The organism is Arthrobacter sp. OV608 (assembly GCA_900110595.1).
Classification (GTDB): Bacteria; Actinomycetota; Actinomycetes; order Actinomycetales; family Micrococcaceae; genus Arthrobacter.
Genome location: FOEZ01000022.1, coordinates 1 through 57671, shown reverse-complemented (window position 1 = coordinate 57671; position 57671 = coordinate 1). Strand labels below are relative to the sequence as shown.

At 66.9% G+C, this 57671-nt stretch carries 49 protein-coding genes and 2 pseudogenes (1 of these 51 running past the window's edge); 25 read left to right on the top strand and 26 right to left on the bottom strand.

Annotated features, from left to right (window positions below):
• From BMX78_RS19905 to BMX78_RS19885, 5 genes are all read left to right on the top strand, one after another.
• Positions 1–232 carry the 3' portion of a DMT family transporter gene (locus tag BMX78_RS19905; RefSeq protein WP_091423381.1) on the top strand. 92 nt of this gene lie to the left of the window's left edge, so 232 of the gene's 324 nt are visible here — the last part of the coding sequence; its start codon lies beyond the left edge, outside the window; its stop codon occupies positions 230–232.
• Positions 232–609 (top strand): DMT family transporter, encoded by a 378-nt coding sequence (locus BMX78_RS19900; RefSeq protein WP_091423378.1) that lies wholly within the window; start codon positions 232–234, stop codon positions 607–609. The genes BMX78_RS19905 and BMX78_RS19900 overlap by 1 nt, the downstream gene beginning before the upstream one ends.
• Before the next feature lie 142 nt (positions 610–751).
• The gene (locus BMX78_RS19895) at positions 752–1378 is read left to right on the top strand and encodes a nucleoside/nucleotide kinase family protein (RefSeq protein ID WP_091423375.1); all 627 of its coding nucleotides are present in this window, start codon (positions 752–754) and stop codon (positions 1376–1378) included.
• A gap of 39 nt (positions 1379–1417) precedes the next feature.
• Positions 1418–2410, top strand: coding sequence for an aldo/keto reductase (locus BMX78_RS19890; RefSeq protein ID WP_091423371.1), 993 nt, complete (start codon positions 1418–1420; stop codon positions 2408–2410).
• 36 nt (positions 2411–2446) lie between these two features.
• Entirely contained in the window at positions 2447–3097 is a 651-nt protein-coding gene (locus BMX78_RS19885) for an MBL fold metallo-hydrolase (RefSeq protein WP_091423530.1), read from the top strand.
• A gap of 111 nt (positions 3098–3208) precedes the next feature.
• On the opposite strand, the gene BMX78_RS19880 is transcribed toward BMX78_RS19885, so the two are convergent.
• A complete protein-coding gene (locus BMX78_RS19880; RefSeq protein ID WP_091423368.1) occupies positions 3209–5116 on the bottom strand; it encodes a DEAD/DEAH box helicase in 1908 nt (635 codons plus the stop codon).
• A 386-nt stretch (positions 5117–5502) separates the two neighbouring features.
• On the opposite strand from BMX78_RS19880, the gene BMX78_RS19875 reads away from it, so the two are divergent.
• Complete coding sequence (locus BMX78_RS19875) at positions 5503–6288, top strand: SAM-dependent methyltransferase (protein WP_091423365.1); 786 nt, start codon at positions 5503–5505, stop codon at positions 6286–6288.
• A 3-nt stretch (positions 6289–6291) separates the two neighbouring features.
• On the opposite strand, the gene BMX78_RS19870 is transcribed toward BMX78_RS19875, so the two are convergent.
• Together BMX78_RS19870 and BMX78_RS19865 are read right to left on the bottom strand one after the other, a co-directional pair.
• Positions 6292–7737 carry an MFS transporter gene (locus tag BMX78_RS19870; RefSeq protein ID WP_091423362.1) on the bottom strand — a complete coding sequence of 482 codons (1446 nt, stop codon included), beginning with the start codon at positions 7735–7737 and terminating at the stop codon, positions 6292–6294.
• Between the two features lie 59 nt (positions 7738–7796).
• Entirely contained in the window at positions 7797–8828 is a 1032-nt protein-coding gene (locus BMX78_RS19865) for an Lrp/AsnC family transcriptional regulator (RefSeq protein ID WP_091423360.1), read from the bottom strand.
• A 133-nt stretch (positions 8829–8961) separates the two neighbouring features.
• Here BMX78_RS19865 and BMX78_RS19860 point away from each other — a divergent pair, with 133 nt between their 5' ends.
• Positions 8962–10212, top strand: a complete 1251-nt coding sequence (locus BMX78_RS19860; RefSeq protein WP_091423358.1) for a M20 metallopeptidase family protein — start codon at positions 8962–8964, stop codon at positions 10210–10212.
• Between the two features lie 25 nt (positions 10213–10237).
• Positions 10238–11527, top strand: a complete 1290-nt coding sequence (locus BMX78_RS19855; protein ID WP_091423353.1) for an MFS transporter — start codon at positions 10238–10240, stop codon at positions 11525–11527.
• Between the two features lie 65 nt (positions 11528–11592).
• On the opposite strand, the gene BMX78_RS19850 is transcribed toward BMX78_RS19855, so the two are convergent.
• Positions 11593–12918, bottom strand: coding sequence for a CynX/NimT family MFS transporter (locus BMX78_RS19850; RefSeq protein WP_502686315.1), 1326 nt, complete (start codon positions 12916–12918; stop codon positions 11593–11595).
• 318 nt (positions 12919–13236) lie between these two features.
• Positions 13237–13404: a hypothetical protein gene (locus tag BMX78_RS23200; protein WP_170850892.1), complete on the bottom strand. Its 168-nt coding sequence runs from the start codon at positions 13402–13404 to the stop codon at positions 13237–13239.
• Positions 13405–13498: 94 nt separating this feature from the next.
• On the opposite strand from BMX78_RS23200, the gene trmB reads away from it, so the two are divergent.
• The 3 genes from trmB (at position 13499) to BMX78_RS19830 (ending at position 16087) form a co-directional block, all read left to right on the top strand.
• Positions 13499–14422 (top strand): tRNA (guanosine(46)-N7)-methyltransferase TrmB, encoded by a 924-nt coding sequence (gene trmB / locus BMX78_RS19840; protein ID WP_091423344.1) that lies wholly within the window; start codon positions 13499–13501, stop codon positions 14420–14422.
• A 197-nt stretch (positions 14423–14619) separates the two neighbouring features.
• Complete coding sequence (locus tag BMX78_RS19835; RefSeq protein ID WP_091423524.1) at positions 14620–15516, top strand: DUF1206 domain-containing protein; 897 nt, start codon at positions 14620–14622, stop codon at positions 15514–15516.
• Between the two features lie 67 nt (positions 15517–15583).
• Positions 15584–16087 carry an SRPBCC family protein gene (locus BMX78_RS19830; RefSeq protein ID WP_091423340.1) on the top strand — a complete coding sequence of 168 codons (504 nt, stop codon included), beginning with the start codon at positions 15584–15586 and terminating at the stop codon, positions 16085–16087.
• Between the two features lie 71 nt (positions 16088–16158).
• On the opposite strand, the gene BMX78_RS19825 is transcribed toward BMX78_RS19830, so the two are convergent.
• Entirely contained in the window at positions 16159–16821 is a 663-nt protein-coding gene (locus BMX78_RS19825; RefSeq protein WP_091423521.1) for a zf-HC2 domain-containing protein, read from the bottom strand.
• Entirely contained in the window at positions 16818–17318 is a 501-nt protein-coding gene (locus BMX78_RS19820; RefSeq protein WP_091423337.1) for a sigma-70 family RNA polymerase sigma factor, read from the bottom strand. The genes BMX78_RS19825 and BMX78_RS19820 overlap by 4 nt, the downstream gene beginning before the upstream one ends.
• Before the next feature lie 164 nt (positions 17319–17482).
• On the opposite strand from BMX78_RS19820, the gene BMX78_RS19815 reads away from it, so the two are divergent.
• Entirely contained in the window at positions 17483–18040 is a 558-nt protein-coding gene (locus BMX78_RS19815) for a COG4315 family predicted lipoprotein (protein WP_091423333.1), read from the top strand.
• Positions 18041–18082: 42 nt separating this feature from the next.
• Here BMX78_RS19815 and BMX78_RS19810 read toward each other — a convergent pair whose 3' ends face one another.
• From BMX78_RS19810 to BMX78_RS19800, 3 genes are all read right to left on the bottom strand, one after another.
• The gene (locus BMX78_RS19810) at positions 18083–18820 is read right to left on the bottom strand and encodes a hypothetical protein (protein ID WP_091423329.1); all 738 of its coding nucleotides are present in this window, start codon (positions 18818–18820) and stop codon (positions 18083–18085) included.
• Entirely contained in the window at positions 18813–19391 is a 579-nt protein-coding gene (locus BMX78_RS19805) for an RNA polymerase sigma factor (protein WP_091423326.1), read from the bottom strand. The genes BMX78_RS19810 and BMX78_RS19805 overlap by 8 nt, the downstream gene beginning before the upstream one ends.
• Before the next feature lie 203 nt (positions 19392–19594).
• On the bottom strand, positions 19595–20284 hold the full coding sequence (locus tag BMX78_RS19800; RefSeq protein ID WP_091423323.1) for a protein tyrosine phosphatase: 690 nt from the start codon (positions 20282–20284) through the stop codon (positions 19595–19597).
• Positions 20285–20308: 24 nt separating this feature from the next.
• On the opposite strand from BMX78_RS19800, the gene BMX78_RS19795 reads away from it, so the two are divergent.
• Positions 20309–21097, top strand: a complete 789-nt coding sequence (locus BMX78_RS19795; RefSeq protein ID WP_286139187.1) for a DUF5655 domain-containing protein — start codon at positions 20309–20311, stop codon at positions 21095–21097.
• A gap of 57 nt (positions 21098–21154) precedes the next feature.
• On the opposite strand, the gene BMX78_RS19790 is transcribed toward BMX78_RS19795, so the two are convergent.
• Positions 21155–22006 carry a DMP19 family protein gene (locus tag BMX78_RS19790; protein WP_091423320.1) on the bottom strand — a complete coding sequence of 284 codons (852 nt, stop codon included), beginning with the start codon at positions 22004–22006 and terminating at the stop codon, positions 21155–21157.
• A gap of 196 nt (positions 22007–22202) precedes the next feature.
• On the opposite strand from BMX78_RS19790, the gene BMX78_RS19785 reads away from it, so the two are divergent.
• Positions 22203–25745 carry a DEAD/DEAH box helicase gene (locus BMX78_RS19785; protein WP_091423516.1) on the top strand — a complete coding sequence of 1181 codons (3543 nt, stop codon included), beginning with the start codon at positions 22203–22205 and terminating at the stop codon, positions 25743–25745.
• A 59-nt stretch (positions 25746–25804) separates the two neighbouring features.
• A complete protein-coding gene (locus tag BMX78_RS19780) occupies positions 25805–26830 on the top strand; it encodes a glycoside hydrolase family protein (protein WP_286139186.1) in 1026 nt (341 codons plus the stop codon).
• 127 nt (positions 26831–26957) lie between these two features.
• On the opposite strand, the gene BMX78_RS19775 is transcribed toward BMX78_RS19780, so the two are convergent.
• The 8 genes from BMX78_RS19775 to BMX78_RS19740 form a co-directional block, all read right to left on the bottom strand.
• Positions 26958–28247: an ammonium transporter gene (locus BMX78_RS19775; protein WP_091423315.1), complete on the bottom strand. Its 1290-nt coding sequence runs from the start codon at positions 28245–28247 to the stop codon at positions 26958–26960.
• 260 nt (positions 28248–28507) lie between these two features.
• Positions 28508–29770, bottom strand: coding sequence for an allantoate amidohydrolase (locus tag BMX78_RS19770; RefSeq protein ID WP_091423311.1), 1263 nt, complete (start codon positions 29768–29770; stop codon positions 28508–28510).
• Positions 29771–29805: 35 nt separating this feature from the next.
• On the bottom strand, positions 29806–30993 hold the full coding sequence (locus BMX78_RS19765) for an FAD-dependent oxidoreductase (RefSeq protein ID WP_091423310.1): 1188 nt from the start codon (positions 30991–30993) through the stop codon (positions 29806–29808).
• The gene (locus BMX78_RS19760; RefSeq protein WP_091423307.1) at positions 30993–32360 is read right to left on the bottom strand and encodes an FMN-binding glutamate synthase family protein; all 1368 of its coding nucleotides are present in this window, start codon (positions 32358–32360) and stop codon (positions 30993–30995) included. The genes BMX78_RS19765 and BMX78_RS19760 overlap by 1 nt, the downstream gene beginning before the upstream one ends.
• A gap of 8 nt (positions 32361–32368) precedes the next feature.
• Positions 32369–33091, bottom strand: a complete 723-nt coding sequence (locus BMX78_RS19755) for a GltB/FmdC/FwdC-like GXGXG domain-containing protein (RefSeq protein WP_091423304.1) — start codon at positions 33089–33091, stop codon at positions 32369–32371.
• Positions 33079–33999, bottom strand: a complete 921-nt coding sequence (locus BMX78_RS19750) for a class II glutamine amidotransferase domain-containing protein (RefSeq protein ID WP_091423302.1) — start codon at positions 33997–33999, stop codon at positions 33079–33081. The genes BMX78_RS19755 and BMX78_RS19750 overlap by 13 nt, the downstream gene beginning before the upstream one ends.
• Before the next feature lie 27 nt (positions 34000–34026).
• Positions 34027–35409 (bottom strand): type III glutamate--ammonia ligase, encoded by a 1383-nt coding sequence (gene glnT, locus BMX78_RS19745; protein ID WP_091423299.1) that lies wholly within the window; start codon positions 35407–35409, stop codon positions 34027–34029.
• Between the two features lie 257 nt (positions 35410–35666).
• Positions 35667–36254 (bottom strand): helix-turn-helix domain-containing protein, encoded by a 588-nt coding sequence (locus BMX78_RS19740; RefSeq protein ID WP_286139184.1) that lies wholly within the window; start codon positions 36252–36254, stop codon positions 35667–35669.
• Positions 36255–36491: 237 nt separating this feature from the next.
• Between BMX78_RS19740 and BMX78_RS19735 the strand changes: the two genes are divergently transcribed.
• The 4 genes from BMX78_RS19735 (at position 36492) to BMX78_RS19720 (ending at position 43229) form a co-directional block, all read left to right on the top strand.
• A complete protein-coding gene (locus BMX78_RS19735) occupies positions 36492–40040 on the top strand; it encodes a discoidin domain-containing protein (RefSeq protein WP_091423293.1) in 3549 nt (1182 codons plus the stop codon).
• Positions 40041–40220: 180 nt separating this feature from the next.
• Entirely contained in the window at positions 40221–41219 is a 999-nt protein-coding gene (locus BMX78_RS19730; protein WP_091423290.1) for a LacI family DNA-binding transcriptional regulator, read from the top strand.
• A gap of 124 nt (positions 41220–41343) precedes the next feature.
• Positions 41344–42480, top strand: a complete 1137-nt coding sequence (locus BMX78_RS19725; RefSeq protein WP_091423289.1) for a Gfo/Idh/MocA family protein — start codon at positions 41344–41346, stop codon at positions 42478–42480.
• Entirely contained in the window at positions 42480–43229 is a 750-nt protein-coding gene (locus BMX78_RS19720) for a ThuA domain-containing protein (protein ID WP_091423287.1), read from the top strand. Before BMX78_RS19725 ends, BMX78_RS19720 begins: the two co-directional genes overlap by 1 nt.
• 2 nt (positions 43230–43231) lie before the next feature.
• Here the strand turns inward: BMX78_RS19720 and BMX78_RS19715 are convergent, their stop codons facing one another.
• Genes BMX78_RS19715 through BMX78_RS19700 form a run of 4 tightly spaced genes read right to left on the bottom strand, consistent with a single transcriptional unit; the run spans position 43232 to position 49135 of the window.
• On the bottom strand, positions 43232–45163 hold the full coding sequence (locus BMX78_RS19715) for a DUF2264 domain-containing protein (RefSeq protein ID WP_091423284.1): 1932 nt from the start codon (positions 45161–45163) through the stop codon (positions 43232–43234).
• A 38-nt stretch (positions 45164–45201) separates the two neighbouring features.
• Positions 45202–45948 (bottom strand): ThuA domain-containing protein, encoded by a 747-nt coding sequence (locus BMX78_RS19710; RefSeq protein WP_286139183.1) that lies wholly within the window; start codon positions 45946–45948, stop codon positions 45202–45204.
• Positions 45945–47096, bottom strand: a complete 1152-nt coding sequence (locus BMX78_RS19705) for a LacI family DNA-binding transcriptional regulator (protein ID WP_091423281.1) — start codon at positions 47094–47096, stop codon at positions 45945–45947. Before BMX78_RS19705 ends, BMX78_RS19710 begins: the two co-directional genes overlap by 4 nt.
• Entirely contained in the window at positions 47093–49135 is a 2043-nt protein-coding gene (locus tag BMX78_RS19700) for a heparinase II/III family protein (protein ID WP_286139182.1), read from the bottom strand. The genes BMX78_RS19705 and BMX78_RS19700 overlap by 4 nt, the downstream gene beginning before the upstream one ends.
• A gap of 159 nt (positions 49136–49294) precedes the next feature.
• On the opposite strand from BMX78_RS19700, the gene BMX78_RS19695 reads away from it, so the two are divergent.
• The 6 genes from BMX78_RS19695 to BMX78_RS19670 are packed head-to-tail and all read left to right on the top strand — an operon-like array spanning position 49295 to position 56017.
• Positions 49295–50308, top strand: coding sequence for a hydroxyacid dehydrogenase (locus tag BMX78_RS19695; protein WP_091423277.1), 1014 nt, complete (start codon positions 49295–49297; stop codon positions 50306–50308).
• Between the two features lie 55 nt (positions 50309–50363).
• Entirely contained in the window at positions 50364–51644 is a 1281-nt protein-coding gene (locus BMX78_RS19690) for an ABC transporter substrate-binding protein (protein WP_091423275.1), read from the top strand.
• 8 nt (positions 51645–51652) lie between these two features.
• On the top strand, positions 51653–52576 hold the full coding sequence (locus tag BMX78_RS19685) for a carbohydrate ABC transporter permease (RefSeq protein ID WP_091423273.1): 924 nt from the start codon (positions 51653–51655) through the stop codon (positions 52574–52576).
• Positions 52576–53532, top strand: coding sequence for a carbohydrate ABC transporter permease (locus BMX78_RS19680; protein WP_091423271.1), 957 nt, complete (start codon positions 52576–52578; stop codon positions 53530–53532). Before BMX78_RS19685 ends, BMX78_RS19680 begins: the two co-directional genes overlap by 1 nt.
• Complete coding sequence (locus BMX78_RS19675; RefSeq protein WP_091423269.1) at positions 53529–54269, top strand: YesL family protein; 741 nt, start codon at positions 53529–53531, stop codon at positions 54267–54269. Before BMX78_RS19680 ends, BMX78_RS19675 begins: the two co-directional genes overlap by 4 nt.
• On the top strand, positions 54266–56017 hold the full coding sequence (locus tag BMX78_RS19670; RefSeq protein WP_091423266.1) for a glycoside hydrolase family 35 protein: 1752 nt from the start codon (positions 54266–54268) through the stop codon (positions 56015–56017). The genes BMX78_RS19675 and BMX78_RS19670 overlap by 4 nt, the downstream gene beginning before the upstream one ends.
• A 5-nt stretch (positions 56018–56022) precedes the next feature.
• On the opposite strand, the gene BMX78_RS19665 is transcribed toward BMX78_RS19670, so the two are convergent.
• The 3 genes and pseudogenes from BMX78_RS19665 to BMX78_RS19655 form a co-directional block, all read right to left on the bottom strand.
• The gene (locus tag BMX78_RS19665; protein ID WP_091423505.1) at positions 56023–56502 is read right to left on the bottom strand and encodes a hypothetical protein; all 480 of its coding nucleotides are present in this window, start codon (positions 56500–56502) and stop codon (positions 56023–56025) included.
• A gap of 25 nt (positions 56503–56527) precedes the next feature.
• A pseudogene (locus BMX78_RS19660) lies at positions 56528–56704 on the bottom strand (copper amine oxidase); the annotation flags it as partial.
• 156 nt (positions 56705–56860) lie between these two features.
• Positions 56861–57231: pseudogene (locus BMX78_RS19655) on the bottom strand (transposase); the annotation flags it as partial.
• Between the last annotated feature and the right edge of the window lie 440 nt (positions 57232–57671).

The window sequence follows — 57671 nt, the reverse complement described above, 5'->3', positions numbered from 1 at the left end:
CATCGCGCCCGCAGCGCTGTTCCTGGTGTCCGTCGCGGCCAGCACCGGCGGCCTGGCCATCGCCATGCAGTCCATCCCCACCGGCACCGCCTACGCCGTCTGGGTGGGCGTGGGCGTGGTGCTGACCTCCGCGTACGCCATCGTCACAAAGGTGGAGCGTCCGACGGCGGCACGCCTCCTCCTGCTGTCCGGCATCGCCGTGTGCGTGGTCGGCCTGAAGGTGGTGGCGTGATGTTGAAGCGTTCAATCCCCTGGCTGGTACTCCTGGCATCGGCCGTCCTCGAAGCAGTGTGGGCCACAGCCCTTGGGCTGTCCGACGGCTTCAGCAGGCCACTCCCCACCCTGGTTTTCGCCGTGACGGCAGCCCTCAGCATGCTGGGCCTGGGCATGGCCATCCGCCACATCCCGCTGGGCACCGCGTATGCCGTGTGGGTGGGGATCGGGGCGGCTCTGACCGTGGGCTGGGCTATGGCCACCGGCGTGGAGCCCTTCAGCGTGGTGAAAGTTGTCTTTATCGCCGGGATCGTGGGCTGTGCGGCCGGGCTCAAGGCTTTGCCGTCAGGCACAGCGGCCCGGAGGCCTGAAGCGGCATCCCCTTCCCGCCGCTGAATCTCCCCACCTTGCTGAGTCTCCCCACCTTTCAGGGCGGCCGACGGCGTGTCCCGGCAAACCGCCGTCGGCCGCGCCTTCCCGGACGCGAAAGGTGGGGAGGTTCAGCGGCCCGATCGCCGGTGCGGTCTAGGCTCTTGCCATGGACTCACCCGAGATCACCCAGGCGATGGACGCCCTGCGCGCTAGGCTGACGCCCGGAACCCGGACCATCCTGGGCATCACCGGCGCCCCCGGATCAGGGAAGTCCACCTTCGCGGAATGGATCCAGCGGCAGTTTGGGCCCGGCCTGGCCGTAGTGGTGCCCATGGACGGTTTCCACCTGGGCAACGCCATCATCGACGGCACGCCGTTGCGGCAGCGCAAGGGTGCCATGGACACGTTCGACGCCGGCGGGTACCTTTCGCTGCTGCGCCGCCTGGTACGCCGGGACGAGTCAGTCGTTTACGCCCCGGAGTTCCGGCGCACCATCGACGAGCCCGTGGCTGCATCCATCGCCATCCCGGCCGACGTGCCCCTTGTCATCACCGAGGGAAACTACCTGCTGGCGGAGCAGGAGCCGTGGAAGGACATCCGGGCGCAGCTGGACGAGGTGTGGTTTGTGGAAACGCCTCCGGCCCTCCGGCTCAGCCGCCTGGTGGAACGGCACATGCGGTTCGGAATGGACCGGCTGGCATCGGAGGCCTGGGCCAACGGCCCGGACGAGGCCAATGCGGTACTGATCCAGGCGACCCGGGCGGCAGCGGACCGGATCATCCCCTGGAACTGACCGGTCCTGAAACCCGTAAAGAAAAGAACAGGAGAACCCATGGCAGCAACAGTCCGGCTCGGCGACGGCCTCGACGTCAGCGCGCTCGGTTTCGGCGGGATGGCCCTCACCCCGGTTTATGGGGAGGTGGACCCGGAAGACGCGCTCCGGACGCTGCATCACGCCGTCGACTCCGGTGTCAGCTTTATTGACACCGCGGATATCTATGGCGGAGGCAGCAACGAGGAACTGATCGCTCAATTACTGAAGGAGCGGCGGGACGAGGTCCAGCTGGCCACCAAGTTCGGCCTGGTGGGCTCGCCGGCGGACGGATACACGGACATCCGGGGCGACGCCGGGTACATCCGGCAGGCAGTTGACCGCAGTCTGCAACGGCTGGGCACTGACGTAATCGACCTTTACTACATGCACCGCCGTGACCTCCGCGTTCCGATTGTGGAAACCGTGGAGGCCATGGCGGAGCTTGTGCAGCAAGGCAAGGTCAAACACCTTGGCCTGTCCGAGGTGACGGCCCAGGAGCTTGAAGAAGCCTCAGCCGTCCACCCCATTGCGGCGGTCCAGAGCGAATGGTCCATCTGGAGCCGCGACGTGGAACGCAACGTTGTTCCTGCCGCGGCCGCCCTGGGAGTGGGTTTTGTGCCGTACTCGCCGCTGGGCCGGGGATTCCTCACCGGCACCATTGACGCATCGAAACTGGGCGAGAAGGACTTCCGACGCCGGATCCCCCGCTTCGCCCCGGATGCGGCCAGTGCCAACCAGGCCGTGGTGGACACTGTCCAGGCCGTGGCTGACGAGCTGGATGCAACACCTGCCCAGGTGGCCTTGGCCTGGCTGCTCGCCCAAGGCAGGCGGCTGGGCCTTCCCGTGGTCCCCATCCCCGGCACGCGCAAAACCCACCGGATCGATGAAAACCTGGGCGCCCTGTCCCTGGACCTGACCCCGGCGCAGCTGGACGCGCTGGCCGAAGCCTCGGACGCCGTCGTCGGCTCCCGCTCGGCAGATCCCAACTGGGTGTCCGAAGGCCGCGAGTAACCAGGGCCTCACGAAGCCGTCCCTAGACTGATGCCCATGGACTCACTGATTTATGACCTGCCTGCGCTGACCATCCGGCGGATTTCCGTCAGCGAGATGGACAACAACGTGTACTTGCTCACCGCCAAGGCCAGCGGCGCGCAGGTGCTGATCGACGCCGCCGATGACCTTCCGGCCATCCGGCAGCTGCTGCAGGACGGTGCCGGTGACACGTCAGCCGCGCCGAAGCTGGCGCTGATCGCCACCACCCACCAGCACTGGGACCACGTCCGGGCACTGAAGGAGCTGGTGGACGCAACCGGGGCGCGAACCGCTGCCGGGACGGACGACGCCGATGCGCTGCCCGTGGGAGTGGACGTGCGGCTCAGCCACGGCGACGTTGGGAATTTCGACGACTTCGACCTGACGGCTGTGCACCTGCGCGGCCACACGCCGGGTTCCATCGCTTTCGTGTACGAGGATCCCGAGGGTCCTGCGCACATCTTTTCCGGCGACTCGCTGTTTCCCGGCGGGGTGGGCAACACCCAGAAGGACCCGGCGCGGTTCACCCAACTTTTGGATGACGTCACCGAGCGGCTGTTTGGGGCCTACCCGGACTCGGCCATTGTGCACCCCGGCCACGGCAAGCCCACCACCCTTGGCGCGGAGCGCCCGCACCTGGAGGAGTGGCGCGCCCGCGGCTGGTGAACCAAACGGTGGTTGAGCCGGGCCCACACCGGCCGGGTTCCCTGGCCGAGCTTGCGAGGCTAGGGGGCCGGTGGGGAGCGAAACCGACAAGCTCAACCACCAAAGTGATAGCTAGCGGCCGCGGCGTTCGTTCGACGCCGGAGCCGAGGCGCGGCGCGGGCCGCTGCGGGCGGGACGGCCTGAGCCACCGCCGTTGCCGCCGTTGCCTGCACCGTAGGATCCGCCGGAGGTTCCACCGGTGTTGGAGGACCAGACGGCCTTGTTGCCGCCGGTTGCGCCTGCACCTGCACCGCGCTGGCCACCCGTACGGGCACCTGCGCCGGCTGCTGCTGCGCGCTGGCCGGTGGCCGGACGGCCGTTGCGCTGGCCGCCGGAGGAAGCCGGACGCCCTGAGGATGCGGGCCGGCCGGTACCGCCGCGGGGAGCGTCGCTGCGGGTAACGCGTGACTCTGCACGGCCGTCTGAACCGCGGCCGGCCGATGCACGGCCACCTGCCGCGGGGACGTCGTTGCGGTGTGTCGAAGCAGTGCCGCGGCCACGGGCGTTGCGGCGTGCCGCTGCTGCGGCAATGGCGCGGTCCTCGTTCTGCTCGGCAACCTTGTCGAACGCTGCACGGGCTTCCGTGCGGCCTTCGAAGGCTGCGGCCCGGCGCTCGGCGCGGGGAACATCGGTGCGGACGGACTCGGCAGAAACCTTGCCTCGTCCACCGCGGCCGCCGCGGCCACCGGCAACCGGGGAAGCCTGGCGGCGGGCGCGCTTGCGCTCGGCGTTGGCACCGGTGGAAGTGCCGCCGCCCTGCTTGGCGGCCTTGGCTGCCAGCAGCGCAGCGCGGGTCCGGGGATCAATCTTGTCCGCGATTTCACCCACGAGCTCGCCCACGATGGGCGACGTGGCGGTGACGCGCTCGAAGCTGACGTCCACGCCGGCAGCCTTCATCAGCTTCTTCACGTCGGTCTGCTGCTCGGGCAGGGTGATGGTCACCACGGTGCCGTCGGAACCTGCGCGGGCGGTACGGCCTGAGCGGTGCAGGTATGCCTTGTGCTCTGTGGGCGGGTCAACGTGGATGACCAGTTCGACGTCGTCCACGTGGACACCGCGGGCGGCGACGTCGGTAGCGACCAGGACGCGGACGTCGCCGGAGGAGAACTCGGCGAGGTTGCGGTCACGGGCGTTCTGCGAGAGGTTGCCGTGCAGGTCCACGGCGGGGATCCCGGCGTCGGTCAGGGTCTTGGCGAGCTTGCGGGCGTGGTGCTTGGTCCGCATAAAGAGGACGCGGCGGCCGGCGCCGGATGCGAGCTCCACGATCAGCTGCTTCTTGACGGTCTGGTCGTTGACCACCAGGACGTGGTGCTCCATGGTGGTTACCGCTGCCTGCGGGTCGTCCACGGAGTGGGTGAGCGGGTTGGACAGGTAGCGCTGGACGATCTTGTCCACGCCGTTGTCCAGGGTGGCGGAGAAGAGCAGCCGCTGGCCCTGGCTGGGGGTCATGTCCATGAGCTTCTTTACCACGGGCAGGAAGCCAAGGTCGGCCATGTGGTCGGCCTCGTCCAGGACGGTGATTTCCACGGCCTCGAGGGTGAGGATGCGCTGGCGGATCAGGTCCTCCAGACGGCCGGGGCAGGCAATAACAATGTCGACGCCGGCGCGCAGGGCCTTCTCCTGGCGTGCCTGGGAGATGCCGCCGTAGATCACGGTGGTGTTCAGGCCGGCGGCCTTGGCCAGCGGCTCGATGGTGGCGTTGATCTGGGTGGCCAGTTCGCGGGTGGGTGCCAGCACCAGGCCCATGGGACGGCCGGGCTTGCGGAAGTACGGGGCTTCGCGCTCGGCGAGGCGTGCCACCAGCGGGATGGCGAAGGCGATGGTCTTGCCGGAGCCGGTGCGGCCGCGGCCCAGGACGTCGCGTCCTGCCAGCGTGTCAGGGAGGGTCTTCACCTGGATGGGGAACGGGGTTTCGATTCCCTGGGCGGTGAGGGTGTCGGCAAGGGCCTTGGGCGTGCCGAGGGCAGCAAAAGTAGTCAAAGTCAAAGGTCTTTCAGGCGGTATCCGTGCGGATATCGGCCCCCGGCGCCGGTTGGCCCAGGGGGTTCGCCGAAGAAAAGTCAGGTGATCAACCAGCCTGCTGCCACTTATTCAAAGCGGCGGCCGGGACCAAATGGAACGCGTTCATCGACGCAGGATGTGCCTCTCACATGAAAAAAGCCCTGTCCCCTAAATGAAGGGGCACATGGGCATCACTGCACATCAAGTTCCACCAGTCTAGCATCCCGGGCCCGCTCCCCCTTCCCGCCCACCTCCGCCCCACCCAACTAAGTAGCGCTAAGTGTCGTTTTGGGCCTCCAAAACGGCACTTAGCGCTACTTACTTTGGGCGTTGCCAACAGCGCAGCCGCGGGGCAGGGTTGAGGCATGACGGAACACGCGGCCCACCAGCACGAACACCACGAACACCAGCCAACGAATGACGCCGGCGCCGGCCCTTTGGACGACGCCGGCCCCGGCCTCTCGGGGCACGCTGACCCCGAGGGCGGCCAGGGGATCAGGGACGCGGCGGCCCTGTGGGACGAGCGGTACCGCAGCAAGGCCCAGATCTGGAGCGGCAAGCCGAATCCCCAGCTGGTGCGCGAAGCCGGCGGCCTGCGGCCGGGCCACGCACTGGACCTTGGTTGCGGCGAAGGGGCCGACGCCATCTGGCTGGCCCAGCACGGGTGGACCGTCACCGCCGTCGACGTTTCCGCCGTCGCGCTGGAACGCGCGCACGGACACGAGAAGGCGGCACTGGCGCGGGAAAGCGTGCACGCTGCCGAGGGCGCCATCGCCAGCCGGATCCAATGGCAGCAGGCCGACCTTGAGGAGTGGCATCCTGAGGGCTCGTACGATCTCGTGACCTCGCAGTTCCTCCACTCGCAGGAGCTGGCCTGGCAGGGGCCGCTCCGTGCAGCGGCAGCGGCCGTCAAACCCGGGGGAACCCTGCTGGTAGTGGGCCACCACCCCGACCGGTTGCCGCCCTGGGGAGGGGCGCACACCCACCACAACATGTTCTACACCGCCGATGACCTGGTCCGGGAGCTGGAACTGGACAGCCCCGGGTGGCAGCTGGAAGTGCAGACCAGCCGGGAGCGGCCGGTGACCGGACCGGAAGGCCAGCAGGCCACCATCGCGGATGTTGTGGTCCGGGCCAGTAGGCTCCCCTGACTTTCAGGGGGATTTGGTGGTGACCCGCGGCGCCACCGAAACCGCGGCTGCGGCGAGCACGGCGCAGAGTGCGAAGACCCCGGCGAAGGATCCGGCCGTCGTCGTAAACGCCGCGAAAACGATGCCGGTGGCGGCCAGCGCCAGCGCGCCGCCCAATGAGTCCGAGATGGACATGGCCGAGCTGTTGAAGCCCTCGTTCTCCTTGTCCGACAGCGCCAGCGTCATCACACTCAGCCGCGGATAGAGCAGGCCCATGCCGCCGCCCGCGAGGACCCACCCGGCGATGACGACGGCGGGTGGCCAGTGCAGCGCGGCCGTTGCCAGCGCGAGGAGCACGGCCCCGAGCACCATGAATGAGCCGGTGCGGACGGCGGCACGGTGGGACAACCGGGTGCCGAGACGGCCCTGGACCGCCGAGGCGCCCGCCCAGGCAATCGCTCCGAAGGTGAGGGTGAGGCCCGCAAAAGTGGGCGAAAAGCGGTACTGCTCGATCAGCAGGTACGGCAGGTAAACTTCAGCGCCGAAGAACCCGGCTGCGGCGAGCCCGCGGACCAGGATCACGCTGGGCAGGCCGCGGCGGGCGGCGAGCGTTCCCCGCGGCACCAGCGGCCGCACGGCAATCAATGCAATGACGACGGCGGCCACCGCCACCAGTGCTGGCGCAGCGGTAAAGCCGGGGAGCCGGACTTCCCGCGAAAGATTGAGCCCCAGCACGGCGAGCGCGGCGAGGCTGGCCCAGGCGAGCCGGCCCAGGGCCCACGGGGTGGGCGGTTGCGCCGGGGCACCGCCTTGTTCCTGGCCCGGCGATGATTGGCCCGGCAGTGATTGGCCCGGCAGTGATCGGCCTGGCGCCATGTTCCGGAGCACCGGCACGATCATCGCGAGGGCCGGGATCACGAGCCCCACCACACCCAGGAACACCCAGTGCCAGCTGAAAACCTGCGCCACGACGCCGGCGGCAAACGGGCCCACCAGGGACGGGATCACCCAGGCTGCGGAGAACGCAGCGAAGATCTTGGGGTGCAGCAGTCCCGGGTAGATGCGGGCCACCAGCACATACAGGGCCACGGTCAGGGCTCCGCCGCCGAGCCCCTGCACCAGCCGGCCCGCCACCAGTTGCGGCATGGACATGGACGTGCCTGCGATCAGCAGTCCTACGACGAACAGTGCCACGGACGCATAAAGGGGAGCGGCGGGGCCGCGGCGGTCTGACCAGTTCCCTGCGGCCACCATGCCGATCACGCCCGTAGCCAGCGGGCCAGCGAAGGCCAGGGCGTAAAGGTCCCCACCGTGCAGTTCCCGGCTCACTACCGGCATGATGGTGGTCACCGCCAGCGACTCGAACGCAGCCAGGAACACCAGCGCGCAAGTGCCAATGGTCACCCACAGGTAAGGCCGCTGCAGGATGCCGGAACGGGTGTCTGCCGATGGAAGGGTTGTGTCGCGCACGCTGTTGGGCCGATCGGTTGTTTGTCTTTCGTGCCAGCTTATCGCCGGGCCTGGAAGAGCTACCCGGCGCTTGCTACCGCCGCCGGGACAATGACCCGCCCCGTGGCTGTCGAATCCTGGTTCAGCATCCAGCCCACCCGTTTGACGGTACTGAGCATCACCACACTCTCCACGAGGTCGATGTCCGGGATCCGCTGCTGCAGCGCAAGTTCGGCGTTCATCACATCGGCCAGCGACTGCAGCCACATGATGATCACAAAGTTGGTGCGGCCGGTGGTGGAGGCGCTGAGCCGGACGTTGCGGAGGCCGCGGAGCTCGGCCGCGGCGGCTTCATGCTGGCCTGGCGGCACGTTTGCGAACCACTGGCAGGTCACGGGGTAGCCGGAGAACTTCTGCGCCACTTCGCAGCGGAATGAGAGGAGCCTGCTGGCGAGGACCCGGTTCAGCTGGCGTTGGACTGTGGCGGGGTGGCGGCCCAGCGCCCGGGCGATGTCGGCCGCCGTCGCCCGCCCGTCCCTCGCAAGGAACGGAAGCAGTGCGAGGTGGCTTTCGGGCAGGGGCTCGACGACGGCGTCCGGAGGCGCCGAGCCTGCGGCCTCCGGGCCGGCCTTTGCCTGCAGCGCCGCGATCTGGGCGCGGTCCAGCACGTTCAGGCGCCAGGCGTAGCCGCCGGAGTGCAGCCTGGTGCACAGCGCGGTCTGGTACTTCAGCAGCCCGCCGATGTCCTGCAGCCGGGAGGCCACGGTGGTGGTGAACTCCTCCAGGGATTGGGTGAGGACTGTCAGCATCAGGTCGCGGTTGCTGGCGGCCTCCTCGATGGTGACAATCTCCGGGACGGCAGCCAGCGCCTCTGTGACCTCGGCACGGCGGTGCATGTCGCAGTCAACGTCTACCAGCGCCAGGCACATCTGTTTGGGGTCACCCATGAGGTGGGCTGTCACCCATGCGGCACCTGCCCCGCGGACTCGCTCCCACCTGGCTGCCAGGGTGGTGGCGTGAACGCCGAGGATTTCGCCCGCGTCCGCCCAGCTGATCCGCGGTGCGATCTCCAATGCGTTGATCAGGGCGAGGTCCTCCTCGCTTAATTCCATGGTCCCCATTCTTCCGCAGTTGTGCATAAAACGTGGAAGAGAAGCAGAAGAGGTGCATTTTTCGAGGACTTTCCACCAATGTGAACCACATCACCCCACACTTGACTCAGCCCATTCTTTGGAGGAGAAGTCAATGACCATCACAACCGCGGCCAGGGAACTCCAGCCCGAATTGATCCGGTTCCGCCACGCCATGCACCAGGAACCGGAAATCGGCCTTGACCTGCCCCGGACACAGGAAAAAGTCCTCCGGGCATTCGACGGACTGCCCTACGAAATCACCCTGGGCAAGGAGACGACGTCGGTCACGGCAGTATTGCGCGGCACCGGCCACACAGTACGAACTGAAGCAGCCGGCACACAGGCGGCACCGCCGTCGGTCCTCCTGCGTGCCGACATGGACGGCCTGCCCGTCCAGGAGAAGACCGGCGTGGACTACACCTCCCGCGTGGATGGCGCCATGCACGCCTGCGGCCATGACCTCCACACCGCCATGCTGACCGGCGCCGCCACCCTGCTGGCCGAAAACCGGCACCGCCTGGCCGGCGATGTGGTCCTGATGTTCCAGCCCGGCGAGGAAGGTTTCGACGGCGCCAGCTACATGATCCACGAAGGCGTCCTGGAGGCGCCCGGCCGCCGGGTGGACGCCGCCTACGGCATGCACGTCTTTTCCTCGCTCGAGCCGCACGGCACCTTCGCCACCAAACCCGGCGTGATGCTCAGCGCTTCCGACGGCCTGGTGGTCACGGTGCTCGGCGCCGGCGGCCACGGCTCAGCCCCGCACGCGGCCAAGGATCCCGTGACCGCGGCGGCCGAGATGGTCACCGCACTGCAGGTGATGATCACCCGCCAGTTCAACATGTTCGATCCCGTGGTGTTGTCCGTCGGCGTCCTCCACGCAGGCACCAAGCGGAACGTCATCCCGGAAACAGCGCGGATCGAAGCCACCATCCGGACGTTCTCCGAGGCCTCCCGCGAGAAGCTGATGGACTCTATTCCGCGGCTCCTGCAGGGCATCGCGTCCGCCCATGGCCTCAAGGTGGACGTCGACTATCAGCAGGAGTATCCCCTCACCATCACCGACGAGGATGAGACCCGTACTGCGGAGAACATCATCAGCGAAATGTTCGGCGATTCCCGGCTGTCCCGCTGGGCCACTCCCCTCAGCGGCTCGGAGGACTTCTCCAGGGTGCTGGCCGAAGTACCCGGCACCTTCATCGGCCTCAGTGCCGTCCCCCGCGGGGCGGACCACGCCACTTCCCCCTTCAACCACTCACCGTATGCAACGTTCGACGACGGCGTGCTGGCCGACGGCGCTGCGCTCTACGCGGAACTCGCCATGCAGCGTCTGGCCGCCCTTTCGTCCGCCCGCTCCAACTCCTGATCCACCTTCCAGGAAGAGAACTGAAATGACCACTATCGTCAACCCGCAGCGCGCGGCGCGTACGGCTATGCGGAAAACCATCGTTGGTACCGGTATCGGCAATGCCGTGGAGTGGTACGACTGGGCGATTTACGCAACCTTCACCCCCTTCATCGCCAGCCAGTTGTTCAGCAAGGCGGACCCGGCGTCAGCCGTCCTGTCCACCCTGGCGATCTTCGCCGTCGGCTTCGTGGCCCGGCCCTTCGGCGGTTTCCTGTTCGGCTGGATCGGTGACCGTGTAGGCCGCAAGACGTCCATGACCCTCGCGGTGGGGCTGGCATCGCTCGGCAGCCTGATGATCGGCATCGCGCCCACCTTCGCCAGCATCGGCGCCTGGGCGTCGCTGATGCTGCTGGCGGCCCGGCTGGTGCAGGGCCTGGCGCACGGCGGCGAGCTGCCGTCGTCGCAGACGTACCTGTCCGAGATGGCGCCGAAGGAAAAGCGCGGCTTCTGGGCCACCCTGATCTACACGTCAGGGACAGTGGGAATCCTGTTCGGCACGCTGCTGGGCGCGGTCCTGAACATGGCGTTGAGCACCGAGGCCATGAACGCCTGGGGCTGGCGCATCCCGTTCCTGATCGGCGCGGCACTGGGGCTCTACGCCCTGATCATGCGGTCCCGGTTGCACGAGACCGAGGCTTTCGAGTCCGAGTCCGGCCGGGAAAAGCGTGCCCCGATCTGGCCGCAGATTGTCCGCCACCGGAAGCAGGCCCTGCAGGTCATCGGCCTCACCGTCGGGCTTACGGTCATTTACTACATCTGGGGTGTTGTGGCGCCGAGCTACGCCACCACCGCCCTGAAGATCGACCGCGGCGAAGCCCTGTGGGCCGGCGTCGTGGGGAACATTGTGTTCATCGCGGCGCTGCCGGTGTGGGGCAAGCTCTCGGACAGGATCGGCCGCAAGAAGGTGCTGTGGTCCGGAGCCATCGGGTCGGCTGTGATGCACTTCCCGATGACCTGGCTGTTGAAGGACTCCGCCTGGCAGCTGGCTGTCAGCATGTCGGTGATGCTCATCTTCATCGCCGCGAGCGCCGCGATTGTCCCGGCCGTATATGCCGAACTCTTCCCCACCAGCATCCGCACCGTGGGCGTGGGCGTCCCCTACTCCATCTGTGTGGCACTGTTCGGCGGCACCGCCCCGTACCTGCAGCAGTGGCTGGGCACCACCTTGCACATGCCGGACCTGTTCAACGTGTACGCCGTGCTGCTGCTGGCGGTCAGCGCAACATTCGTGTTCACCATTCCCGAGACCAGGGGCAAGGACCTCACCCACTAGTCCCCATCTAAGTAGCAGTAAGTGTCGTTATGGGCGCCCATAACGGCACTTACTGCTACCCGGTTTCAATCTTCGACGAAGCGGTTCCGTCCGGCCCGGTAGCCGAACACGGCCGCGAGCAGCCCTACCGCCAGGAAGAGGATGCCGGCGGGGGTGAACGATCCCGTGGCCTGGTGCAGCTGGCCCACCATCAGGGTTCCCGTTGACCCCAGGCCGTAGCCAACGCCCTGCATCATCCCCGAAAGGTGCGCTGCGGTGTGGCCGTCACGGGTGCGGAGCATGATCATGGTCAGCGCCACGGCAGTGAGGCTGCCCTGGCCCAGTCCCAAAAGCCCTGCCCACATCCAGACCAGGTCAAGCGGACCGAAGATGCTCAGCGCGAAGCCGCCGCCGGTCATCAGCGCCACCACCGTGGCGATGGCACGCTGGTCCCGGAACCTCGCGGCAAGCGCCGGCGCAAAGAGCGAGCCGAGCATCTGCAGCACGATGCTCACCGACACGATCAGGCCAGCGGTGGCCCCATCCACGCCCCGCTCGCGCAGGATGGGCGCCAGCCAGGCGAACACGCTGAAGGACATCATGGCCTGCAGCACCATAAAGATGGTGACCTGCCACGCCACCGGCGAGCGCCACACGTTGACGCCGTCCTTCACCAGCTGGTGCCGCACGGCGCGTTGCCTGGCAGCAATGGGAAGGAACAGGAAAAGGACGACGGCGGCCGGCAGCGCCCAGAACCACAGCGCCTGTGTCCACTCCCCCGTCGCCGCGTAGACAGGGTAGGTGAAGCCGGCTCCGAGGGCGGCAGAGGCGCAGATGGCTGTGGTGTAGAGCCCGCCCATCAGGCCAAGCCGATGGGGAAAGTCGCGTTTGACGAGTCCAGGCAGGAGCACGTTGCACAGGGCGATGGCGGCGCCGCAGGCAGCGGTTCCGGCCAGCAAGGTGGGCAGGTGCAAGGGTCCCACCGGGCGGAGCAGAAGCCCTGCGGTCAGGACCGCCATGGCCCCGAGGAGGACGCGCTCGGCGCCGAAGCGCCGTGCCAGGACCGGGGCCAGCGGCGCAAACAGGCCCAGCAGTGTCACCGGGACGGTGGTCAGGACTACAACGGCCCAGCCGGGCAAGGCCGCTTGCGACGTGATTTCGGGCAGAACCGCGGAGAAACTGGAGAAGACAGTGCGCAGGTTCAGCCCGATCAGGACCAGGCACAGGCCCAGGTAAACAAGTGCCCGCCGGCCACCCACCCGGGTTGGTTCCGGTGCCGGCAGTTCATCGATCTCGGCGTCCACCAGATTGTCCCTGCGGGCCAGGTTGTCCGGCTGTTTTGCCAACTGGGGCTTCACCGCGCGCTCCCGGGGCCGCTGCTTCCTGGCCGCAGCATTCGTCGCTTCCGTCACCCGCCCATTCTTGCAGGAAACAGGGAGGCGAAGTTATCCACATAGGGCAGCTGGCACCTGCTGCGAAGCTCACCGCCTCCATAGGTTGGAACCCTCACGATCCGGTCGACCAAGGAGAGACATGGGTGTTCCGCCACCAGAAGAGACCCAGCCTAAAGATGACACAGCACAGTCCGAAGCATCCGCCGCTGTGGACTCCTGGAATGCCCGGCGTGTCCATTACGAGCGTCAGGCAACAGCGGGCGTGGTGTTGGGAGGCCTTGCCATTCTCAGCATGTTCGTCACTGCCCCACTGGCGATGTTTGCCATGCTCGGGACCTATCCGTCCGATGGCGGCCCCTCGCCCACGCCCTGGGTGACGCCTTTGGTGTTCTTCAGCTTGCCCCTCCTGTTTGCTTTGCCGTCCCTGGCGCTGGCAATTTCCGTCATCAGGAATTCCCCGGACGCTTCGCCCGCCAGGTCATCGGCAGCATTTGCTCTATGCATCTCCGGGCTGGTCTTTGCGTTGGCGTTGGGGCCTGCACTGGACCTACTGGGGAACATATGATCCTGCCCGCCGGCCGCCGGTATTCTGGAAGGGATGAGCGAATCCCCAGAAACCCCCCAGCCGCAGCATGTCCCGAGGCCGGTGACCCCCGGCACGCAGGCTTCCTATGGCACGTACGGCGGCCGTCCCGTCAGTTTCGTCCGCCGCGGAACCCGCCTTCAGGGACGCCGGCAGGCCGCCTGGGAACTGCATGCCGAGCGGTGGGCCGTGAACGTCCCCCGCCATGTAGCCAACACCTCGGTCCACCCGGACTACACGTTTGACGCCGAGTTGGAATTCGGCCGCAAGGCACCCCTCATCGTCGAGATCGGCTCCGGCCTGGGCGATGCCATTTGCCACGCCGCTGAGCAGAATCCTGACACCGACTTCCTCGCAGTGGAGGTCTACACCCCGGGACTCGCCAACACCCTGATCAAAATCAACAGCCGGGGCTTGAGCAACGTGCGGGTTGTTGAGGCCAATGCTCCGGAAGTGCTGGCCACCATGCTTCCGGAGGGCTCCGTCAGCGAGCTGTGGGTCTTTTTCCCGGACCCCTGGCATAAGTCCCGCCACCACAAACGGCGCCTCATCCAGCCCGAGTTCGCGGATCTCGCCGCGCGGGCGCTCAAAAAAGGCGGGCTCTGGCGGATCGCCACGGACTGGTCCAACTACGCCGTCCACGTCCGCGACGTCCTGGCGGACTCAAAGGACTTCGAAAACCTGCACACCGGCGAGCGGCGCGGACCCGAAAGCCCGCTGACCCAGGTGTGGCAGTCGGGCGTGGAATCAGTGGTGGGCGGAGCACCGGTCCGGGAAGGCCGTGCCCCGGTCAGTACCGAACACACCGGGCCCAACGAGGGTGTGGATGAGACGGGCGGCTGGGCGCCGCGTTTCGAGGGCCGGATCCGGACCAGCTTCGAGGCCAAGGCCCACGAAGCCGGGCGGCTGATTTTCGACCTCTGTTACCGCCGGCGGTAACTCCCGGCACCGTATACCTTGCGGGTGGCTCCAGCCCCGCCCCGGCGTGCACCACGCCGCCCTCCACTAGGATTGGACCCGGCATCGGTTCCCTTGCCGGGCAGCGCGGCGCCGCGCCTTCAAACGCCCCAAACCACATGCTTTGACACGCTATTCCACATAGTTCTTTCCGCTTGCTGGGCCGCAACCGCCTCCGCATGGCACGATGGCGGTGTGCGGGGCACGCACCGATCGCGCCCCGGCGCCGGTACAAAGGAACAGCCATCAAAAGAGAACTGAAGCAGGCCGCGGACGCGGCGGAGAACGTCACCAACTCCCGCACGCTGGAGCTGCTGGCCAGGGCTGGCTTTGCGGCCAGTGGCATCCTGCATCTGCTGGTGGGGGCCATCGCCATCCGGCTGGCCATGGGCGGCACGGGAAATGCCGATTTCAGCGGCGCCGTGGCCGAACTGGCCACCCAGCCCGCCGGGCCCTTCCTCTTATGGGCCAGCTTCGCCGCCTGCGCCGCCTTGGCGCTGTGGCAGGCCAGCGATGCCATTTTCGACTACAACCACCTGCCAACCAAGGAAAAGGCGGGGAAGAAGGCCAAGGCGGCGGCGCAGGCCCTGGTGTACGCGGGTCTCGCCCTGACGCTGATGTCCTTCGCACGCGGCACGGGCTCAGGTGGGGACAACCAGCAGAAAGCCGTCGACTTCACCGCCTCACTGATGAAGGCTCCGGGCGGGGTGGCACTGCTGGTCCTGCTCGGCGCCGGCATCGCCGTGACCGGGGTGGCCTACGGCATCCGCGGAGTCAAACAATCGTTCGAGAAGCAGCTGGTGATGCCGCCGTCCCCTGCGGCCAGGAAGGCCGTCACCGGACTGGGCGTGACCGGGTACGTGGCCAAGGGCACCGTGCTGCTGCTGACCGGGCTGCTTATTGCCATCGCCGCCATTGAGGCACATCCCGAGGAGTCCACGGGATTGGATGGCGCCCTGAGGGCGTTGCGCGACCAGCCCTTCGGGCTGTATGTCCTGGCGGCCGTGGGCGCGGGACTGATCTGCTACGGGGTGTACTCCATTGTCCGGGCGCGCCTGGCAAAGATGGTCCACTAACGGCGGCACCTGCGGACTGCGTGTCCAATACGGACGGGCTGCCAGCGTGAACGCATAGGGTTGGACCATGCCCCAGGTACGCGCCGAACGCTTCATCCGCATCGACCCGGACGTTGCTTTCGCCTTCTCCCAGACCACCGGCCGCTTCCGGCTGGGCTGGGATCCCTTCATTTCGGAACAACATTTCCTGGACGGCGCCGCCACCGCGGGCAAGGGCGTGCGGACCCGCACCCGCTCGCGCCTTGGCCTCACCATGGTCAGCGAGTACGTCTCCTACGCGCCGCCCCGGAACGTGGGCATGACCATGGTGTCCGGCCCCTGGTTCTTTGAAAACTTCGGCGGCGGCTGGAGGTTCACAGCGGACGACGGCGGCACCCGGGCAGTCTGGAAGTACACCTTTTCCTGCCGCCCTGCACTGCTGCGGTCCGGAATGGAACGGATCGGCGCCTGGCTGCTGGGGCGGGAAATCGAGAAACGGATTGAAGCATTCGCCCGCGCCTGCGAAAGTCCGGCCCTGGTGGCCGAGTTCGGGAGGCTGGAAGCAGGCGATGCGCCCGGGAAGCAGGAGTAGCTTCCGGCAGTGCTGGTTCCCGGCGCAGGCATAGCCGCATACGGATCAGGCCGCAGCGATCACACCAGCAATCAGGGCACGGTGATCACGGCAACCGTCTGCTGGGTTCCGTCCCGCAATTCCACGCTGGAGATGCTGCCCAGCTGGATGGGTGTTGCCCCCGTGACCTTGACCCGGCCGCTGGGGGTGGCGGTCCAGGCGCACGCGCGGTCCTCACCGCCGGCCCGGTCCCTGACCCAGAGCGACAGTGTGCCGTCGGAGGGAAGGCTGCTGCCGTTAACAGCCAACTCCGTCCCCCACGTTTTGCGGGCAAGGTCGATGCTGAACTGCAGCCCGCCGCCCGACTGGACAGAGTAGCTGGCGTCCGGCTGCGGTGCCCGGCCCAGGAGCGGACCCACGGCCAGTCCCACGGCGAGGCAGGCAGCGGCGACAGCGCCCGCGAGCGCCGCCCAACGCCGTCGTACTTTACGACGGCGGCGCGCCAGTTCGGAGAGGAGGGCCACCGGGGCCGCGGTTGAGGGCGCGGCAACCGCCGCTGACGGACCAGCGGTGAGCGCCACGGCGTCCGGCACCGGAACGGCGTCCAGCAACATGGGCACTGTCTCCAGCCGGGCCAGTTCATCCCGGCACTGCGGGCACTCCTGAAGGTGGTCTTCGAAACTCTTCAGGTCAACGGCATCCAACCCGCCCAGCAGGTAGGCGCCCAGCAGTTGGTGCAGCCCGGAAGCATTCACCACTCCACCCCCATTTCATCGAGGATGGTCCGCAGGGCCCGCACAGCGTAATAGGCGCGGGATTTCACCGTTCCGCTCGGGATGTTCAGCTGCAGGGCCGCCTCGTTCACGGTGAAGCGGCGGTAGTGCAGGGCCACCAGGACGTCACGGTGCTCGGTGCTGAGGCGGAGCAGCGCCTCCTCGATCAGTACCCGGTTCAACAGTTCGTCCACTCGCTCCACGGCTTCGGCGTGACCGCTGAGCCCGTCGTCCAGCGCCTCCGCGGGGCGGCGTTGGGCACGGCGGTAATTGTCGATCATGATATTCCTCGCGGTACGGAACAGGTAGCTGCGAAGGCTGCCGGTCACCTCGGGTGCGTGTTGCCATACCCGGAGCACGGTTTCCTGGACCACGTCTTCGGCAAGCTGTGGATCACGGGAGGCGCTGAGCACAAAGCGGCGGAGGGCCGGGCCGTGTTCACGGTAGATGGACTCCACCACGTCGTCATCAAGCGGCATTCGGCGGACCTCCTGTCCCAGCCTCCGGCACGGCTATTCCGCGCTTCCCGGCTGATACGACGCCGGCAGCCGGGATTTGGTTCAACCTGAACCATTCTTCACCCTGCGGCGTCGTACTGGTTAGCGTCCGGCGATCGGCGCCGGGCACCACCAAAGGAGCAACCATGAAACAGCGTGTGTTGGGGGCAGGCCTTGCAATCCTCGCCCTGTCGGCGGCCCTCACCGGGTGCGGCGGCGGCGGAACCACTCCTGCGGCCAGCAGTCCGGCTGTCACGGGAGGTGCACCTGCCGCCTCGGCAACCGCCCCCGCCGGCTCGGTATCGCCGTCCGCAACATCAACGGCGAGTGCAGGCGTTGACCTCAAGACGGCGTCCTCCAGCGCGGGCACTATCGTGGTGGACTCCAAAGGCATGAGCCTCTATTTCTTCACCAAGGACGTGAAGGATTCGGGCACCAGCGCCTGCACCGGCGGATGCCTGACGGCGTGGCCGCCGCTCACCACCTCCTCTGATAAGCTGAAGGTCGAAGGGGTCACCGGCACGGTTGGCACCATCCCCACGCCGGAAGGTAAGAAGCAGGTAACCCTGAACGGCCTCCCGCTGTACTACTTCGCGAAGGACACCAAACCCGGCGACGTGCTGGGCCAAGGCGTCAACGATGTCTGGTACCTTGCGGATCCGTCCGGCGAAATGATCAAGAAGATGGCTGCCTCGGGCTACTGACCGGAACACCTGGCCCTGTGGCCCGCGGTGGGCGCCCGGACGTCAGCGAAGCGGGACGGCCGGCAGCGTCCCCGGCAGGGGAACCTGCGAGGGGAGCGGCACCTCCGGTCGCTTGCCCAGGCCATCGGCGATCTGACCCGGCACTGCGCCGGGCAGGGTTTCTGAAGCGGGAACTTCCCCGGGCTGTCCCGGGGAAGTTCGCTGGCCACCTGGGGCGGTCGCAGCAGGACTGTCCGACGGCGGCTCAACCGCAGGGTGCCCTGCGGCTGGGTGGGGAGGGATGGACGCCGGATCCGCTGACGGGGTGGCGGCCGGGGCTGTGACTGCGGGGGCTGCGGGCACAGGTGCCGCGGGCTGCTCCGCCTGGTCATCGGCAGGAACTCCCGCTGAACCGGTGATGAAGGACGTGACCGCGTGGTTGAGCTGGGTGAAGGACTCACGGATGCCCTGGTCTGACGCAGCGGCTACCGCACCGCCGGCACCGAGTGATACCGCGACGGACAAGGTGGTGAGGACTGTGCGGCGCCTGGCCCTGCGGCGGGCTGCGAGTTCGTCACCAGGGGCGCCCGGTGCTGCCGCCACGGCGGGGGCCTGTGGTGTTTCCGCAACAGGGGCTCCGGCCATCAGTGCCAGCAGCTCTGCCGAAGGTTCCGGCGCGGCCGCGCCCAGGGCCTGGAGCTCCAGGAGGACGGGGCGGAGCTGGCTGTCGCCAGCCAGGTCTGCTTCCAGCAGCAGCTGGTCCACTGCCCCGCCGGCGCGGGATCCTGCGGTGTCACTCATGGTTTGCCTGGTTTCTTGAGAGCGTCTGTGCCTTGAGATTGGAAAGGGCCCGGCGTTGAAGCTGCTTGATGGCTCCCTCGCTTTTGCCCATGATTGCGGCCACCTGTTCGATGGACAGATCGGCCACCACGCGCAGGGCCAACACTTCCTGATGTTCGTCACTGAGCCCCGCCAGCAGTGCTTCGGCCCCGCCGTTCAGTTCCACAGCATGATCTTCCGCGCTGGGTGTGCTGCGGCTGTCCTCCTGCGGGTCGTAGGGAGTCAGCTGGGGCCTGCGTTCGAGCCGGCGGTAGTGGTCCACCATCCGGGCATGGGCGATGGAGAAGATCAATGACTTTGCGCCCTGAAGACCACCGCTGAGGCCGTTGATTTTTGGGAAGAAAGCCAGGAATACGTCCTGGGTGACCGCTTCGGGATCGTCCACGCCACGTGCTTTGAGATAGCCCAGTACCGGTCCGGCGAAGGACCTGTAGGCAACGCCGAAGAGCGCTGCCGGGTCGGTGCCGGCGGCGTCGTCGAATATATCGATATCTTCTTGGGCCAAAGTGTCAAGCACCAGCGGCTCCTCCATCCCGGGACAGGCAATCCCCGTCCCGGTTTACGCTGCGGTTCGCGGGCCCCGCCCGCACTGCCCCGACGGCCCCTGGCCGCTTCTGACGGACGGTATTCCGGTCTGCTCCAGTGGTGCGGGCGGTGATCGGAAAGATCGGCACTGCCGTACTGCGGGAAACGGAATCCGGGCCGTTTCCCGCAGTACACCCTAGCTAAGCGTGCCTAGCGGACCGAAACGGAGGGTGCGTCCACAACGTTGCGGGCGCCGGCGGGGACGGCGGGAACTGCCGGTACGGCGGGGACTGCACGCTCGCCGTCGACAGCCGGGACGGCGGGCACAGCCGGGACTGCCGGAACAGCAGGCAGCTCAGGACGGTCCACGTCTACAGCGGCGGAGCCGGCTGCCTCAGCGCCGGCCTCAGCGGCGGCATCGGCCTGGGCCACGACGTCGGAGCAGAAGCTGCCGATGTTTGCTTCGCCGTGCGCGGCAACCGCGAGTGAGGAGAAGCCCTCGGAGGAGGCGTCCAGGCCGCCGTTGGTGAAGGCCGTGCACAGGGCGAGCGATGCGGCACCGGCTGCGTCAACGGCAGTGCTGGCCGCAGCGGAGACGGAGGCCTGTGCGGCGACGTTGTCGTCAGAAACGGTGGCGTCTGCGGAGGCGTCTGCGTCTGCGTCGGCGGCGACGTTGGCTGCTGCGTTTGCGGCCGAATCTGCGGTGCCTTGGCCTTGACCGGCAGCTTCTGCTGCGAGCTTCGGGGCCGGTGCGCCGAAGACATCGTGCGCGGTCTGCTGAGCTTCGGTGGGGAGGACGCCGGTAACGGCAGCTGCCCCGGTTCCGCCGACGGCGATGGTGCCGGCTGCCAGTACTCCGGCGGCGACTTTGCTGGTGGCGAGAACGGTGAACAACGACATAAAACTCTCCAAAACCTAGGCAACATGTTCAGTTCGGGCCCGGCGGGCGGGCCCATCACCTCCTACATCGCCGGGGACGGCGGAAAGGTTACGGGCGCGAAGAATCTTTTTTTCGAGGCGGTCGGCGGCAGGGCCGGCGGCACCATTGGGAGGCGCGTCCGGCATTACGATCGAGGCATGCCTACAAACCCCCAACCGGCACTCGTACCGCAGAAGAAAGCCGGAACCTGGCAGCTGATGGTGGACAACAACAAGGCCCACCTGATGCGGAAGACCGGCCAGGACACCGCGTATTGGGCCGAGAAAGCCCGGGCCGCCGGCATCCAAAACGACGGCGAGCTGCGCCGCTGGATGCGCGACGAATTCGGGGTGACCGGGTACGCCCAATATGCGGTGTCCTGGGAAATGTTCGGTTACCCGGACTTTATGCTTCGTGATGCCGACGAACTGATCGACGGCCAGTATGCGAACCATCCGCAGCTGAGGCCCATCGCTGATGCGCTCCTGGCGTGGGCTGCCGCCACAGACGGCGTGGGAATCCAGATGCGGAAGGGCTACGTGTCCCTGCACAGCCGGCGGCGGAAGTTCGCCCAGGTCACCAGGACCACCAACAACGCCGTAGACGTGACGCTCCGGCTTGGGGCCGGGGAGCCCGGTGCTTCTACGCCCGACGCCCCCGCGGCGCACAGGATCGAGGCGGTCAAGACCCGGCCGGATGATCCGTTCACCCGCCGGGTGCGCCTCACCTCCGAGGACCAGGTGGACGACGAACTGCTGGAAATCCTGGCGGCTGCCCTGGCCCAGAACAGCTGACGCGGGTCCAACAGCAAACAGCTGGCGGGGCGCTCTGCCGGCGCCCCGCGTGCCCGCCTAGGCCTCGACCATCTCCGCGTCGGCCTCCTCGAACTCCACCGCCGCCACGATCTCCTGCGTTTCGGGGTTGACCATAAAGGCCTCGTCGTCCTCCTCCACCATGAGGAAGTCGCCATGGTCCGTTGAGAAGTGCCAGGCGAGGGTCTTTTCGCCGTCGTGCATGTAGTTGGGATCACCCATGGTGATCTTGATCAGCCCATACCCGGCGATGCTGCAGAGTTCGCGGATAATGATCTCGAAGTCCGGGGCATCCTCCAGCGCTTCAGCCTCGGCCTGCGCCTGGCGTTCCGGCAGGTCCGGGATCCGGGCGACGAGGCGTTCGATGTACGCGCCGATCTCCTCGTCGTCCAGCACCAGCAGTTCGGCCTGGCCGCGCAGCCAGGCCGCGTTCAGTGCCGTGATGTTCTCACTCTCCAGCAGCTCCTCGAACTCGCCGTCGAGCTCCTCAATCCGGAGGACGCCGTCGGGTGTTTCCGCGGTGTCGTCCAGGCCGCCGTCGAGGTAGTGCTCCTCGTCTTCCTCGGACAGGGCATCGAACGCCTCCACGGCGCGGTTGAAGAGGTCCAGGTGCGCGGTGGCGCCCATTCCCGCCATGCCTTCGCGGATCAGTGGGTCCGTTTCGGAGCGGTCGACGGCGGTGAACACGTACTGCGCGAAGCCACCCTCAAGCGCCTGCGTGAGGTAGAAGTCCACGTAGTAGCTGCGGACTGCAACGGGCGACATCTCTTCGGTACGAAGCAGGGCGGTGTGCATGGCGTCGACAATGCTGACGTTGGCTTCGACGACGTCCTCGTCGTTTGATGCGATGCTGCTGCTGGTCAGGACGACGGGCTGCTGGCTGGTGGTCATGGCAATCCTCACTGCTTTTGCGGGTGCTGCTTGAACGCTTTTCACGCTACGTGCGCCTGGTACCTGCAGGGTTGAGGAGGAAATGAACGTCCGGCGAAGTTTCCGGGGCTTTTGAATCCCGCCGGCGAACTAAGATGAATCAGATAACCAACCACCGGCCCGGCCCCGCCGCGGCCTGTTGAAAGTAGCGCGCGCCATTCCATCCCACCCGGACGAAAGCTCGGCACTGGCAATACAGACCCCCGCCATCAACGACCGTTCCCTGGCCGCCGGACTGGCCTACGCCATGGGCAGCCGTGTTTCGGGCATCTCTTTCGATCCCGCCACCGGGCTCATGCTGGGCAAGGTCCGCGGCGGTGCTGACCTGCCCTATTCCACTACCGCCAAACTGGTCCGCAAGGGCGGCGGCTGGAGCTGCACGGTTGGCGTGTGCAGCTGCCCGGTCCGGAAGGACTGCAAGCACGTGGCGGCGCTGCTCTTCGCGGCGGAGGACAACCCGGCCACCCGCGTCCAGCTGCTGTCCCCGGGCGGCGCACCCGCCACCCAACTCTCGCGGGAGCCCTCCGCGGCCGTGTCCGATTGGGAAAAGGCCCTCAGCCCCCTGATCTCCCAGCCCGGCGCCGCACCCTCCACCGGCGGTGTCCCGCTTGCCCTCCAGTTCGAGATTGAGGAGCCGGCACCGCACTTCTCCTACACAGGCCGTCGGGACCCCCTCCGCAGCGTCCGCCAGCTCAAGGCCCGCCCGGTCATCATGGGGGCCAAGGGCAAGTGGATCCGCGGCGACGTCTCCTGGAACACCCTGAGCTACCTGAACTTCCGCCGCGAATGCAACGTTTCGCATGTGGAGTGGATGCAGGAGTTCCTGGCCGCCCACTCCGCCTCGGCCAGCCGGATGCAGAACTCCTCCGGCCTGTGGCTGGGCATGAACACCTATTCCGGCAAGAACCTGTGGAGCCTGCTGGCAGACGCCGGGAAGATCGGCCTGGCCCTGGTTCACTCCAAGGGCAGCGAACCGGTGCGGCTCGCGGAGTCCCCTGCCGCCGTCGGCCTTAACCTGGGCCGTTACGGTGCTCCTGTTGAAAGCCCGCTGGATGACAACCCCGGGGCTGAACCCGCGGCGGGACAGCGTGTCCCGCCCCAGGAGCAGGCGTCCGACGGCGGCCTGGAGCTTGCGCCCACCATCACCGTGGAGGGGGAGGATATTGATCCGGCCGCCGTGGGAACCATCGGCCGGCCCGCGCACGGCATCTTCTTCACCTCCGGCGAAGCCTCCCTGCCAGGAGTCCCCGACCCCGACGGCATCATCACGCTGGCACCGCTTGAGGGCGGCCTGAGCGAAGAACTGCTGGCGTTTGTCACCGCCGGAAGCACCCTTCACATCCCCGCCAAGGACGAGACACGCTTCCTCACCGGCTTCTATCCCAAGCTCAAGCAAACCGCCCGGGTCACGGCCCGCGACGAGTCCGTGTCACTGCCCGCACTGGCCGTCCCCACGCTCTCGCTGCTCGCCAACTACGGTGCGGACCACAGGCTCCGGCTGCACTGGGAGTGGCACTACAAAACCGGAAAGCTCGTCACCGCCCAGCCGCTGTGGCGGCACCCGGGTGACCACGGCTACCGCGACGACACCGCCGAGGCCCGCATCCTGGAAGGCATCGGCCGGCCGTGGGAAGTGGTTCCCGCGCTGGGTGAATCCGCCACCGGCGGCTGGGGAACCCCCCGGCTCGCTGCTTCCGTGGAGCTGAAGGGCCTGGACACCCTGGCCTTCACCGAGGAGGTGCTCCCCCGGCTGCGCGAGGCTCCCGATGTGGACGTGGACACGGTGGGCGAGATCGCCGACTACCGCGAGGCCGAGGAAGCACCCGTGGTTTCCATTTCCACCAAAGCCACCGAGCAGCGCGACTGGTTCGACCTCGGCATCCAGATTTCCCTGGAGGGCCAACCGGTCTCCTTCGCCGCAGTGTTCTCGGCGCTCGCCGCGGGCCAGACCAAAATGCTGCTGCCCAGCGGAGCCTACTTCTCCCTGGACCTGCCCGAGCTGCACCAGCTGCGCGCCCTGATCGAGGAGGCCCGCTCGCTGCAGGACAACAAGGATGCGCCGCTGCAGATCAGCCGCTTCCAGGCCGGCCTGTGGGACGAGCTGGCCCAGCTGGGGATCGTGGACGAGCAGGCCGCCGCCTGGCGCTCCGCCGTGGGCGGCCTGCTGGAGGGCGGCGTGGACGGCCTGCCGCTGCCGGCCACCCTCAACGCGGAGCTGCGGCCGTACCAGCTGGAGGGCTTCAACTGGCTCAGCTTCCTGTACAAGCACAGCCTGGGCGGCATCCTGGCCGACGACATGGGCCTCGGCAAGACTGTGCAGGCACTCGCGCTGATGTGCGCGGCTAAGGAACTGGCCCTGCCGGCCGTGGCGGAGGGTTCCGGGGCCGGCAGCTCAGGTGCCAGCGCCGAGGGTGCCAGCGCGCAGGGTCCCAGTCCAACAGGTTCAGCGGCCGACGACGGCGCTCCCTTTTTGGTGGTTGCGCCCACCAGCGTGGTGGGCAACTGGGCCCTGGAAGCCGCGCGCTTCGCGCCCGGCCTGAAGGTCCACGCCATCAGCGAGACCTTCGCCAAGAGCAGCCAAGTCCCTGCGGAGGCGCTCGCCGGCGCGGACATCGTGATCACGTCCTACGCGCTGTTCCGGATCGATTACGAGGCCTACGCGTCCACACAGTGGGCGGGCCTGGTGCTGGACGAGGCCCAGTTCGTGAAGAACCATCAGTCCAAGGCCTACCAGTGTGCGCGGAAACTGCCGGCGGCCTTCAAGCTGGCCATCACGGGCACGCCGCTGGAGAACAACCTGATGGAGTTCTGGGCCCTCACCTCGATCGTGGCCCCCGGCCTGTTTTCCAGTCCCAAACGCTTCGCCGAGTATTACCAGAAGCCGGTGGAGAAGAACGGCGACAAGGGGCAGCTGGACAAGCTCCGCCGTCGGGTCCGTCCACTGATGTTGCGGCGCACCAAGGACCAGGTCATCAAGGACCTGCCGCCCAAGCAGGAGCAGATTCTCGAAGTGGTGCTGAACCCGCGCCACCAGAAGGTGTACCAGACGCACCTGCAGCGGGAACGGCAGAAGATCCTGGGGCTGATCGAGGACGTCAACAAGAACCGGTTCACCATCTTCCAGTCGTTGACCCTGCTGCGGCAGCTCAGCCTGGACGCCTCCCTCGTGGACCCTGCACTGACGTCGGTCCGTTCCAGCAAGCTGGACGTTTTGTTCGAGCAGCTCGAGGATCTCGTGGCGGAGGGCCACCGCGCCCTGATCTTCAGCCAGTTCACCGGCTTCCTGGGGAAGGTCCGCGAGCGGCTGGACGAGGAGAAGATCGAGTACTGCTACCTCGACGGCGGTACCCGCAACCGCGCCGACGTGGTCAGCGAGTTCAAGAACGGCAGCGCCCCGGTGTTCCTGATCTCCCTGAAGGCCGGCGGTTTCGGCCTCAACCTGACGGAAGCCGACTACGTGTTCCTGCTGGACCCGTGGTGGAACCCGGCCTCCGAGGCCCAGGCCGTGGACCGGACGCACCGGATCGGGCAGGCACGGAACGTGATGGTCTACCGGCTCGTGGCCAAGGACACCATCGAGGAAAAGGTGATGGCGCTAAAAGCCCGGAAGTCGCAGCTGTTCGCCGATGTAATGGAGGGCGACGCCCTGGCCGGCGGTGCCATCACTGCCGAGGACCTGGCAGGGCTGTTCCAGGAATAGGCGGGGAACCCTTCGCAGCTGCACCTATCGCGTAAGCTGGACGCACCAAAACTACAACGTTGGAGAAAACTGTGTCCCAGCAGCAGGCCGCCCAGCAGACTCTCGCACCGCCGGCCCCTCCCATCCTGCGCCCGGATGCGTTCAGCACCCCCTACCGCGATCCCGTCTGGGACGGCCCCACAGATCCCATCCTGATCCCGGACCACCGCACCGGCGAGTGGGTGCTGTTCTACACCCAGCGCCGGGCCACCGCACCAGGGTTGACCGGCGTCGAATGGGTGCACGGCACAGCCGTCGGCGCTGCGCGGTCCTCCGACGGCGGACTCAGCTGGACCTACCAGGGCACCGTAGACGGACTCGTCCCGCCCGACACTGAACTGCCCGCCACCCTCTGGGCCCCCGACGTCGTACGCATCGGCAGCCAGTGGATCATGTACCTGACCGTGCTCGGCGGAGTGCGGACCGACTGGACCGGGACCGCATCCATCGTCCAGTTCGCCAGCCAGGACCTCTCGACGTGGGAGTACCTGGGCGCCATCGACCTGGACTCGCCACGCGTTATCGACGCCGCCGTCGCCCTCTGCGGGGACGGCCGGTACCGGCTTTGGTACAAGGACGAAGCCCGTGGATCAAACACGTACAGCGCGGTGAGTGACACACCCGGGGACCCGTCGTCGTGGGTCCTTGAAGGACTCACCATCCCGGGCCGCCCGCATGAAGGGCCCAAGGTCTTCCAGCTCGGCGGAACGTTCTGGATGATCGTGGACGAGTGGCGCGGCCAGGGTATCTACCGCTCGGAGGACGGCGCGGGCGGCTGGGTCCGGCAGGACCACCTGGGCGGGCTCATCCTCACCGCGCCGGAATCGGTGGACGGGAGGCCCGTCGTCGGCCGCCACGCGGATGTGGTCCCGTTCCCGCCCGGGGCGGACGGCAGGGAACGCGCCGTGCTGGTCTACTTCACGCATCCGCACTGGAACGGCGAGGAGATCGACACCATGGCGCCGGACCCTCGAACCCGCCTCAGCCACGTCCGGGCAGCGGTATTGGAAGTCCGCGAGGGAAACCTGGTCTGCGGCGAGGGGTAAACAAACGGGCACAGCAAAGGGCCAAACCTTGGAACTATAAGCCAGCTGGTGCTGGCACAGGTCCAAGGCCTGGCCCTTTGCCTGACTCGTATTCCGGGCGCCCCCGCCCGGAATCCTTTACTGGCCGCTAGACCCGCTGGGGCGAACCGAGCTCCACCGGATCTTCATCCGTCAGGTACGCCAGCTCCGAGTGGGCGGCGAGGTCGATGCCGCGCATTTCGTCTTCGGGCTTGATGCGCAGGCCAATGGTCTTATCCAGGATCTTCGCCAGGATCCATGTGATGCCAAACGAGTAGACCAGGACGGAGACGGTGGCCAGCGCCTGGACTCCCAGCAGTTCGACGCCTCCGCCGTAGAACAGGCCGCTCACGGCGTTGGGTGCAGCGTCCGTGGCAAACAGGCCGATCAGCAGGGTTCCGAGGATGCCGCCCACGAGGTGGACACCCACCACGTCGAGTGAATCGTCGAAACCGAGGCGGAACTTCAGCTCAATGGCGAGCGAGCACACGGCCCCGGCGATCGCGCCGATGGCCACAGCGCCGAGCGGGCTGACAGCACCACAGGCGGGGGTGATCGCAACGAGCGCCGAGATCAGACCGGAAGCGGCGCCCATGCTGGTGGCGGCTCCATGGCGGACCCGCTCAACCAGTGCCCAGGCCAGGAGGCCGGCGGAAGCAGCAACAGCGGTGTTCAGGAAAACCACCGATGCGGACTGGCCGGCGGAAAGCGCAGAGCCGGCGTTGAAGCCGAACCAGCCCACCCACAGCAGGCCTGCGCCCACCAGCACCAGCGGGCGGCTGTGCGGTTTGGCGTGTTCCACCTTGGGCCAGCCGGAGCTCTTGCCCAGGACCAGCGCCAGGGCCAGTGCGGCAGCGCCGGCGTTCATGTGCACCGCGGTGCCGCCGGCGAAGTCGATGGCCTTGATGCCGCTGGCGATCCAGCCGCCAACGGTGCTGCCGTCAGCCGAGGAGAACGCGAATACCCAGTGCGCGATGGGGAAGTAGACGATCGTGGCCCAGATGCCCGCGAACAGCATCCAGGCGCCAAACTTCATCCGGCCGGCCGCGGCTCCGGCAACCAGTGCCGTGGTGACGCACGCGAAGAACAGCTGGAATGCGGCGAAGAGGATCACCGGGATGGACGCCCCATCATCGGCGGGAAGCAGCTGCGCCATGCCGGGGAACTCGGTAACGTCCCCGATGAGTCCCATGCCGCCCACGGAGTTTCCGAAAGCCATGGAGTAGCCGAACAGCGCCCAGAGGACGGCCACCAGGCTGGCGCCGCCAAAGCACATCATCATCATGTTGAGGATGCGGCGTGAGCCCACCATGCCCCCGTAAAACAGGGCCAGGGCGGGGATCATCATGCAGACCAGCGCGGAACTGGCCAAAATCCAAGCGACATTTCCCGAATCCATGGGAAACCCCTTTCGTGATGCGAAGAAGAGAGAACGGTAAGTTGCCGTCAGAGCCGATCCGTCAGGAGGGACGCGGGATGAATTCCACGTTCAGCGGAGGGCGGCCATTGCCGTCTGGTTCCAACTGTATGACTGGCATTTTTGGCTGGGTTTCCGATGTGTAAAATGATCGTTTCAGTCGTCCGCCTGCGAGTTTCAGCTGTCCCTCCAAGCGCACGCGAGGGCTGCCGGGACCTCTACGGCAGTGCACGACGGCGGCCCTAGCCAGTGGCGCGGGCCCCGCCCAGGAGCCCGGCCAGCGAGTCAGCCAGCGCCACGGCGCCTTCCTCGGCGTCCCAGTCCTCCACCAGTTCGTCCGGTGAGTGCGAGACGCCGGTGGGGTTCCGGACGAAGAGCATGGCGGTGGGGATGTGTGAAGCCAACACACCGGCGTCGTGCCCTGCTCCGGTGTCCAGGACCGGCGCGGCGGGAAGCAGTTTTTGCAGCCGGTCCCGCAGGCCAGCGTCGAAATGCACTGTGGGGCTCAGCGATTCCGTGGCCAGGCTTGCGGTGCAGCCCTCCTCCGCGGCGAAGATCCCGGCGTTGAGCCGGATGGCTTCCACCAGGGCTGCGGTGACGGAGTCGTCCGGGTGGCGGACGTCGATCCACAGGTCCACGCGGGACGCGATCACGTTCGTCCCGCCAGGTACCGGCTGGACCCTGCCTACAGTGGCCCGAGCGTCCCGGTACTTCCGGGCAGTGTCGCGGATGCCGACCATAATCTTGGCAGCGGCGATCATCGGATCCTTGCGGCCCGCCATCAGGGTGGTCCCCGCGTGGTTGCCCTGCCCGGAGATGCTCAGCTTCCAGCGGCCGTGGCCCAGGATTGACGAACCGATGGCCACGGGCTGGTTGAGGTCCACCAGTCCCCTGCCCTGCTCCACATGCAGCTCCACGAACAGGCCAAGCTGCTGGAGGGCCTTGTAGTCGGTGCCGATCAGCCGCGGATCCTGCCCGTTCGCGGCCGCGACGTCCGCATAGGTGTTGCCGTCCGGGTCCTTCAGACGGCGGGCCTTGTCCGGGTCCAGTTCACCGGTGAGGAGCCGGGAACCCAGGCAGGCCACGCCGAACCGTGATCCCTCTTCCTCCGGGAAAACGGCGATGGCCAGCGGCCGGCGGGGACGGAGCCCGCGGGCCTTCAGGATGTCGACGGCGACCAGCGCCGAGGCGACCCCCAATGGACCGTCGTACGCGCCTCCGCCCGGGACCGAATCGAGGTGGCTGCCCGTCACCACGGCGTCCCTCCTGGTGCCGGCGGAAGTGTCCCACCAGGCCCAGATGATGCCGTTGTGATCGGTATGGACGTTCAGTCCGCGCCGTTCGGCCTGCTCGATGAACCAGGCGCGCAGGTCCGTCTCGGCGGTGGAGAACACCGGCCGCGAGTAGCCGCCGCGTGAGGTATCCCTGCCGATGGCGGAGATATCCTGCAGCAGGCTGCTCACAGTGGATGCGCTGGTTCGGGCGGACGGCAGGGCCTCCGCCATGGGTACGATCTGTGGAAGGCTCACTGGTATCCGATCTAGGTGGTCACAGCTGTTGACGATGCCATCCGGAACCGGCCGGGAACTGTCCCGGCACCGGTGGCCAGGTCCGCGGCCCACTGGCCGATCAGCGGCGCGAACTTGGCGCCGTGCCCCGAACATGGCGAGAGGACAGTCAGGTTCTCCGCGCGGTCGATGACGAAGTCTTCGCGGGGGGTGTTGGTGAACAGGCAGGTGGTTTCGGCGTACGGTTCCGGGTCCAGGCCGGGAAGGTAGCGGCGGACGTAATCCACCACGCGGCGACGGTTGGCGGGATCCACTTCACCGGTCTGCTCCCGGGCGGACGGGATGCGTTTCCCGCCGTTGTACTCGGCCACTTTCTGCCCCGCGAAGCCTGCGTCCCGTCCGCCGGGAAGGCCGTAGGCCTGGATGTCGGCGGCCTTGTGGATGAACGTGGGCCAGCCCGCGGTACCACGGCCGGTGCTGCCTGAAGCCGCGCCGCCGTCGTGATCCCGGTATTTGAAGTGGAACGCCTGCTCCTGCCGCACGGTGAACTCCGGCAGTCCAGCCAGGAAACCCGTCGGAAGTGACAACTGCCCCAGCAGCCCGGGCAGCCAGCCGCCGGCGCTGATCACCACGTTGCCGGCGTCCACTGTTTCCCCTGTTGAGGAATGCAGCCGGTAACCCGCACCCGTCCGCTCCACGCTGTGCAGCTCCCAGCCGGTCAGCAGCCGGGCACCGTGCCCGACGGCGAGCCTCACCATCGCGTTCACCGCGGTTTCCGCGTCGATCACCCCCGCCCAGGGATGCCAGAGGACCTCGGTATCGAAGGCGATCTGCGGCCAGCGCTTGCGGGCGTCGGCGGCGGACAGGAGTTCATGCTCGATCCCTTCCCCAGCGAGCACCGAGGCCAGCAACCGGGGATTGCGCTCCGGGCCGTAGTCCACGGCGCCGAACGGAGTGATCAGGGTGGTTCCGGAGACCGCCGCCAGCCCGTCCCAAAGGGACTTCGATTCCAGCACCGCCCGGGTATAGAAGGGGTCCGGATAGGCATAGCGGAAGATCCGGGCGGAGCCGTGGGAGCTGCCATCGTGCGCTGCCGGGGTGCTGCGTTCCAGGAGGGTGACCTGGTGGCCGCGGGCGGCGAGCTGCCAGGCGGTGGCGGCGCCCGCCAGGCCGGCGCCTACCACCACAAAGTCGGAGGAGTCAGAAGCGGCTCCAGGCATCAAAAACTGCCCTGGCCGGGGATCCACGAGGTGCCTGCCAGCGGCACGCGCGCCATGGCGGAGGCCTCGATGGTCAGCGCCACCAGGTCTTCGGGTTCGAGGTTGTGCAGGTGAGACTTTCCGCAGGCCCGGGCGATGGTCTGGGCTTCCATGGTGAGGACGCGGAGGTAGTTGGCCAGCCGTTTGCCGGCAGCAACCGGGTCCAGCCGGGAGGACAGCTCCGGATCCTGGGTGGTGATGCCGGCGGGGTCGCGGCCGTCCTGGAAGTCGTCGTAGAAACCGGCGGCGGAGCCCAGGGCGGAGTACTCGGCGGCGTAGCGGGGATCGTTGTCGCCGAGCGCGATCAGCGCAGCCGTCCCGATGGCCACTGCGTCCGCGCCAAGGGCCATGGCCTTGGCCACGTCCGCCCCGGTCCGGATGCCGCCGGAGACGATGAGCTGGACCTTGCGGTGGACCCCGAGTTCCTGCAGGGCCTGGACAGCCTGCGGGATCGCGGCGAGGGTGGGGATGCCGACGTTCTCGATGAACACCTGCTGCGTGGCCGCGGTTCCGCCCTGCATGCCGTCCACCACCACAACGTCGGCGCCGGACTTCACGGCGAGCGCTGTGTCGTAGTACGGCCGGGAGGCGCCGATCTTGACGTAGATGGGCGTCTTCCAGTCGGTGATTTCGCGGAGCTCGCCGATCTTGATTTCCAGGTCGTCCGGGCCGGTCCAGTCCGGGTGCCGGCTCGCCGACCGCTGGTCGATGCCTACCGGCAGGGTGCGCATTCCGGCGACGCGTTCGGTGATTTTCTGGCCCAGGAGCATGCCGCCGCCGCCCGGTTTGGCGCCCTGGCCCAGCACGATCTCAATTGCATCGGCCTTGCGCAGGTCGTCCGGGTTCATGCCGTACCGGGAGGGCAGGTACTGGTACACGAGGTGCTTGGACTGGCCGCGCTCCTCAGGCGTCATGCCGCCGTCGCCCGTGGTGGTGGAGGTGCCCACCTCGCTGGCGCCGCGGCCCAGCGCTTCCTTAGCATTTGCGGACAGGGCGCCGAAGCTCATTCCGGCGATGGTCACCGGGGTCTGCAGGTGCAGCGGGCGGGTGGCGTGCCGGTCGCCAAGGACGACGTCGGGATCGCACTTTTCGCGGTAGCCCTCCAGCGGGTAGCGGGACATGGAGGCGCCGAGGAAGAGCAGGTCGTCAAAGTGCGGGACCTTGCGCTTGGCGCCCCAGCCGCGGATGTCGTAGACGCCGGTGGCGGCCGCGCGCTGGATGTCGGCGATGGTGGCGCGGTCGAAGGTGGCGGACTCGCGCAGACCCAGCTCGGCCAGGTCCTGGGGTGCAACGCCCTGAGCGGGGAGCGGTACGGAGGTGATGGTCATGGGGGCTCCTAGTACGACGTCGAGTTGTCGACGTGGAAGTGGTAAAGGTTCCGGGCTGAGCCGTAGCGCTTGAACTCGGCCGGGTTGTCGGTGCGGCCGGCGGCGGCGAGCAGTTCAGCGAGTTCGGCAAGGTGCTCTTCGCGCAGCGGCTTTTCGATGCAGTCGGCGCCGAGGGAGGCGACGGTGCCCTTGACGTACAGGCGCGCCTCGTAGATGGAGTCGCCCAGCGCATCGCCGGCGTCGCCGCAGACCACCAGCCGGCCTGCCTGCGCCATGAACGCGGACATGTGGCCGATGTTGCCGCCCACCACAATGTCCACGCCCTTCATGGAAATCCCGCAGCGGGCCCCGGCGTTCCCGTCGATGACCACCAGGCCGCCGTGGCCGGTAGCCGCTGCGGACTGGGAGGCGTCGCCCGTGACATGCACCCTGCCGGACATGATGTTCTCGGCGAGTCCGACGCCGGCATTGCCGTTGATGGTCACGTTGCCTTTTTGGTGCATCCCGGCTGCGTAGTAGCCGGCGTGGCCTTCGATGGCCACGTTGATGTCCGCGTCAATGCCGACTGCCAGGCTGTGCTTGCCGCCGGGGTTGGTGACGGTCCAGGACTGCCCGTCAACGGCATTGTGGATGGCCTGGTTGAGTTCGCGGACGGAGCTAACGCCCAGATCCACTGTGGTGTCCGTCAGCGCGTCGACGGTGGGGACTTCGGGGGCTGTCAGAGTGACCATGTGTAGACCTTTCCGGGTTCCGGTTCAAAGATGCGGGCGTTGTTGATGCCGGGCAGGCCGGCCAGGGCGCGGTATTCGGAGGCCATGGCCACGTAGTCATCCGTTTCGGCGATGATGGCCGGCTTGCAGGCGATGGGGTCGCGGACCACCGCCATGCTGTCCGCGGTGGTGACCACCAGGGTGTAGAAACCGTCCAGGACCTTGCCCAGGTTCACCAGGGCTTCCTCGAGGGTGTCCCCCTGCCTCAGCCGGGAGGCGACGTAGCGGGCACCCACTTCGGTGTCGTTCTCGGAATCGAACACCACGCCTTCACGCTTGAGTTCACGCCGCACGGTGGCGTGGTTGGAGAAGGAGCCGTTGTGGACCAGGCACAGGTCATCGGCCACCGAGAAGGGGTGCGACCCGCCAGCGGTGACGGCGGATTCGGTGGCCATCCGGGTGTGGGACAGGCCCTGGCTTCCGGCCATCGCTTCCAAACCGTGCTCAGCGGCGATCTCCATCGGGTGGCCAACGCTCTTCATCACGGCGACATGCTCGCCGCGCCCGATGATGGTCGCGCCGGGCAGGGTTTCGCTGACTGCTTTCACCAGCAGGTCGGTCCCGACGGCGGCACTCACCAGGGTGGTATCGCCCACCACCCGGGCGGCTGCTGCCGCACCTGCTGGAAGCACGCCAGCGAGGAGCGCTGCGACGCCTGCGGTGATGGCCGCCGTCGTCATCCCCTGGTCCTTGCCCAGCAGGCTAAGTGTGGAGGTACCGGGAGAAACCAGGCCGGGGGTGTTGTAGACGGCGAGGCCGGCGGAGTCCGGTCCGCGGTCCACGATCTGGCAGAGCATCGAGGACAGCAGGCTGCCCATCTGGGGATGCAGCGAGGGGTTGCGCAGCTGCAGCGCGGCAATTCCGCACATGGTGGTCCTTTACGTGTGGGTAGGGGGTCAGATAGAGGTCAAATAGGTGCGGATTTCCCAGTCGCTGACCTGGTTGTGCCAGCTCAGGAACTCCTCTTCCTTGGCGTCCGCGTAGTAGCTGCCGATGGCGGGGTCGCCGCTGAGACTGGCAAGGATCACGGGATCCTTCCGCAGCGCTTCCACGGCGTGGAGCAGGGTGGCCGGCAGGAGGTGCGCATTGGGTTTGGACTCCCCCGGCCCGGACGGCTGGCCCGGGTCCAGGGATTTCTCCACGCCGTCCAGCCCGGCGGCGATAGCCGTGGCGATGGCGAGGTACGGGTTGGCCGAGCCGTCACCGGAGCGCAGCTCGATCCGCTTGTTGTCCGGCACGCGGATCATGTGGGTGCGGTCGTTGCCGCCGAAGGATGCCTTGCGGGGCGACCAGGTGGCGCCGGAGGAGCTGGTGGTGGCACCGGACCTTTTGTAGGAGTTCACGGTGGGCGCGAGGAAGGCCTGCAGCGCGGGGGCGTGGTCCAGGATGCCGGCGATGAACGAATAGGCGAGGCCGGAAAGCCCAAGGCCGCGGCCGCCGTCGTCCGCTCCCTCGGCGGGGAACAGCGCCTCGGCACCCGACCACAGTGACAGGTGGAAGTGCAGGCCGGTGCCGGTCCGGTCAGTGAAGGGTTTGGGCATAAACGTGGCGGTCATGCCGCGCTGCCCCGCCAGGATGTTCAGGATGTAGCGGAGGGACACCACCCGGTCAGCGGTGGTGAGGGCGTCCGCGTAGTTGAAGTTCTGCTCGAACTGGCCGGCGGCGTCCTCGTGGTCGTTGGCGTAGTTGCCCCAGCCCAGGCTGTTCATGGCATCGGAGATGGAGGTGAGGTGGTCGTACATGCGGGTGACGCCGCGGGCGTCGTAGCAGGGGCGGGGTGAGTCGTCCTTGCTGTCCGCGGTACTCAGGGTCCCGTCGTCGTTCTTTGTCACCAGGAAGTACTCGACCTCGGCGCCCACCTTTGCCTGCATGCCCTTCTCCGCCAGGCGGGACAAAGTGTTTTTCAGGACCACGCGCGGGGCGTAGGGCCAGGGCTGTCCGTCAACGTGCGGATCGCAGTGGATGATGGCCAGGCCCTCCTTGATGAAGGGCACCGGGGTGAAGGACGCGAGGTCCGGGACAGCGATCAGGTCCGGGTCCTGCGGCTTCTGGCCCATCAGCCCGGCGGCGTACCCGGCGAAGCCCATGGCACCGTGTTCCAGTTCGTCGGCGGCTTCAACGGGGACCAGCTTGGCGCAGGGCTTGCCCGTCATGTCCACGAAGGTGGCCAGCAGGAAGCGGACGTCGTGGGCACGCGCAATGTCTGCGAGGGAAATCCGGCGGGAGCTCTCCGCCACAGGTGCTTCTGTTGGTACTTCAGGTGTCGCGAGACTAGTCATCGGAACTGTCCTGTTCGCTTGCTGTTGCTTCTTATGAAACCTTGTTGAACCACAGTAGTCAAAGGTCTGTTTCAAGCGAGCGCAGGATTTGTTAAATCTGGATGTCGCGGGGTCCGGCCGGAAGGACACATCCGCGCTTTAGGCAGGAGTATTCAGGCAGCAAAGGGCCGCAGAAAGGGGCGCATCCCGGCCGCCTAAGCTCTACCGCGCACGTGCGGCGTTCGGTCCCCGGCCGGTCCGGAGCTTTACAAGTGTTCCTATTTGGCGGCCACGGCCAGGAACCGGATGGGCAGTTCCTGGAGTTCGAGCGGGCCGTGGGGGCCTTCACCGTCGAGAAGCAGTGAGTCGCCAGGCTCCATGGTGTATTCGTACTGGCCGTGGCCGTACACCATGCGGCCGGCGAGCATGTAGATGAACTCGGTGCCGGGGTGCTGGAAGAGTGGGAAAACGTCCGAGGCGTCCGTCAGCGTCACCAGGGTGGGCTCCAGCGCATCCGTGCGGCCCTTTAAAGTACCCAGCACGCGGTATTCGTGCCCGTGCTGGGTGCCGCTGCGCACGGTGAGGCTGCCCTCGCCATTCTTGGTGAAGGTGGCATCCCGGTCTGTGTCCGCGCCGCGGAACAGCGCCGTCACTGGGATCCTAAGCCCGTCGGCGAGGCGCTGCAGGGTAGTCAGGGAACAGGACGTACTGGCGGTTTCGATCTTGGAGATCATCGCCTTGGACATCCCGGTGCGGGAGGCAAGCTCGGCGGAGGACAGGCCCTGGGAGGTGCGGTAGTGCCTCAGCTGGGCCGCAATCACCTGTTCGAGCTTTCCGGCAACCTCTTCCCGGGCATGTTCCGTCATAGCAGCCATCTTAGGTTGCCTGCTTCAGCCGCTGGTCGCTTGCAACAACCACCCCACGCGGTTCCAGATTGCATCATCCGCGTGCAGGTTTGTTCGAGCACGATCGATGCTGTTCGAGTGGCTTGTTGCGGCCGCCTCCCGCCCATAGTCTCGCTGTGCCGCAGCTTTCCCGCTCCCCTGGATCTCCGTAGCGGGCGCCGGCACCAGCAACGCTTCCTGAGACAGTGAGGTACAACAATGACGTTCTCCGCCCGACCACCACGAAGGCTGCGAAGGCCGGTGGCCGCCCTGGCAGCCGCGGTTACGGCAGCAGCCGGCCTGGCGGTGCTGCCGGCCGCGCCCGTGGCTGCAGCCGATGCCACCCCGGTGACCATCACCCCCAACCCGGCGAGCCGCGGCGAGGCCTTTGAAGGCTGGGGCACCAGCCTGGTCTGGTTTGCGAACGCGACGGCGGGCTACCCGCCGGAACTGCGGGAGGAGCTTTACCAGAAGGTGTTCGGTGAGGACGGGCTTAACCTCAACATTGCCCGCTATAACGTGGGCGGCGGCAACGCGTCCGACGTCGCCAACTACCTGAACGACGGCAGCGCGGTGGAGGGCTGGTGGAAGCCGGTCAGTGAACCCGGTGCCGGCGAAGCGCCATCGAACCTGTACAACCCGGACGGGTCGGTAGACCCGACACAGGCCAACAAGCTCGCGTTCCTCAACCAGTGGAACCCGGATGACCCTTCCTCCTACAACCCGGACGCAGACCGGAACCAGCGCTGGTGGGTGGAACGCCTCGCCGCCGACCAGCAGATCACCCATTGGGAAGCCTTCAGCAACTCCCCTCCGTGGTTCATGACCAAGAGCGGCTATGTGTCCGGCCAGGTCAACACCAACAAGGGCGAGAATCTGCTGCCCCAGGCGGAAGCCAAGTTCGCCGCCTACATGAAGCACGCCGTCGAACTCCTCGAAGACGGCAGCGGCATCACAGTGGACACCATCGATCCCTTCAACGAGCCCAACTCCGGCTACTGGGGCACGGACATCAACGCCGCCACCGGCAAGCCGCCCACCACCTACACGCAGAAACAGGAAGGCGCGCTGATCTACCCGGCGGCGCAGGACCGCGTCACCAAACTGCTCGCCGCCGAACTGGCCAAGGACGGCACCAGCACGGATGCCGTCATCTCTGCCATGGACGAGACCGATCCGAGCAAGTTCATGACCAACTGGAACGGCTACAGCCAGCAGGCCAAGGACGCCGTCTCCCAGTTGAACGTGCACACCTACGGCACCAACGACCGCCGCCGCGTCCGCGACCTGGCAAACTCCACGGACAAGCCGCTGTGGATGAGCGAAGTGGGCGGTTTCTGGACCGGCAACCCGTCGCTCGGCGACTCCACGAGCGGCTGGGACCGCTCCAACATCACCAACGGCCTGGGCATCGCCGGCCGCATGGTCAACGACCTGCGCGAACTCGAACCGGACGCCTGGGTGTTCTGGCAGCCGGTGGAGGACACCTACAAGCAGGAAAAGGCGGACAAGGGCTGGGGCTCCATCTACGTTGATTTCGACTGCAACTACGCGGGCCGTGAGGGCTTCTCGAACCGCCGGCTCAACGACGGCGCCAGTGCCGACGCCGCCAAGTGCAAGGTCCTGACCAACCAGAAGTACAACACCACCCGGAACTTCACGCACTACATCCGCCCCGGCGACTTCCTCATCCAGAATGACAACGCCAAAACCGCGAGCGCCCTGGACGCGGACGGCAACGGAGCCAGCCTGGTGCACTTCAATGACACTCCGACGGCGGAAAAGGTCACCATCGACCTCAGCCGGTTCGGCAGCATCGCTCCCGGTGCCACCGTCACACCGGTGGTCACCACCAAGTCCCCGCTGGACGACATCGAGCGGAACGCCCTCGTCAAAGGTGCCCCGGTCGCCGTCGATAGCGCGGCAAAGTCAGCCACGCTGGACGTTGCGGCCGCGTCCGTGGTGACGTTCGTCGTCGACGGCGTCAGCGGAGTGGCGGGCAACGCCGCCCCCGTGCAGGACGGCCACAGCTACCACCTCACCGGTGAAGCCAGCGGAAAGTACCTCACCGGCAATGCCGACGGGTCCGCCGCCATCCAGGATCCGGGCAGCACGACGGCAGAGGTCAGCCCGCAGCTATGGACGTTCACCGCAGCGGGCGGCAAGGAGTTCGCCAACGACCGACGCTGGGTGGTCACCAACAAGGACGGCCGCGTGCTGACCGGCAACGGTGGCGTGCTTAACGCCAGCCAAACGGGCAGCGCATCCCTGGCCACCATGTCCCTGGAACAGGCCAAAGCTGATCCTGCGGCGCAATGGATAGTCACCACCGAAAATGGCAAGCAGTGGTCGCTGGTGAACGCCGGAGCTGCCATTGCCCTGCAGGTCTCCGGAAACCAGACCGCTGCGGGAGCCTCCGTGTCGCTCGGCTCGTCCACCGGAACCACGGCAACGGCAACCGGCAACGCGCATCAGGCCTGGGGTTTCACGGACCTCGCTGACCTTAAACTGCTCGGCACCAATCTAGTGGAACTAAGTACTCCCATTGGCACAGCACCATCCTTGCCGGCCACCGTCACCCCGCTGTACGCCAAGGGTGAAGGGCGTCCGGTAGCGGTGCAGTGGGAGGCCGTGGATCCTGCCATCTGGAAGAAACGTGGCACCGTGACCATCACTGGGTCAGGCACCGATGTCTACGGCCAGTCCTTCACCGACGCCAAGGCCACCGTGACCGTCGGCAAGTACACGGCCACGGACCCCGTCTCGGTGACAGTCGGAGCGGGTGCCACGCTGGACGGTGTCAAGGCGGCCGCGCCCGCGACTGTCCCCGGCCAGGTGGGAGCGGCAGCGGCCCGGAACGATCTCGCTGTGATCTGGGACTGGAGCACCCTTGACCCGGCGGCGCTGCAAACGCCGGGGACCGCCACCATCCGTGGCAAGGCCGGCACCGGAGTGGCTGGCGACAAACCGCTCGATGCCCTGCTGACCGTGCTGGTGGTGGACCGCGTCCCGAGCAGCAACATCTGCAAGGACGATCCCGCCACCACGGTCACCGCCAGCTACACCGAGGGCTCGTACACCGCCAGGAACACGTGCGACGGTAACGCGTCAACCCGGTGGTCCAACTGGGTGAGCGGCGGCCGTAACGGCGACAGCCTGAGCTACGCCTTCAGCCGCGACTACACCGTGGACTCAGTGACGGTGACCTCCGCCGAGAAGGCAGCCCAGAGCCTGAAAATCCAGTACCAGGATGCTGCAGGGGCCTGGCAGGACACTTCGGCAGGAACCGTCACCGGGCTGAGCACCACCGCTCCGACCAAGGTGGCGTTCAACCCTGTCACCACCCGCGGCATCAGGGTTGTACTGGCGACTCCCGGTTCCTACACCAAGGTGGCTGAGGTGGCCATTGCCGGCACTCGGCTGGGCGAAGCAGGCCTCGCCGACCTCGGCCGTTTGCTGGCGGACCAGAAGTCCGTAGTGGGCTTCTCGTCCGGAACGGGCAGCTACACGGTCCTGACGACATCGGCCGCGGTACCGACCGTGGCTGCCTACCCGCTGGACACCAACACCAAAGTTGTGGTGTCCCAGGCAACGGTTCAACGGCCGACGGCGACAGTCACCGTGACTGCCCCGAACGGCACCGCCCGGGAGTACACAGTGGCTTTTGTGTCGGGCAAGGCAGCCTGTGCCGGCGGAGGCTGGACCACCAACGTGGAGCCGGGCTTCACCACTGAAGGGGAGTGCGTGAGCTTCTTCGCCTCGAAGTAGCCCGGGTCTCAGCCTTCCCCCGAACCACGGGAACGGCCGTTGGAGCCGCCAGGCAACTGGCACTTCAACGGCCGTTTTTCGTTGTACCGCCGGACTATGCTGGGGAAACCTGCCGCAGCACCGGACGGCACGGGCAATGGCAGCGGGGACCTACGTCACTGGCCGCGGAAGGATGAGGGAATGGCGCGAGCGACAGTCCAGGACGTCGCCAGAACGGCAGGCGTGTCTGTGGGCACGGTTTCCCGCGTCCTTAACGGCAGCCCGGCCGTCAGCGCAGCAAGCAAGGAAAAGGTCACCGGCGCCATCCGGGAGCTCAACTACCGCCCCCTCGCCTCCGCCCGCGACCTGCGCCGCGACCGGACCATGCGCATTCTGGCCCTCGCCAGGAACCTCAACTCCCCCGTGATCAGCGAGGCTTTCCGGGGCTTCGGTGACGCCGCGGCCCAGGCCGGTTATGTCAGCCTCATTGCCCCGACGTCCGGGGACCTTGAACGGGAACAGCAGCTGGTGGACATGCTCCGCAACGGCTCGGTGGATGGCGCCATCCTGTTTTCGCCAGCCATGCCCGATGCCGAGGTGGAGGCCTTGGCGCAGCAGTTGAGCGTGGTGCAGGTCTGCGAAATCGTTGATTCCGAGGCGGCCTTTGGTGTTTCCATCGACGACCGGCAGGCAGCCTTCGACATCACGCGGCACCTCATCGAAACCGGCGGCCGGCGCCTGGCGATGATCGGCAACAGGCTGGCCCGTTCCGGCCGGCTTCGCGAGGAAGGTTTCCATGCCGCGGCCGCCCAGGCAGGCGTGTCACCAAGGCATCTGTTGTTTGCTGAAGGCGAGTTCGACTTCCTTGCCGGGCGCCGCCTCGCCAAGGAGCTTCTGCAGCTGGACCCGCTGCCCGATGCCGTGTTCTGCGGCAGCGACACGGTGGCCGCCGGCTGCGTCCGGGAGATTGTCGACGCCGGGTTGCGGGTCCCCGAAGACATTGCCGTGGCAGGTTTTGACGACTCCATCCAGGCGGAGATGTGCGTCCCGGAACTGACCACCATCCGGCAGCCTGCGTATGAGATGGGCGCGGTGGCCTTTGAGGCGCTCTACGCGCGGATGACGGAACCGGGTGAACACCGCCGCGGCCGGACTTTCCTGCCGCATGAGCTCGTGGTCCGCGACTCGACAAAGGGCTAGCCCAAGGGGTTGACAGTGAGCGAGGGTGGCTGCAAGACTTTTTGGAATCGATTCCACGGCCGATGGTTAAGCGTAACGAAAATCACCGGCCGCACCCGCCAGCAAACCCTTAAGGAACCCTCTTTTGACCAACGAGCAACAGCCCTCAGCGCAGCCCGCCGTTCTCCCGGAAGCACCTCCGGCGCAGGAGCTGCGGGTGGGTGTTGTTGGCATCGGCTGGGCCGGCCAGCAGCACCTGAAGGCCTATGAAGCCCTGGACGGCGTGAGCATCGTTTCGCTGGCCGGGATGGAGCAGGAGCTCCGCGACTCACTGCAGGCCGAATACTCCATCCCCAACGCCTTCGCCGACTGGAAAGACATGCTGGACCACGGCGGCCTGGACGCCATCAGCGTTGCTGTACCAACCTTCCTGCACGCCCCCATCGCCGTCGCCGCCCTGGAACGCGGCATCCACGTGCTGAGCGAGAAGCCCATCGCGCGCAACGCCGCCGAAGGCCAGGCCATGGTGGACGCGGCACGCAAGGCCGGGCGCGTTTTGGATGTCGCCTTCAACCACCGCCGCCGCGGCGATATCCAGGCGCTCAAGGGCGTGATCGACGCCGGCGGCCTGGGCCGCCCCTACTACGCCAAGGCATCCTGGCTGCGCCGCTCCGGCATCCCCACGCTGGGCAGCTGGTTCACCAACCCCGAACTCGCCGGCGGCGGCCCGCTGGCGGACATCGGCGTCCACGCCCTGGACTACGCGCTGCACCTGCTCGGTGAGCCCAAGGTGATGGCCGTCTCGGCAGCCACCCACTCGGAGCTGGGCCCGCAGGGCCGCGGCGGCGGAAAAGAGTACTCGGCCCTCGCCTCCGCCCACGCCTTCGAGGTGGAAGACTTCGCGTCGGCCTTCCTGAGGCTTGAGGGCGGCGGAACCCTGCTGATCGAGGCAAGCTGGGCAACCTACCGCGAGACGGACGACCTCCTGGACTTCACCATTTACGGAACCGACGGCGGCGCCGAACTCAAGGTGCAGGGCGCGCCTTTCCCCGCAGTGGGCCAGCTCCGGGTGTTCACGGACAAGGACGGCGAATCCGCCGACTACGTCCCCCCGGTCCTGCCGGGCCGCGCCCACGATGCAGTGGTGGAAGACTTCATCACCGCCGTACGCGGGGGCGAGGCGGTGTGGGGCGAACACGACGGCTCCCTGGCTCTTTACCGGGCACAGATCATCGACGCGTGCTACCAGTCAGCGCTGGAGCAGAAGGAGGTTCGACTCTAATGAACGACAAACTGAGGATCCGGGTGTGGAACGAGGGCGTCCACGAGGCCATCAACGAGCCGTCCCACATCGGTGAGATCTACCCGGACGGCATCCACGGTGCCATCGCGGGCGGCCTCCGCTCCTACTACCCGGAGGCGGACATCACGACGGCGGTCCTCGCCACCGACGATGAGCACGGCCTGGACGAGGAGGTGCTCGCCGAGACGGACGTCCTGCTGTGGTGGGGACACATGGCCCATCACGAGGTGAGCGACGCCGTCGTCGAACGCGTCCACCGTCACGTGCTGGGCGGCATGGGGCTGATCGTGCTTCACTCGGGCCACTTCGCCAAGGTGTTCACCAAACTGCTGGGCACCAGCTGCTCACTGGCATGGCGGAACGACGGCGAGCGCGAGCTGGTATGGACGGTCAAGCCCTCGCACCCCATCGCCGAAGGCGTGGACAGTCCCATCGTGATCCCCGAGCAGGAGATGTACGGCGAGCTGTTCGACATCCCGGACCCCGACGACCTGATTTTCATCAGCTCCTTCGCGGGCGGCGAGGTGTTCCGCTCCGGCGTCACCTTCACCCGGGGCAAGGGGCGCATCTTCTACTTCAGCCCCGGCGACCAGGAGTACCCGGTGTACCACCACCCGCAGATCCAGCGGGTCCTGGCCAACGGCGTGAAGTGGGCCGCCCAGCCGGGCCTGCACCGCGCGGCGCCGGAAGTCACCAACCCGGCCCGGGAGTGGTTCGGCCAGGGCTAGGCTTACCTGTCCAAAAACTCCAGCGCCGCGGCCAGGGGGAGGGTGGCGCCGTCGGCGAATTCGAACCGGCCGCCGCCGTCCTGCTCCACCGGGACAAAGCGGATGGCATGGGAGTCCGCGCTTCCCTCGCCGGTGAGGACCACGACGGCGGCATAGTCGCCGTCGTTCCCCGTGCCCGAGGTGCCAATCCAGGGAATGGTCAGCTGCTCCCCCATGGGGTGCGGTTCGTCCCGGCGCCAGGTTCCGGCGTTGTCCAAGAACGAGCCGAAACCGGCCACGGGGTGGATGCCGCTGACCATCCCGGAACCCGCATCCACCGGCCAGCCGCCCATGCGGAGTGTGGCTGCCGGTGCCGACGCCGTGCCGCGCACGCGGACCAGCCGCAGCTCCACGGAGCCGCGCGTCGCCGAGACCACTGTCACCTCCGGTCCCGCGGTGGCGGTGCCCTTGGCGCCGCTGCCGTGGTCCGGACCGGCGTCGGGATCAACGGCAATCCAGTTCACCGTTCCGCGGGAAACACCCACCAGCACGCCGTCCAGGTCCTGCTGCCCCAGGTACTCAAAGCCCGTCCTGTGCGTGGGCTTGCCGTCGCCGTCTACCAGGACGACGGCGTTGTCCAGGGATTCCGGCTCGAGGTCCGGGAAAGTGGAGGTGGAGTAGCCGAGCCGGGCGTAGAGGGGCGAGTCAGCCACCGCCGCTCCCACGTTGGCGTGGTCCGTACCGTGGTTCCGGATCCGGACCACGCCGTCGGCTACCGTGCCGTTCACCTGCCAGCCGGGTGCCGCCAGCAAGCGGCGCGTGTCACTGACTTCCACCGGCAGCGGCTCCTCCACAGCTGTCCAGGCGGTATGGTTGGCGGGCAGGGCCAGGCCCAGCATGCCCTTGGCCGCCCAGTAGGGTGAGCCGGCGCCGGAATAGGACTGCTTCATTCCCGGAAACTCACCGTGGAAGCCGATGGAGAGCAGCCCGTCATCCGTGATGGAGGCGCGCTTGACGAAATAGTCCAGGATCCCGGAGGCGGCCCGCCGGCTGAGGCCCGCGCTCAGCCTGGTGTTGCCCAACAACTGGCCGGACCAGAACGGCGCCGCGGCGGCGAAGCGGTAGATAAGGCTGCGGCCCTGGATCAGCGGGGCGCCGTTGGCTCCCACCAGGTGCACGGCGTCATCCAGGAAATCCGCGAGCCGGCCGCCGTCGAGTTGTGCCCGTGCTTTGACCCGGGCATCCTCCGGCGCCATGAGCTGCAAAAGCTGCGGGTAGACCTGGAAGGCCCAGCCCACGTAGTGGTCGTAAGCGCGTTCCGGCCCGTCGGCGAACCAGCCGTGGTGGCGGTAGAGGGAGTCGTGGATGGCCAGGCCGGCGTCGATGTCCTCGTCGGAATACTTACCGCCGACGGAGGCCAGGAAGGTCTCCACCACAATCTGGAACCAGACCCAGTTGATGGGCGGGTACTCCTCGCCGATGACAGTCTCAAACCAGGCGACCAGCTGCTCCTGGACCCGTTGCGGAAGCTTGTCCCACAGGACCTCCCTGGTCAGCGCCAGGCCAACGGCCAGGGACGCTGCCTCCACTTTGGCCTGGCCGAGCTCCCCCGGCGTGGGCCAGCGGTCCGGGTTGGCGGGGTGGGTTCCGGCGTCCAGGCCCTGGGCGTACCAGTCCGCCAGCCAGCCAGTGCCTTCAGGATCCCCCTTGATACGGAAGGAGGCCAGCAGGAAGGTCCGGGCAAAGGCTTCCAGTGAGTCGCTTGCCGGGCCGTAGGCGCTGTTGGCTCCGGGCAGGTGGAGATTGGCATGGTCCTCCGTGGCGTAGCGCTGGGCCGAGCGCAGCAGGTAGTCGGCGTAGGCGCACCAGTGCTCCCGGGTCAGGCCGGTGTAGGGCGAGAGCCGGCGGTCCAAGGGCGGCAGGGCAAGGGAAACAGGAGGAGCTGTGGTTGGCATGGATTCCTCGGGTATCAGGGGCAGAGGGGGTTCGGTGTTCAGGCCGTCAGCCAGGCAAGGGCGCGGCGGAGCAGTTCCCGGTGTTCGGTGGATTCGTAGGAGGCGGCGTCATGGCCCAGGGCGTCGTAGAAGGTCCGGCCGGCTCGGGAGCCCGGCGCAGCAGGATCCCCACCCCGCTCGAAGGACCACATCACCGGGTGCTCCACGCCGTCATGGGTGTGGGTGGCATGGACCGTAATGCCCGGAGCGGTCCGCAGCCAGCTGTACCGCTCATCCGGGAGCTTGAAGTCGCCAATCCCGGCAACGAGCGGTCCGGAACCGGGCAGGATGTGGATGGCGGCCGGCCCATACTCCGGATGCATGGACTGGCCCCGCACCCACCGGCCGCCCAACCCGGCTTCCCATTCGGGCAGGTCCACAAAACTGGTGGAGCTGACATGGCTGGCCAGCAAAGGACGGGTTGAGCTGAGCCAGCGGGTCAGCCCTGCCGCGGCATCAGGGGTACCGGGGGACGGCTGCCCGTCGCGGGGAAGGCCTACGTTGACCGCCAGGAGGTCGGGCAGGGCGGTGTCATCGGCGGCGGCGAGGCCCTCCAGGGCGGCGTCCACGTCAGGGGGAATGTCGACGTCGTAACCCGCCTCCCGCAGCAGCCCGGCCAGAGCCGCGGAGGTCTCAGCAAACGGATGCCAGGGGTCGGCATAACGGCCGACGCCGCTGAGCAGCAGCGCTTTAGGCTGCGAGGAGACGCCGGGTGAGGCGGATTCCGGCACCTGCCCGGCCGTCACAGGGATTCCTGCAACACGTCGGCATTGGGCACCCGCGGCGCACCGATGGAGGATTCGCGCAGGATCAGCTCAGGGTTCAGCTCAATGCGGTGCACCGGCCGCATTCTTCCCTCGGCCAGGCGGGCAGCCATCAGCTGCACTGCCACCTTCCCCACATACTGTTTGGGCGGCCGCACCGCCGAGATGGCGGGCTCGGCGAGGTAGGCCACCTCGTCGTCGTACCCCACGATGGCCATGTCCCCCGGCACCGCCCGTCCCCGGTCCGCGCAGTGCTGCACAAAAGCCACCGCCTGGGTGTCCGAATGGACCAGCATGGCAGTGGTCCCGGTCTTTTCGCACAGCTCCAGGACGTGGTCGAAGTGCTTGGCGCGTTCGCCGTTCTCCTGTTTCGCCGAGTCCTCGTGCACGGATCCCTCCAGTGGAATCTTCAGGGCAGCAAGGGCCTGCCGCCAGCCGCGCACCACATGCGGGCTGGTGGGGCTGGAGGAGTCGGTAAGGCAGCCGATCCGCCGGTGCCCCTCCTGCCACAGGTGCCGGACCGCCATTCCCGCGCCGAACGCATGGTCCGTGGCCACCCACTCCAGCCGGTGGGCAGGGATTTCGGCCGGCGACCGGCGTTCCGCCAGCACCACGGGAATGGGCAGCGCGTTGAGCCAGCGCAGCAATTCCTGGCCCTGGTCACCGGTCATGTCCGGCGCCACGATCAGCCCGTCCACATTCTGGTTGTCCAGCAGCGCCTGCACCTGCCGGCGGTTGTCCGCGGCGTCGTAGGCGGAACCGCGCACCATGATCCGGAGGTTCTGCTCCTCCGCCTCGGCGCGCGCCCCACTGATGACCTGCGGCCAGTAGTAGTCCAGCGACGGCACCACCATGCCGATGGCATAGCTGTGCGGCTGCGGCCGGCCCGCAGCCGCTGAGCGGTCCAGCCGGCTGGGCAGTGTTGCCCCGCCATGGACGCGGGAGACCAGCCCTTCGTCCGCGAGGAGGTTGACGTCGCGCCGGATGGTCAGCTCGCTGACTCCCAGTTTCGCGGCGATGTCGCGGACCGTAATGGCACCGTGGGCCCGCAGTTCCTCCATCAGCCGCTCCCTGCGCTGGAGTGAAAAGAGCGCCTTGCCGGCTGCTTCGTGCGGTAGTTCAGGACTCATGGCGTGGCCTCCACGGTGAGGGTGAATGCGCCGGCGGCGCTGGACAGTTCGGCGATTGGATGGGCGGGCACAGCGACGGGCTGGCGGAAGCGCAGGCGCGTGAGCTTTGCACCCCAGATGTCCGCGAGGAGGGGATCGTCCAGCGGCCACTCATCAACGAGGACGACGGCGGCGGCCGGCTCCCAGCGCAGTTCGGCTCCGCGGGTGGTCCCGGCGGCGGCGGGAATGCCCGCTGGCAGGACGGTGGCTGCGCCATGCCCCACGGTGACGGTACCGGCGGCAAGGTAGGTGATGTCGACGTCGGACGTTCCGTTTACCGGCGGAACACCAAGCTCCCAGCGGTCCTCGACGATTGCTGTCCGGGCTTTCCGGTCCAGCGATGTGGTGCGGATCCACTGGTCCGGCCGCACCCCATAGGCCGCGCCGAGCGCCAGCTGCAACGTAGGGTCCGCGGGATCGGGAGCCTTCAGAACCTTGGCCGCAAACTCCGCGCCCGTGCCCTGCTCCAAGCCGAACGGTGCCGGAACGCTGTGCCAGGCACTTTGCATGGCCCGGATATCGTAGCGATCCGGGCCGAACGTCTTTGCCGTATACGTCGGCTGGCCGGCGTCAACCAGAAGCGGAATTCCGTCAACCGCAACCACCACTGAACCCACGTCGCGGTGGTTGTGGTGTTCGTCGTTGTGTCCGCCCTTGGCGGCAAGGAACAGGCCCTCTTCGGTGCCGCCTTGCTCGCGCGCCGCCATAATCTGTACCGACGGCAGGTAGGTGAAGGGAACGAGCGGCGACTGGGCGGGCGTGGGGGTATCGGCGGCGTTCAGGAGCGAATGAAGGACACGGCCCAGGCCTGCCGCCGCCTCCGGCCGGGCCGGAGCACAAGCCGCCGCATGCCGTGCGGCGTCCTGGTCACCCAGGCGCACTGCCCAGCGGTGCAGCATGTCCCACGGCAGCGCTTTAGCTGCGCGGGCGGGACCGTCAGCGACGTTCAGGAACCAGTCCCCGCCGATGTGCATCCGGTGCGGGAAGGCCACGAGCTCCCGGATTACCGGAAGGTCCGCATCAAGCGCACCGCCGGTGGCTTCCTCCAGCAAGGCAAGCCCTTCGAGCATCCGCCCTGCCCCGTTCCACCAGTAGGCGAAGCCCTCGTCGATGGCGCCGTCCGCCGGGAGGGAGGCGAGGAAGCGGTCCAGTCCCTCGATACACCGCGCCACTGTTCGAGCCTGTTCGTTTGGATCGTCGAGAAGGAAAATCGCGGCTGCCAGGAGGTTGGAGTGGATCCAGGGATTCCAGTTGTGGACGTTGCCGTCCAGCCCCAGCCAGTGCCAGTCGAGGCGGTCCAGGAAGGGGCGGATCACCCGTTCCGCGGTTTCCTCCCGGATGCGGCGCCGCAGGCCGGGAGCCCTGCTGTCCAGGCGGTCGCCCAGGACGTGGTCCACCCAGGCAAGCTGGGCGGCAACCTCCCCGGCACCCAGGTCCAGGTATGGCCGGGATCTGCGCGGCACCACCTCCCCGGAGCGGGAAAGGACGTCATCGTGCGCGGCCCAGCTCCAGGAACTTTGCTCGCACAGGAGGTACGCGCCGTCGATCACTCCGTCGAGCCAGTCCGGCTCGTCCCTATCGTTCACAGCCGGGTCCGCGTGCGTGTCCGGATACGCACCCGTGTCCGTGCCTGTGCCTGTGTCCGGGTCCGGGTCCGGGTTCGGGAACAAACACATCAGCACCGCCCGGGTGAGGCGCTGCTGGCGTGCCGCCACCAGGCCTTCGTAGGCGGTGCGGTTCCCGTCGCGGAAATAGCGGGCGTAATGCGAGACGAGGGGCTGCGGCCAGGGGGTGCCCCTCTCTTCGCCGGCATGCTGGCGCAGTGCCACGAGCAGCCCGGCGGGAACTCTCTCCCAGACCCTTTCCCCTGCCGGCCGCACACGCATGCGCCGGGGGGCATCACGAAGCAACTCTGTCAGTTCAAGCCCGGCGGACTTGTTGCCCCATGCGGACGCCAGCGGCATTTCACGGGTGGCCGTCGGCAGGGTGTTGGGCGTCATGGACTTCTTTCGAATGTTCGAGTGTGATCGTTTTAGAACGATCGGGAACAGCTTGAATGAACTGTCTTGTTTATGAGTATCTACTGATTGTTAGATGTGATGCAAGACATGATTCAGCCCCTACGGGTCAAGCCACAGAATGCGAAAGGAGGATCCCTGATGTCACGAAAGCCCAAGGCGCTGCTGGTCATGAACAGTGGAACCTTTGCCGATCAATTTGATTCAACCCGGCTGGAACGGCTGGGAAAAGTCGTTGACCTCGGCGCGGACCCCTGGACTGATTCGCTCGATGGTGCGGAGCTCACGGAGCGGCTTTCCGACGTCGAAATCCTCCTGACCAGCTGGGGCGTGCCCCGCCTGGACGCCGGCCGCCTGGAGCGGATGCCCAAGCTTCGGGCAGTGTTCCACTGCGCGGGAACCGTCCGCAGCTTCGTCAGCGAGGAACTGTGGGACCGCGGCATCCTGGTGACCAACGGTGCGGACGCCAACGCCATCCCGGTGGCCGAGTTCACGTTCGCGTCCATCGTCCTGGCCGGCAAGAAGGCGCACGTACTGTCCAATGACGCCCGCACCTTCCGCGAGGACTGGAGCTACACCACCCGGCGCGGCGAGCTCGGCAACATCGGCCGGGTGGTGGGCGTCATCGGGTTCTCCCGCATCGGACGCCGGGTGGTGCAGCTGGTACAGCAGCTGCAGGACGTGACCTGCCTGGTCAGCGATCCGCACGCCGATCCGAGGGCAGTGGCAGCGGCCGGCGGACACCTTGTTCCGCTGGCGGAGCTGCTGCCGGCCTCGGACATCGTCACGGTCCATGCCCCCGCCCTGCCGGAAACCCGGCACATGATCGGGGCACCGGAACTGCAGGCCATGAAGGACCACGCCACCCTGATCAACACCGCCCGGGGTTCACTCGTTGACACCGCGGCGTTGGAAGCAGAATGCGCCACCGGCCGCATCATGGCCCTGCTGGACGTCACCGAACCGGAGCCGTTGCCCGCGGATTCGAAGCTCTACGACCTTCCCAACGTCATCATCACCCCCCACATCGCCGGTTCACTGGGCACCGAAACCCGGAGGATGTCCGACGCCGCACTAGACGACCTGGAACGGTACCTCACCGGCCGGGACCTCCTCGCCCAGGTCCTCCACGAGGACCTCTCCCTCAGCGCCTGACCAAAGAACACCGCCGCCGCTACGGCAAAATTGAAACCCTACAAAGGAGATCGCAATGAAGCGCACAACCCTCGCCGCCATCGCCCTGGCAGTGACCGCCGGGCTTGGCCTGACCGGTTGCGCAGGTGCCGCAGGCCCAGCCGAACCCCAGGGCCAGGACGGCAAGACCCGCCTGACGGTGTCCGTCTGGAACTACGAAGGCACCCCGGAGTTCAAGGCACTCTTTGATGCCTATGAGGCCGCCAACCCGAAGGTGGACATCGAGCCGGTGGACATCCTCGCCGATGACTACCCGCAGAAAGTCACCACCATGCTGGCCGGCGGCGACACGACGGATGTCCTGACCATGAAGAACGTCATCGACTATTCCCGGTACGCGAACAACGGCCAGCTGCAGGAAATCAACAGCGTGGTGGACAAGGTGGGCAAGGACAACCTCGCCGGCAGCGACGCCTTCGACATCAACGGCAAGTACTTCGCCGCCCCATACCGCCAGGACTTCTGGCTGCTCTACTACAACAAGGACCTGTTCAAGGCCGCCGGAATCGACGATCCCAAGGACCTGACCTGGGAGAAGTACACGGAGCTCGCCAAGAAGCTCTCCACCGAGGCCGGCGGCAAGAAGGTCTACGGCACCTACCACCACATCTGGCGCTCCACGGTCCAGGCCATCGCAGCCGCACAAAACCACGCGGACCAGAACAGCGGCGACTACAGCTTCATGAAGGACCAGTACAACACCACCCTGGACCTGCAGAAGAGCGGCGCCACCCTGGACTTCGGCACGGCCAAGAGCCAGAAAACCAGCTACCGCACCATGTTTGAATCCGGCCAGGCGGCCATGATGCCCATGGGCACCTGGTACATCGCCGGTATCCTGCAGGCCAAGAAGGACGGCAAGACCAACGTCAACTGGGGCCTGGCTCCCCTGCCGCAGAAGGACTCCAACGGTGAGGTCTCCACGTTCGGCTCCCCCACGGCCTTCGCCGTGAACAAGAACGCCTCCCACTCTGACGAAGCCAAGAAGTTCATCGAATGGGCCGCCGGTGAAGAGGGCGCCAAGGCCATCTCCAAGATCGGCGTTGTCCCGGCCCTGCAGAACGATGCCATCACCGCCGAGTACTTCAAGCTCGACGGCATGCCCACGGACGAGCTGTCCAAGAAAGCCTTCACCCCGGACGAAACCGCCCTCGAAATGCCGGTCAGCGACAAGTCCGCCGCAACGGACAAGGTCCTGAACCAGGAGCACGACCTCATTATGGTGGGCGAGCGCTCCGTCACTGACGGCCTCGCCGAGATGGGCAAGCGCGTCAAGAGCGAAGTCCTCGGACAGTAACAGCCATCATGACAACAAAAACACTTCCTCCCGTTGCCCCGGCTGCCAGCCGGGGCAACCGGAAGCAGGCCCGGCGGAACACCCTGATTGGCTGGACCTTCATCCTGCCGAACTTCCTGGGCTTCCTGGCCTTTACACTCATTCCGGTTCTCGCAGCGTTCGCCCTCTCCTTTATGGAATGGACCTCGTTCACGGCACCGAAGTGGGTGGGGCTGGCCAACTTCCAGCGCATGCTGGCCAGCGACACCTTCTGGGTGGCGCTGCGCAACACAGTCGCCTACGCCCTGGGCCACGTCCCCCTCACCATGGCACTGGCACTGCTCCTGGCCATGCTGCTGAACCGCAAGCTCAAGGGCATCGGCTTCTTCCGGGTGGCCATCTTCTTCCCCTACATCACCTCGCTGGTGGCTGTCGCCGTCGTCTGGAACATGCTCTTCAGCCCGGACAGCGGCCCCATCAACCAGTTCCTGCACTCGATCGGTATCGCCGAAGCTCCCGGCTGGACGTCCAGCTCCGACTGGGCCATGCCCGCCGTCATCATCACCAGCGTCTGGCGGGACATGGGCTACTACATGGTCCTCTACCTGGCCGGCCTGCAGGCCATCCCCAATGAGCTCTACGAAGCGGCGGAAGTGGACGGCGCCAGCGCCTGGCAGCGCTTCTGGAACGTGACCATCCCGTCGCTGCGGCCCACCACCTTCTTCGTAGTGGTGATGCTGACAGTCTCAAGCTTCAAGGTCTTTGACCTCATCGTGGTCATGACCAACGGCGGCCCGGGCCGCTCCACCACGGTGCTGTCCCAGCTCATTTACCAGGAGGGCATCGGCGAAGGTAAGTTCGGCTACTCGTCGGCCATCTCGCTGGTGCTGTTCCTCATCGTCCTGACGGTCACCGTCCTGCAGTTCAAGATCCAACAGCGGAGGGAACGCTGATGACCAACATGGCCGAAGACCTCAAGGCCGAGGCACCCTTTGCCAAGGCGGGGCTGGCACCTGCGGAAGGCCGCCGTCGTACGCCTGGTACCGGCACGCGGGGTTCCGGGCAGCGCAAACGCTCCACTCGCGAACGGAAAGCCCGCACCACGGATACCGTGATCTACGCCGTGCTGGCCGTGCTGGTGGTGGCGCTGATGGTGCCGTTCATCTGGATGGTGTCCTCGTCACTGAAGGAGAACAACCAGGTCCTCACGGTTCCCATCCAGTGGATCCCGTCCGAGTTTGTGTGGAGCAACTACACGGACATCTGGACCCGGATTCCCATGATGGGATACCTGCAGAACTCTCTGTACCTGGCCGTCATCATCACGTGCCTGCAGGTGCTCACCGGGTCCCTGGCCGCCTACGGGTTCTCAAAAGTCCGCTTTCCGGGCCGCGACGTGCTGTTCCTGGCCTACATCGGCACCATCGCCGTGCCGTGGCAGGCCTACATGGTGCCGCAGTACATCATGATGCAGAACCTGGGCCTGACCAACAGCTTCAACGCCCTGATCCTGCTGCAGGCGTTCGGAGCGTTCGGGGTGTTCCTGATGCGCCAGTACTACATGACCATCCCGGACGAACTGTGTGAGGCGGCCCGCATCGACGGCCTGAGCGAGTACGGCATCTGGGCACGGGTGATCCTGCCGCTGTCCAAGCCGGCCCTGGCCAGCCTTGCACTGCTGACGTTCGTGAACACCTGGAACGACTACATGGGCCCGTTCATCTACCTCACGTCCAACCGCCTCTGGACCGTCCAGCTGGGGCTTCGCTCCTTTGTGGGCCAGTTCGACGCCGAGTACGCCATGATCATGACCGGCTCCGTGATCTCGGTGATCCCCATTCTGGTTATCTTCCTGCTGGGCCAGCGCTACTTCATCCAGGGCATCGCCACGAGCGGCATGAAAGGATGAGCTCCGTGGCACAGCACCAACCCCGGCGGCGCGGACTGGCGGGCCGGATTCCGAGCCCCGGGTTCGAAACGTTCGGCGGCATCTTCGGCTTCGTCTACACCTTCCTGGCCGGGAACGTGTTGATGGCGCTGGCCAACGCTCCGCTGGTGCTGTGCCTTGCCCTTGTGGCCGATCCCATCGCGGCGTGGCCGTTCTTCCTGGCCCTCTCGGTGACGGTTCCGCCGTCGCTCGCCGGCCTGTTTGCCGCCTTCCAGGCACTGAACGACGACGGCACTGCGGTGAAGCCGGTCGCCTCCTTCCTGCGGGGTTACCGGCGCGGCTTCCGGAAGGTCGCCCCGCTCGGGCTTGCCGCCGTCGCGGTGCTGCTGTTCCTCGGTGTGGACCTCGCGATAGTCCAGGCGCTGCCCGCCGGAGCGGTGCTGGTTCCCGTCATTGTGGTGGCGGCGGCCGTGGTGGTGAGTGTGGCGGTGCTGTCCGTCGCCGGGGCCGTGCTGCTCCCGGACGCCCGGCTCAGAAGCCTGGTGAAGGCGTCCCTCTACCTCTGCGTCCAGCGCTGGTACCTGAGCCTGGCCATGCTGGTACTGCTCGGCATTATCGCCTCGGCCGCGCTCCTCCAACCGGTCCTGGGCGTGGCCCTGGCGCCGGCGCCCCTGCTGTTTGTGGTCTGGAGCAACGCAGCGTACGCGTTCCATGCGGTCCTCGGTGGCCGTGACACAACCCCGGAGGAATCTCCTTGAACACCTTCGCCATTGGCGACCACGACTTCCTGCTGGACGGGGAGCCCTTCCGGATTGTCTCCGGCGCCATCCACTACTTCCGGGTCCACCCGGACCAGTGGGCGGACCGGATCCACAAGGCCCGGCTTATGGGGCTGAACACCATCGAGACCTACGTGCCGTGGAACGAACACTCCCCCGCACCAGGGGCTTTCCGTACTGACGGCGGCCTTGACCTTGGGCGTTTCCTTGATCTGGTGGCAGCCGAAGGAATGCAGGCCATCGTCCGGCCGGGCCCCTACATCTGCGCCGAGTGGGATAACGGAGGATTACCCGCATGGCTGTTCAGTGATCCCACAGTGGGTGTGCGCAGCAGCGAACCCGCTTACCTCGCCGCCGTCGACTCCTTCCTCGGCAGCCTGCTGCCCATCGTCGTCGAACGCCAAATCACCCGCGGCGGACCAGTCATCCTGTTCCAGATCGAGAACGAGTACGGCGCGTACGGCAACGACAAGGCGTACCTCCAGCATCTGATGGACGTTGCGAAACGTGCCGGCGTGGACGTCCCGCTCTTCACCTGCGACCAGCCCTTCGGCACCATGATCGAGGATGGCTCGCTGCCTGAGCTGCACAAGACCGGAACATTCGGTTCCCGCGCCGCCGAACGCCTGGCGTTCCTCCGCGAACGCCAGCCCACGGGGCCGCTGATGTGCGCGGAATTCTGGAACGGCTGGTTCGATAACTGGGGCACCCACCATCACACCACCGACGCCGCCGCTTCCGCAGCCGAGCTCGACGCCCTGCTGACTGCCGGAGCCTCCGTCAACATCTACATGTTCCACGGCGGCACCAACTTCGGCTTCACCAACGGCGCCAATGACAAGGGCATTTACGAGCCCACCATCACGTCCTACGACTACGACGCACCGTTGAGCGAAGATGGCTTCCCCACCGACAAATACTTTGCCTTCCGGGATGTCATCGCCCGGCATTTTGACGTACCGGCCGAGGTTCCTGCGCGACGCGCCGGGGCAGTGGAGTGCGCCGCGTCCGTTGTGTCTTCTGTGCCCCTGTTGAAGGCCATAGAGTCTTTCGGCAGTCCGTTGACGGTCCCCGGATCCCTGCCAGTCAGCGAGGCCACTGGACAGTACCGGGGGTTCCAGTTGTATGAACGGCAGGTGCCCGACGGCGGCGTCCTCAGCTTCGACGAAATCCGTGACCGGGCGCAGTTCTTCCTGGACGGATTCCCCGTGGGGATCCTGAGCCGTGAACTTGGCGAACGTTCGATCTTCCTTCCGAACGGCGGACTGCTGCAGATTGTCGTGGAGGACCAGGGCCGGGTCAATTACGGGCCGCGGATCGGCGAAGTAAAGGGTCTGATCGGGCCAGCGCTGTTGAACGGCGTGGAGGTCCTGGACTGGACGATCCGGCCGCTGGACCTGGGTTCGCTGGATGGTTTCCGTCGTGCCGCCAAGGAACTGCCGGACAATGGAGGAGTGGGCGGCCCCTCGCTGTCCTTCGGATCCTTCGACGCCGAGGGGCCTGGCGACCGGTACCTCCGGCTGGACGGCTGGACCAAGGGCAATGCCTTCATCAACGGTTTCAACCTGGGCCGTTACTGGAGCCGCGGACCACAGCGCACGCTCTACGTACCCGGCCCGCTGATCCGCGAAGGAATCAACGAGTTGGCCATTCTCGAACTGCAAGGCAGCTCGACCCGGGATGTACGGTTCGTCTCTGCTCCGGACCTGGGACCCAACGAGAAGTAGCGCGACTATGCGCCGGGACGCGCCATTGTGGTGCGGTTCTCCTGGCGCAGCCGTGCCATCAGGGTTGTGGCGAGCAGGGCCGTGGCCAGCTCCAGTCCGATGACCAGCAGCAGCTGGATGTTCCCGGTCGCCTGGACAGCGGACGACGCCGGCCTGCCGCCGTGGGCGTGCCCCGCACCTCCCGCGCCGAGCAGCAACGCCGCATGCAGGCCGACCATCAGCAGGGCCGAAAGAGTCACCTGATGCAGGGCGCCCACCCGGCTGTGCCGCCAGATGTGGACGGTGCAGGGTGCGCAGACTGCCGCCAGCGCCACCATCAGAATGCCGAGCCAGGCACCGTGGTGGCCGGCGACCGCCACCCACAGGTGCGCAACGCAGGACCCGGCGGTGACCACGGCGACCAGCCGGGGATGCACGAGGGGACCGCCGGCACGGACGCGTCCCGCCGCCGTCGTACGCTGCTCCGGACTGGGATCACCGCACAGTCCGGACGCCGCACCTGCCGAGAGGCTAGTGGCAGGAGCCACCGGAGGTTCCCTCGCTGTGGCAGGAGGAGGCCTGCTGGCTCGGGTTGGCCGGCACATCCAGCACAGGGCTGCGGTCGAAGAAGCCCTCGGGGCGGAGCTTGAAGCCCACAGTGTCCACGGGCATGATGGGCCAGTCCTCCACCCGCGGGAAATGGGTCAGGATGCCTGCGATGAACGAATAGGCGAGGCCGGAAAGCCCAAGGCCGCGAGCTGAAGGCGGACGCGGCGATCGGCCCTGAGACGCCTGGCGGGGCGCGGACTTCCACTGATCCCGTTGGTGCTTCTTCCCGCTCGTTGGTTGGTGGGGGCTTCGGGGTCAGATCAGGTCCGCAGCAGGACCACGGGGCGGTTTGGGGACTGCGGCGATCCGGCTGTTCGCTTCGAGCAACGCGCCGATGAGGGGTTTCTCCGGTGCGGCACCGTGCAGCAGCAGGTGGTGCCCACGGGCGCGGGTGATGATCTTGTCCGCGGTGGCGAAGAGCCGGCGCGCCAGCGTTTGATGTCCCAGCCCCGCGCCTGGTGGCCGGCGGGCACGGCGGCGAGCTGGAGCCAGGAGACAAGGTTCGCGGCCAGGACCGCGAGGTCCGGCCAGGCATGGTACGCGACGAAATCGAAGAACGGGGGCCTGCCCAGCCCGATGTTCTTCAGCGTCTTGATGCGGCTCTCACAGCGGCCGCGGGCACGATGCCAGGGCGTATGCGAGCGTGTCGAAGAGGGAACGGGCCGGTTGCTGGATGAGGTGCGTGCGGTAACCGGCGGTCGCGGCGTGATGCCGGGCGCAGGTTCTCGCACACGGCGAAGCCGCTGCTTCCCATGCCACGACGGTCGCCGTTTCGCGGGCGTTTAATTTAGACACACTGAGGGTGCTTCGCGCGCTCCCTCATGAAGTCTCACCCGCCGTTTGACATCGTATTCACAACTCTTGACATCGTATCCAAGTCCCCTTATCGTCTAGTGAGCGGGATCACCACGTTGAGGATCCCCTGTCAGAGTCGACAAAACCCGAAGGATGCCCCGAAATGTTCCAACGTATCTCCGCCCGATGCGCATCTTGCAGCTTTCCTGCCGCATCCGGCTCCGTGATTTCGCTGTCCGCGGCGACGAACCAGGTGGGATGAGTGGTGAGC

Coding starts and splice junctions, on each gene's coding strand:
- BMX78_RS19900 (WP_091423378.1), top strand. CDS start 232: ATGTTGAAGCGTTCAATCCCCTGGCTGGTACTCCTGGCATCGGCCGTC.
- BMX78_RS19895 (WP_091423375.1), top strand. CDS start 752: ATGGACTCACCCGAGATCACCCAGGCGATGGACGCCCTGCGCGCTAGG.
- BMX78_RS19890 (WP_091423371.1), top strand. CDS start 1,418: ATGGCAGCAACAGTCCGGCTCGGCGACGGCCTCGACGTCAGCGCGCTC.
- BMX78_RS19885 (WP_091423530.1), top strand. CDS start 2,447: ATGGACTCACTGATTTATGACCTGCCTGCGCTGACCATCCGGCGGATT.
- BMX78_RS19875 (WP_091423365.1), top strand. CDS start 5,503: ATGACGGAACACGCGGCCCACCAGCACGAACACCACGAACACCAGCCA.
- BMX78_RS19865 (WP_091423360.1), bottom strand. CDS start 8,828: ATGGAATTAAGCGAGGAGGACCTCGCCCTGATCAACGCATTGGAGATC.
- BMX78_RS19860 (WP_091423358.1), top strand. CDS start 8,962: ATGACCATCACAACCGCGGCCAGGGAACTCCAGCCCGAATTGATCCGG.
- BMX78_RS19855 (WP_091423353.1), top strand. CDS start 10,238: ATGACCACTATCGTCAACCCGCAGCGCGCGGCGCGTACGGCTATGCGG.
- BMX78_RS23200 (WP_170850892.1), bottom strand. CDS start 13,404: ATGCATAGAGCAAATGCTGCCGATGACCTGGCGGGCGAAGCGTCCGGG.
- trmB (WP_091423344.1), top strand. CDS start 13,499: ATGAGCGAATCCCCAGAAACCCCCCAGCCGCAGCATGTCCCGAGGCCG.
- BMX78_RS19835 (WP_091423524.1), top strand. CDS start 14,620: ATGGCACGATGGCGGTGTGCGGGGCACGCACCGATCGCGCCCCGGCGC.
- BMX78_RS19830 (WP_091423340.1), top strand. CDS start 15,584: ATGCCCCAGGTACGCGCCGAACGCTTCATCCGCATCGACCCGGACGTT.
- BMX78_RS19820 (WP_091423337.1), bottom strand. CDS start 17,318: ATGCCGCTTGATGACGACGTGGTGGAGTCCATCTACCGTGAACACGGC.
- BMX78_RS19815 (WP_091423333.1), top strand. CDS start 17,483: ATGAAACAGCGTGTGTTGGGGGCAGGCCTTGCAATCCTCGCCCTGTCG.
- BMX78_RS19810 (WP_091423329.1), bottom strand. CDS start 18,820: ATGAGTGACACCGCAGGATCCCGCGCCGGCGGGGCAGTGGACCAGCTG.
- BMX78_RS19805 (WP_091423326.1), bottom strand. CDS start 19,391: ATGGAGGAGCCGCTGGTGCTTGACACTTTGGCCCAAGAAGATATCGAT.
- BMX78_RS19800 (WP_091423323.1), bottom strand. CDS start 20,284: ATGTCGTTGTTCACCGTTCTCGCCACCAGCAAAGTCGCCGCCGGAGTA.
- BMX78_RS19795 (WP_286139187.1), top strand. CDS start 20,309: ATGTTCAGTTCGGGCCCGGCGGGCGGGCCCATCACCTCCTACATCGCC.
- BMX78_RS19790 (WP_091423320.1), bottom strand. CDS start 22,006: ATGACCACCAGCCAGCAGCCCGTCGTCCTGACCAGCAGCAGCATCGCA.
- BMX78_RS19775 (WP_091423315.1), bottom strand. CDS start 28,247: ATGGATTCGGGAAATGTCGCTTGGATTTTGGCCAGTTCCGCGCTGGTC.
- BMX78_RS19770 (WP_091423311.1), bottom strand. CDS start 29,770: ATGGCGGAGGCCCTGCCGTCCGCCCGAACCAGCGCATCCACTGTGAGC.
- BMX78_RS19765 (WP_091423310.1), bottom strand. CDS start 30,993: ATGCCTGGAGCCGCTTCTGACTCCTCCGACTTTGTGGTGGTAGGCGCC.
- BMX78_RS19760 (WP_091423307.1), bottom strand. CDS start 32,360: ATGACCATCACCTCCGTACCGCTCCCCGCTCAGGGCGTTGCACCCCAG.
- BMX78_RS19755 (WP_091423304.1), bottom strand. CDS start 33,091: ATGGTCACTCTGACAGCCCCCGAAGTCCCCACCGTCGACGCGCTGACG.
- BMX78_RS19750 (WP_091423302.1), bottom strand. CDS start 33,999: ATGTGCGGAATTGCCGCGCTGCAGCTGCGCAACCCCTCGCTGCATCCC.
- glnT (WP_091423299.1), bottom strand. CDS start 35,409: ATGACTAGTCTCGCGACACCTGAAGTACCAACAGAAGCACCTGTGGCG.
- BMX78_RS19740 (WP_286139184.1), bottom strand. CDS start 36,254: ATGACGGAACATGCCCGGGAAGAGGTTGCCGGAAAGCTCGAACAGGTG.
- BMX78_RS19735 (WP_091423293.1), top strand. CDS start 36,492: ATGACGTTCTCCGCCCGACCACCACGAAGGCTGCGAAGGCCGGTGGCC.
- BMX78_RS19730 (WP_091423290.1), top strand. CDS start 40,221: ATGGCGCGAGCGACAGTCCAGGACGTCGCCAGAACGGCAGGCGTGTCT.
- BMX78_RS19720 (WP_091423287.1), top strand. CDS start 42,480: ATGAACGACAAACTGAGGATCCGGGTGTGGAACGAGGGCGTCCACGAG.
- BMX78_RS19715 (WP_091423284.1), bottom strand. CDS start 45,163: ATGCCAACCACAGCTCCTCCTGTTTCCCTTGCCCTGCCGCCCTTGGAC.
- BMX78_RS19705 (WP_091423281.1), bottom strand. CDS start 47,096: ATGAGTCCTGAACTACCGCACGAAGCAGCCGGCAAGGCGCTCTTTTCA.
- BMX78_RS19700 (WP_286139182.1), bottom strand. CDS start 49,135: ATGACGCCCAACACCCTGCCGACGGCCACCCGTGAAATGCCGCTGGCG.
- BMX78_RS19695 (WP_091423277.1), top strand. CDS start 49,295: ATGTCACGAAAGCCCAAGGCGCTGCTGGTCATGAACAGTGGAACCTTT.
- BMX78_RS19690 (WP_091423275.1), top strand. CDS start 50,364: ATGAAGCGCACAACCCTCGCCGCCATCGCCCTGGCAGTGACCGCCGGG.
- BMX78_RS19685 (WP_091423273.1), top strand. CDS start 51,653: ATGACAACAAAAACACTTCCTCCCGTTGCCCCGGCTGCCAGCCGGGGC.
- BMX78_RS19680 (WP_091423271.1), top strand. CDS start 52,576: ATGACCAACATGGCCGAAGACCTCAAGGCCGAGGCACCCTTTGCCAAG.
- BMX78_RS19675 (WP_091423269.1), top strand. CDS start 53,529: ATGAGCTCCGTGGCACAGCACCAACCCCGGCGGCGCGGACTGGCGGGC.